Raw genomic sequence first — 51,168 nt, 5'->3', positions numbered from 1 at the left:
CGCGGTTCAAATAGCCCGCTATTCTCACCTTAAAAAGAAAACAAACAGCCTAAAAACAGCACTAAATAAAAGAACGAGCAAAATTTAAACAGGCTCTTAGCAATGAAACAATTTAGACTTTTTAAAGGGTCAATCTGAAAAGTTGCTAATTATTGTATCGTTACTATGTGGTTGGGATGCCCTAGGCATCCCAGTGGTTTGCCTAGGGCATTTCACTGGGATGGCACCGACCTTTTTTAGGACTAAAACAAAGAGATTATTTAAGTATTCAGCCTAGTTTTCTACTTGACCTCTTTTTGTTGGGTTTTGAATTAATTCGTACTAACCGCAGGCTCAGCCGGAACGGCTGTTAATCTTGGTAGCCCGTTGCTTTAGCATCGGGTTGATCAATTCGCCACCACGAAGTGCGTGCCGAAGGTACGCAGTCTTGAAAGAGTCATCACATCCCAATATCGCGTACCTTCGGCACGCATGTATAGGAGTTGGTTATTAAACCCGATGCTAAAGCAACGGGCTACCAAGATTAACAGCCGTTCGGGCTGAACCATGCGGTATAGCTTACCCATCTCTATTTCTTCATTTCCAATCCGTTATATACTAACCCTTCAGCAAAGACTATAGCAATTTAACAATTCAACCTGATTTTCGGATTGATCCTTTTTAAAGCCCCAAAATATCAAATTAATTCAAACTTGCAAACTAAAACATCAAATTGATCTATCTTTAGTCCTTTCACTTTCTTTTTAACAATCTATTTGTGTAGATTTTCATCCATTCAAAATACACTATATGCCTCAGAAGCCTTATAAGGCCCATTCGCACGTCACTAAAAAGAAGAATCTTAGCGAAAAAAGAGAAGATAGAGTGCATTTTCCACCCAAATAGGCAGATTTTCTGATAGAAAATCAAAATATTCCAATGGTTCTTTCGTCTTTTCTTGTTTAATAGGACAACCCCCTTGCTTAACAAGTCAACTCCGGGGATTAAGAAATACCGCAGCCCGTATTAAGCGTGACTGCTCACCGCGTTACTGTAGAAAGTTGACGTGTTAACGTAGCAAGTCTGTGTGTTTAACAAGAAAGCTTAAGAGGTTCTGATTTCGCTTTTTGAGCATGAAAAAATGAAAGATTCGGTAAGAAGAGTAAATTTAAAAGGTTATATTTTCTATTTCAGTCGTTTTTCCGACAAAACAAAAACAAACATACCGACAGCAAACACATGTTTTTCACAACACAAAACATATTAATTAAGAAATAAACTTTCAATTACACAGGAAATAGACACATATCCTACCATCTTGCATTTCCCAAATAGAAAATACTGAATATTTTTCAGCTACGAACATAGGTAGACGCTTTCAAGCGATTTAGAGGAGAACTGACAAAATGTAATTACCGCTCCCCGCATGGCATATACGGAATCCGGAACCAGAACGTAGAGCCCTTTCCCAGTTCCGACTTCACTCCTATTTCACCACCCAGCTGCTCAATTATTACCTGACAGATGGAAAGTCCCAGCCCTGTGCCCTGAACAAAATAATCGAGTTTCACGAAACGTTCGAAAATAGCCGATTGTTTTTCCGGTGATATCCCTGTACCTGTATCCGTCACGAAGAAACGCAGGAAACCTTCTTTTTCTTCATCCAGTTGATAACCGAAATGAATACTTCCCTTTTGGGTAAACTTTATAGCATTACCTATCAGGTTGGTCAACACCTGAGCCAGTCGGTTGCTCTCGGAATGGATGCAGCAGCCTTCAATTCCTTTAATAAAGGCCAGTTTCACATCGGGATTTTCCAGTTTGAAACGCATGGTACTTTCTTCGGCATACATCAGGTCGTTCAGGTCGAAATCCGAGTAAACAAAATCCAGCGTACCGGCCTCTATCTTAGAAAGGTCGAGTATATCATTTACCAGTTGGAGAAGCAGGTCATTGTTTTTCTCAATAATGGCCACGTATTCCCGTTTTTCCTGAGGGTCTTCTGTATTCTCCAGTATGCCCGAGAAACCTACAATGGCATTCAGCGGGGTACGTATCTCGTGGCTCATATTGGCAAGGAAGGCAGACTTCAATCGGTTGGAGTCTTCGGCTTTTTCCTTTGCGATTCTCAGTTCACGGTCGTATGCGTCGCGCTCATCCATATGAGTGTTTATCTGGTTCAACATTTTTATAATTGAGTTTTCCAGTACGGCGATCTCATCATTTTCGTTCGAACGATTGGCATGGATATAACGATCATAATCCACCTTATAATTTCCTTTAATAATTTCATTGGCTACACCTGTTATGCCTTTGATGGTTTTAATGGATTTATATATGGATAAATAAACACATATGGTCAATACAACACATACCACGCCACCAATCAGAAGGATCATCATGCTGATTTCGCGAGCGTTTTTGTAGAGTGGTTTCACCGGCATATCGACCACCATATAAATAGGATGGGTAGAGCGTTCGTGATTGACCGGGCGGATATAGATGAAAGATTGGCCCTCGAACAGGAACGACTTGTCTTCCACCGAAAACGGCATGCCTTCTACAAGCGCCCGGCGCATAGCGCCTTCGTATTTAAACTTGATTGCATCAAACAAGGACTTACCGATGACCTCTTCGCGGTATGAATACAGAATTTCTCCCAACTGATCGACAAGGAGAATTCCCTGTTTATCGTCTATCTGAAGATCATCCAGGAAGCTATAATAGTTTTTGTAGAAGGCATCCATTCCGATTATTCCTATCGTCTTATCACCATCTTTAAGAGGATAACTGATGGTCGACGTATATTTCACTCCTTTCTCTCCGTAATCATAGACTTCGAGATTATCAAGATAGAACTCGCCGGTTTGCATGGGCACATTATACCAAGGCGCTTTGTCCTTATCGCCCAGTTCCTCATAACCAGCTTCATCAAAAAATTCCTCTATTTCCCCATTCTCTTCAATAATCATGTCCAGCATAAACCAGTCTTCTGATATAATGCCTTTATCGAAGGCAATATATACATCAAAAATGTTAGGTTGGGTTTTGAGGAAGAGGGTCAGGATTTCTTTGGCCTTTTCGCGATAATCCGGAGATTTCCGGTCTAATTGCTTGATTTGCTCTCCCGCCAGCATCAATGCCGAAGAGTTGTCGAGGAAGGTAGAGCGTACTGTTTCTGAAATCTGGTTAGAATAAAATAGGGATTCATCTTCTGCTATCTGTTTTGCGTTTTTATAGAGTAGGTTGGAGGTAAACCACAATAAAAACGCCATAACAATAACAAAAGGTACGAGGCATGAAAGAAGAATTCTCGAAAATAATGTATTTGGCCTCAATTTAATCGTTGTTCGCATCTGCATTGCATAGTGAAGTCATCGCCGCAAATGTACACGAAATATTCTGATTTACAAGACTTTCTTTAGAAATATAAGACTTATAAAACGATATTTTACAATGAGCCATGCAGTCTCCTTTCGGGCCATATTGCGATGAAGGGGAATGCTACCGGCATTTGTCGCAAATGGTACCGGCATCCGAGTTGAATGCCAGTAGCATTTGGAGCAAATGCCGGTAGCTGTTTTTGGTTTTTATGCTGTAATCTAAAGAATGATCAATTACCGCCTTCGCCACCGCCGCCGCCTTCACCGCCGCCGCCCTTCTGGTCGTCGTTCTGGATGGTACGGGCTGCTTTTTTCACGCTGGCTTTCAGTTCGCCGATGCGGTAGCTGATGCTCACACCGAAGCGTTGGCGGGAGTATGAATAGCTAGAGTTCATCGTAAAGTTTTCGCCCACGGTTTCGTTTTTATGCTTTTGGTATTTCTTCAGGAAGTTTCCAGCGAAAGCACTGATTGTTAGGCGTTTGTTGATAAACGAGCGGTTCAATCCCAGGTTGTAGCCATAGAAACCGCTCCGCTGTCCTTGCAGACTTGGCGAGGGGGTTCCACCCATCACGTTAACGCTCAAACGGAGTTCCCAGGGTAGTGTATGTTGGAAACCTCCATACGCAAAACCTTCCCATCCGGTGTTATGCAAATTACGGCTGGGGCTTCGCATATCGCTGTAACGTCCATCCATATTCACATAGATACGTGTTTTAGGAGAGGCGTTCCAGTTGATATAGCCACTTAGCGAGGTAGAGCGACTCTTGCCGATATTCTCGTATGTGGAGTAAAGTACATTCTCGCCCAGTGATGTAGTGACTTCTTCTATCGAGTTGTTATTGAATGAATGCGACAGCGATAGGTTTACATTGAACTTCGATGTAAAGCTGCTATAGCTCAGGTTGAAGGAGTGACTCTTTTCTGTTTCCAGGTCAGGATTCCCCTGGCGGATATGCATCGGGTTACTATCATCTCTATATGGATTCAGGTACCAGATTCCCGGACGCCAGATACGCATCTGATAGCCGGTACGGATGTTCTGCGTATCGGTAATCTTATAGCCTATGCTTGCCGATGGCACGAAATCGTTATAGTTAACTTTAAAGTTCTGGTCGGGTATATTCTTGAACCTCACATCCTGCATGGTACGTTCAAAGCGCAGACCGGCTTTACCCGAGAACTTTTTATACCGGAGGGAGTAAGAGGCATAACCGGAAAGGATATCGTTCAGATGTTTATAGTGGCTGCTACGGTCGTTGTCTATGATATAATCGCCGCCGGCAGTGTGTTGGTTATACCGGTCATTATCGCTGATATTATTACGGATAATGTATTTCACCCCACCTTCTACGGTGTGGTACTTGCCTATCGGCGTGGTGTAATCGGCCTGAAAGGTATGCTCTGTGGTATTCTGCTCGCCATCGGAACGGTTATTCCGCAGATAGTCCAGACCTACCGTATCTTTATAGTTGATATAAGAATCGGAATTCTGAGGGCGGGTATTGATATTGTAAGAGAAGGTCAGCAGACGGCCTTTCTTAGCGAACGAACGCTGATAGTCAATGTTACCGCGAACAGAGTACCATGAGCTTTCGCTGTTGCTTAGTGTTCTATAAGAGTATATCGGATCGGTTGAAGAACTTGCAGAGTTCTCAAACCAGGTGAGCGAACTGCCATCACTATCATTACCACCTCCGTACATACCGAAAGACATGGTGATCAGGCGAAGTGTATCAAGTTCATAACTGGCTTCCAACGAGCCGTGTTGAAATGAACCTTTATTCTTTGACTCCCCGTTGGAAAGCTGGCGGGTTCCATCGTTATTCTCGCGTCTTGATTCGGAATAATTCCGCGGATTGTCATTGTAGTTGTAGTTGTACCTTCCTGTTAGCGTGAATTTATCTTTCTTTATGGTAGCAAATACACCACCGCCGGCTCCGCGATTGCTGGCATTGCCAGTGAAGGTTGCAGTATATCCATCCAATCCGCCGCCAACGGTTATGATATTCAGAATACCCCCTACCCCTTCGGCATCATATTTAGCGCCGGGATTGGTGATCACTTCAATATTCTTAATGCTATTGGCCGGCATACTTTTGAGCACTTCCGTGGGATTGTCGCTCATCATATTATTGGGCTTGCCGTTGACGTGGACTTTAAAGCTACTGCTGCCGTTTACCTGTATATTGTCCTCGCCATCTACCGTAACCAACGGAACCTTGCGAAGCATCTCAAGTACGGAGTTTGTTTTAGAATCCGGGTCGTCTTCTACGTTATATTCTATCTTATCAATGTCTACCTTTACCAGGGGTTTCTGGGCAACAATCTCAACACCTTCAAGTTCATTAGCCGAGTCGGAAGTGTATAATGTTCCCAAATCTTTGGTTCTTTCGGAAGATGAGAGATTAAATTCTTTTACTACAGCAGACTTCCCTATGGAGGTAATAGTGATAACGTAATCACCGCCACCGGTGATCTTCTCTTCAAATTTACCTTTGTTGTCGGTTACGGCCATTTTCACAGCTTGCGCAGGCGCATCTTTACGAACGATTTTAATGGTTGCGTAAGGCTCGGCCTCGAGGGTTAACGAATCCAGCAAAACACCTTTCACCGTATACGTTACAGCCGGAGTTGTTTGTGCGTTGATTGCATAAGACGCAACAAGCGCCATAAGCAGCATGATTAGTTTTTTCATTACTTGATTTGTGGTCTATTATTAAAATATACTGTATTAGAGACGATTTAGTTAAATCAGTTACATGAAGGGACAAAAGTATACTCTTTCGTTGCAATTACGAAACTCTCGGAGTTAAGAATAAATAAAATCAAAGCGCAAGGCGTTAAAGGTAGTAAAGTTGACAGAACGATGCACCCAAACACGATCGGTACTCAGCTATATAGCAGAGCGATGCTGAGGTACTTTCTCAAGGCAAATGAGAAACTTTCTCAGAGTCATTGAGGTACTTTCTCAGAATCAATGCGAAATAACCGGAAACCCGTTTAAATAAAATAGAAGATCAGCAGCAGTATAAAGTTGACCCCAATCACCAGTCCGAAACCACCCAACAGCCAGGGACGCAACTCTTTACGACGACCGGAGAAGAAAAGGGCATAGCACATGTTTACCGTTATACTACTGATGATGGCCTGCATGCTACTAGCGGCTATAACCTGGGTAGAAACCTTCGACGTATCTTGTATCAGGTTCAGGATGAAAGGAGTAATATCGCTCAATCCGGCAATAAACGACAGCACGGTCAGACCGCTCGTTCCCGCATAGATCAGCGTGTAGTGTGTCAGAAGAGTAAAAACTACAAATAGCCCGGCAAAGATGAGGGCCACTTTGAACTCAAGCGGGTTGCTATTGTCTTCTTCTTCAGGAACATCGCTCGTTTTATCCTTCTTCTTCTTTTTGCGGAAGTGGATAAATGTTCCTACCGATGCAGAAACCAGCGACATAATAAGCAGGTAGGGTAAAACCGTCTGGAAAACGGCTCCACTAAAGATAAAGATCAGGATAAGAAAGCGAAGGAACATCATGCTTACCGCAAACAGCATGGCAGCGGCATACTCGGGCACATCTTCCGGCAACGCCTTTTTACACTTCCGGGCAAGAACGGAGATGGTGGCCGTGCTACTGTACATTCCCCCTACGATGCCCGAAACCAGCACGCCCGATTCATGGAACACATAACGTTTCAACAAGTAAGAAAGGTAGGATATACCCGAAACGACAACCGTGGCCAGCCAAACGGAGTAAGGCGTGAGGTCGATGCCCGGAATAAAAGGTTCCTTCGGCAGCATGGGAAGAATAATTCCACTGATGGCAAGGAACTTCGCCAACGTGACCATTTCATCGTTCTTCATGCGCTGGGCCAATTCGGTAAACGTATGCTTCAACTCGGTCAGGAGCAATACGGTAACAACGACCATAAGGTAGAACCAGGAGGGTTGCGTTGCAACAATGGGTGCGATACAGTAAGTAATCAGTGCAATAACAATGGTGGTTACCCCGAAAACATGGAACTGCGATTGTTTTACGTAATAGTTAATGCCGAGCAGGATACCGAGAATCAGTCCCCCACCCATAAACAGTTTCATTCCCTCAGGGTCGAGGATATAGAGCAGATAACCTAATATTCCGATGAAAGTAAAGGTGCGGTCTGTACCAAAGAGCGTAGTTTCTCCTTCCCGTTTCAGACTGATTCGCCGTTGAGACAGGCCTATAAGCAACGAAAAGAGTGTCACCAGTATAAAAGTGACTAACTCTTCCGGCAGAAACTCATATAGATTCTCCATAGGTTTTCTTTTTACCAGGTGGAATACGGGCGTCTCATTAACTGCGAATTATAGTATCGCACATCACCCGTCACCTCTTCTCCAATAAATTCAGGCTTTACGAACTCCTCATTCTCATCAAGAAGTTCTACCTCAGCCATGATTAAGCCCTGATTCGCATCATAGAACTCATCTACTTCAAAGACATGGCTGCCACTACGTACATAAAATCTTGTTTTGCTTATAACTCCCCCCTCGCACAGTTTTATCAACTCGCGGGCGTCGGACACGGGAATCTCTTTTTCCCATTCAAAGCGGGTAGTACCCGACTCGTTCGTTGGTCCCTTAATGGTAAGAAACCCCTGATCGTCTGCAATACGCACTCTAACCGTCCGACCGTTAGCACTACAGATATAGCCCTGAATCATCCGGCTTTGTTTGAAAGCCTGAGATTTAAACTCTCCGCGAACCAGGAACTTCCGTTCTATCTCTTGTGCCATATAAAAAAAACTCAAGCGCCTCTATTCATCAACTAAAGAAAGAGAAGCCGATAATCATAGCCAGTCCCAGAATGATAAGTGAAACAAAGATGATCTTCACTACTTTCTGAGCCTGCTGCTCCTCTTTTTTACTATGCTTTACTTTCTTATTCTTGCTCATATCTATGTTTTTTATATCGATCTTTCCAAATTTACGAATAAAAAGAAAAGATACAAGCATTCGGGCAGAAAAATTAGTGAAACAACTATTCTTCGCCTGCGAATTCCATCAAATAGGCTTTAACAAAGCCATCCAGCTTACCGTCCATCACTCCGTTCACATCCGAAGTCTGGAAGTTCGTGCGGTGGTCTTTTACCCTGCGGTCATCGAATACGTAGCTTCGTATTTGCGATCCCCATTCGATTTTCTTCTTTCCGGCTTCAATCTTGCGTTGCTCGGCCAGGCGTTTTTGCAGTTCAATGTCATATAGTTGTGACCGCAACAAACGCATGGCATTCTCGCGGTTATCCAACTGCGAACGTGTCTCGGTGTTCTCGATCAGGATTTCCCGTTCCTCGCCCGTGTCGGGGTCTTTGTATTTATAACGCAAACGGACGCCGGTTTCCACCTTATTCACGTTCTGTCCACCGGCACCACCCGACCGGAACAAGTCCCAGGTAATAGCAGCCGGATTGATCTGCACTTCAATCGTATCGTCAACCAACGGTGAAACGAATACCGAAGCAAAAGAAGTCATTCGCTTGCCTTGTGCATTGTAAGGCGAAACGCGCACCAAACGGTGCACACCATTCTCCCCTTTCAGGTAACCATAGGCGTAGTCGCCCTCCACCTGAATGGTACAGGCCTTAATTCCGGCCTCATCACCTTCCTGTAAGTTAGATATGGTTGCTTTATATCCGTGATCCTCGATCCAGCGCAGGTACATACGCATCAGCATAGAAGCCCAGTCCTGGCTTTCGGTACCTCCGGCACCGGAGTTGATCTTCAGCACGCAACCCAACTGATCGGCTTCTTCGCGAAGCATATTCTTCAGTTCCAGGTTTTCGACTGCTTCTATGGCGTTTTTATAGGCTTCGTCCACCTCCTGCTCGGTAACGAGTTCGTCTTTGTAGAAATCAAACGACAGTTCCAGCTCACCGGTCAATGTTTCGACTTCACCGTATCCGTCGATCCATTTCTGTAGGCCTTTAACCAGTCGCATCTGTGCTTCGGCCTTCTTCTGGTCATCCCAAAACCCGGGAGCCTGTGTTCTTAATTGCTCTTCTTCGACTTGAATTTTCTTCCCGTCGACGTCAAAGATACCTCCTCAGCGCATCTGTGCGCTCTTTCACGTCTTTTAGTTGTTCAATAGTAATCATATTATTTAAATTAAAGAGGGCGAAATTACAAAAAAAAGAGGGCACTCTCAACTATTTTCCTACCTTTGTTCTAATCTATAACCCTAAATACGTTTCTGAGTATGATGAAATCGTTCGTAAAATTAGGAACATTATTCCTAGCCCTTATTGCCATCACAGCCTGCACAGGCCAAGGCAAGTACGCTTATGAAACCGTCGCCAACGATCCACTGAAAGCCCGCATCTACACACTAGACAACGGCCTGAAGGTTTACATGACTGTAAACAAAGAAACACCACGCATCCAAACCTACATTGCCGTGCGGGTGGGCGGAAAGAACGACCCGGCAGAGAACACCGGACTGGCACACTACTTCGAACACCTCATGTTTAAAGGTACAGAACAATTCGGCACACAAAACTACGAAGCAGAAAAACTCCTCTTAGGACAAATCGAAGAGCAGTTTGAAGTATATCGCAATACCACAGACGAGGCCCAGAGAAAAGCAATCTACCAAACCATAGACAGCCTTTCTTACGAAGCTTCCAAGCTGGCCATCCCCAACGAATACGATAAATTGATGGCTGCCATCGGTGCCAACGGAACAAATGCGTATACGGCATTCGATATGACGGTATATACCGAAGACATTCCATCCAACGAGATAGACAACTGGGCTAAGATCCAGGCCGACCGCTTTAAGAACAACGTTATCCGTGGCTTCCATACCGAGCTGGAAACAGTATACGAAGAGAAGAACATGTCGCTCACGCGTGATCCGCGGAAAGTATACGAATCTATACTGGCTGCACTCTTCCCACACCATCCATACGGAAACCAAACCGTACTGGGTACACAAGAACACCTAAAGAACCCATCCATCACTCGCATTAAAGAGTATTACAAAACATGGTATGTGCCCAACAATATGGCCATCTGTTTATCCGGCGACTTCAACCCGGACCAGATGATTGCAACCATCGACCAATATTTCGGCGATATGCAGCCTAATCCGAATCTGCCTAAACTACCAACTACTACAGAAACACCTATCACTGCACCCATCGTGCGCGAGGTCCTCGGTCCGGATGCAGAAAGCGTAGCCATCGGTTGGAGATTCCCCGGAATAGCCACCCACGACTACGAGATGCTGACCATCCTGTCGCGCATCCTTTATAATGGAAAAGCCGGTCTTATCGACCTCGACCTGAACCAGCAACAAAAGGTTATCGGTGCATCGGTATACGCCAGCGGAATGACAGATTACTCCTTCCTGATGGCTCAGGCACGCCCTAAAGCAAACCAAACACTTGAAGAGGTAAAAGACCTCATCCTGGGCGAAGTTGAGAAACTAAAAGCCGGCGACTTTGACGAGAAGATGCTCCAGGCTACGATCAACAACTTCAAGCTTATGCAAATGTACCAGCTGGAACACAACTGGGTACGGGCAGATATGTTTGTTAACGCTTTCATTCATGGCGTAGATTGGAAAGACGAGGTTGTATCACTAGACCGTATGTCGAAGATCACCAAAGACGAGGTCGTTGCCTTTGCCAACAACTTCCTGAAGGATAACTATGCAGTGATCTATAAGAAACAAGGTAAAGACCCGAACGAAAAGAAAATAGATAAACCATCTATCACTCCTATCGTAATGAACCGCGATACAGCAAGTGTATTCCTGAAAGAGATACAGAACACCGATGTTAAACCCATCGAACCGGTATTCGTTGATTTCAGTAAAGACCTTGCACAACTAAAAACCGGCAGTGGTATTCCTGTATTCTACAAAAAGAACGACCTGAATGATGTGTTCCAACTCATTTACTTGTTCGATATGGGAAACAACAACGACAAAGCCCTGGGTACCGCTTTCCAATATATGAAATACCTGGGAACCTCTACAATGCCCCTTGAGCAACTCAACAGCGAGTTCTATAACCTGGCATGTTCATTCAATGTTTCACCGGGAAGCGAGCGCACGTATGTAACGCTAAGCGGACTAAGCGAAAATATGCCTAAGGCATTGGAACTGTTCGAAACGCGACTATCAGATGCACAGGTAAATAAAGAGACATATACCAATCTGGCTGCCGACATTATCAAGTCGCGTAATGATGCCAAGCTTAACCAAATGCAGAACTTTGGCCGTTTGGTTAACTATGCAACATGGGGTCCGAAGTCTCCCACAACAAATATTCTTTCCGCCGATCAATTGAAGAATATGGACCCACAGGAGTTAGTAGATCGCATCCACCAGCAGAATAGCTACAAGCACCGCATATTATATTACGGACCGAAGAGCGAAAAGGAACTGCTAACCTTACTGGACGAACAGCACAAGACCCCTAAAGACCTGAAAGATATCCCCGTGGGAGAAGACTTCACCAAACAGCAAACTACGGCTACCAAGATATTCATTGCACCTTACGATGCAAAACAAATCTATATGGCCCAGATATCTAACCGAGGTGAGACATTCGACCCCACTATTGAGCCTACACGCGAATTATATAATGAGTATTTCGGTGGTGGCATGAACTCAATCGTATTCCAGGAAATGCGTGAGAGCCGCGGCCTCGCATACTCGGCATGGGCAGGAATTGTAGTTCCTTCATATTTAAAGTATCCATATGAGGTGCGCACCCAGATTGCAACCCAGAACGATAAGATGATGGATGCAATCACTACATTCAACGATATTATCAATAATATGCCTGAGTCGGAAGCGGCGTTTAAGCTAGCGAAAGAAGGCATGATCACCAGACTGCGTACAGATCGTATTGTGAAGAGCAGTGTAATCTGGGCATACATCAATGCACAGGATCTTGGCCAATCGGTTGATAGTCGCATCAAACTGTATAACGATGTTCAGAACATGACGCTACAGAATGTAGTTGACTTCCAACAGAAATGGATCAAAGACCGGATATATACGTATTGTATATTAGGCGATGAAAAGGAACTGGATATCAAGAGTCTTGAAAAGATCGGGCCTATCCGGAAACTAACACAAGAAGAAATCTTTGGCTACTAGTCCCGAAGCGGGGCGGCGGCGAGGCCAGGTTTCCATGCGGATGGTGCGCCGCCAGGTTTAACGTATACTGTAGGGGCGGTTCGCGAACCGCCCGAAAATGGACACCTGTGTATTGGGCGGTTCACGAACCGCCCCTACAGTAAATCATTTACTTTCTCTAAATTAAAAACAATGAATTTACTACTAAACATCCTTTGGCTATTACTTGGAGGCATATTCACCTTCCTGGAATACGTAGTAGCCAGCCTATTGATGATGGTCACCATTATCGGTATTCCTTTTGGTATCCAAACATTTAAAATGGCTTTTCTGGCCTTAATGCCTTTTGGCAAGGAGGTACAGACTACTCCACAATCGGGTGGTTGCCTCAATATCCTTATGAATGTATTATGGATTTTCCTTGGTGGGTTTGCCATCTGTGTATCGCACCTGGTATTCGGATTGATACTCTGCATCACTATTATAGGGATTCCATTTGGAAGACAGCATTTTAAACTGGCAGGACTGGCACTGACTCCGTTTGGAAAGACGATTGTAGATAAGGGGTGAAGTCAAATCAGATTCCTCACTATCCACCAGACAATGAACAATACAAAATAAGTATATGCCGCCCATTTGCTATTGCAGAATGCTTTCAGGCGTATAAGTTTTCCACGCGGATCGAACCACTTTGTTATCACCAATGCTGTCAGGTAAGGAATTGATATGAACAGGAAAGGATTGTACCTGATTCCCTCGGCAATATTAAGGTGAAGAAACTGGTGTACAGCCCGCTGAGATCCACAAGCCGGGCATTCTAAGCCAGTAAGTGTATAAAACATGCATTTAGGCACAAAAACGGATTGTTCCGGGTTTACCAGATAGAGTAAACCCAGAACAATAATAACTATAGCAATGATTATAGTTTTCTTATACAACTTATAATGCTGAGCCTACACCTGCAACAACTACAATAATAATATATGCGAGTCCGAAGAAGAGGCCACAGCCGGCACTTATCCAACTGAATGTAGCTGCTTTTCTGGCTGCATCCAGTGCCTCGTCATAATTACCCGAATTCCATGCGCTGTCTACCTTAGTCGAGTAGACGATGGCAGCAACACCAAAGGGTAGACAGCATAATACTGTCGTAAGAATTGCCCATACCAGATTATTATCGGGCTTTTTGAAAGGCGGTTGTGGTTTAGCCGGTTTCTGTGCTGGAGGAGGCGTAGGTGCTACCGGTGGTATCGTTTGATCGGAGAATAGAAAAGCCAGCTCGGGTACCATTCCCGCAGCTTGCCAGTTTACCATTCCGTTTTTCCATACCAGCGTTTCCTTGGTTACTCCGTAAAAGAGCAGTTTGTCGACTGCAACAGGTCCTTTACGCTCGTTGCTCTGATCAAGATAATAATATTCTTCCATATCACTCGTTTTGTATCTTTGAGATTTCTGCAAACTTACATAAAAAGAATGATTTTATAAGCGAGTCCAATAAAAAATAATTAATGAACACAGAGTCACAGAGACACGGAGTTCTTATTCTTTCTCTGTGTCTCTGTGGTTTTGTGTTCATTCTACTTATAGAGGATGCATCGTTTTGACACATCCTCTTTTATTCTTAAGGCAGTTTTGTTTCATCCCATTCTGTGGTAAACACATCTATGGCAAGTACATCGGGTAAATAAAGCGAGCGCCATTTTAGTACTCCTTGTGGTTTATATCCGGGCAAGGTGGTAGTTGCATCTGTTTTTCCTACAGTCAGACTAGCCTTCGTACCATCTATTTTATCATACTCTATTTCGCATCCGTTAAACTGTTCATGGTTTATAGGCAGCCAGTCGATCCGCGCATCATCATCGTTATCACTGTCGGACTCAATCTTTAGTATCTGCCTGTTGCCCAGTGTACTCTGATAGATTTCCCCATACGAGTATCCACCTACCTGAACTACAATAGACGAGTTGCCTTTGGCATCGAGGGTTACAACCTTGAAGTCGTGTTGTCCTTCCTCCAATGGAGCGATGACAAACTGAAATTTATCTTCCTGCGTATTTCTGACGATATCAAACTCCTCCACTTCGGCTAAGCCCGAAGGGGTAGTCCATGTGAACACACATTTGGTTTGGGTAATTCCGTAAGGCATAAGCCCTTCTATCATGACTCTGTTCTTTCCGGGATGAACCACGATAGAGTCTAATTTTCCTACGTAGATGGTTTCCCCTTCATCAAGATATTGCTTAAAGTCATCTTGTATGCCGCTACATCCTACCAATGTAGAGACAAATATGCTTAATATTAATAAGTATTTCATAGCTTATGTGTTTTTAGTTTTCGGGAGCACCCCAGAACCATAATTGTTGAAGGTGAATGAACCTCTCTTTAGAGAAGGTCATGGTTACTTTCAACCTGATGTATCTTACGGCAGGAGCATCTAATGGGAATTCGAAGTCTTCGCCTTTCTTAGCGTATTCAATATCTTCCTGAGAGATAGAGCCTACCGGCAAACCGGATGGTTTTATACTTTCACTTTCGTGCAGCAATACCCAGCCGTCCCAGCTTCCGTCAGATGGAGGCGTACCGGGGTGTCCCCAGATTTCCCATGTTCTCATGTTTCCATGTTTGTAAAGCAACTCTTCATTCAAACGCTGCCAGTATCTGTAACGGCTTAGTTTGGCTTTTACACCCATATCGAAGGTAAACCATTGAGGGAAATCGTCGAAGTTGTTACTATGACACATGTTGTACGAATCCCAGCTAACGTTGCCGCTCCATAGCTGTTCCATGCTCAATCCCCATTCGTCTACACTTAAGTCGCCAGGCAGGGCATACTTCTTGAAACCGGTGAGTGGAATCTGAATCTCGAAAAGCGGAGTAATGATGTTACTCAGTGTGTCGGATACATTGTCCCAGCTATCTCTTACTACAAATTTAAATTCTCTGGGATCGGTATCGAAACCTCTGACTGCAAACTCTATGTCTTTCTTTGATGTAACCGTATATTCGGTATGAACTAACTCCCATGCTCCTTCATAGTCCTGCGTCATAATGTCTACGATGAGTGGTTTCAGGTCGGGGTTCTCGAAGAATACGGATACACCTCCGAAGGCATCGGCTGTTGTTAATGACTCATACGCTTTCAGGTACGAAGGCTTACCAGGGTTAAACTTCACCGTGGTAGGCTCTCCTTCGTTTTCGTGTCTGTCTATGGCCGATATGATAAGTGTTTTTTCCTCTTCATTACCAAAACCTTCCACAACAAACTTATCCGAGTAGGCAGATGCCCTGATTTCTCTTTCTATTCCCGTATCGAGGGTATATCGTACTTTAATATACATGAGATCTTCATCTGCGGGGGGAATATACTTGATTTCCGCTCCCCCGGGTATCTGGGTGTATGAGTCCATCCGGACTTCGCCTGGTACTTTGCCGTCGTTTGGGCCATAAGGCTTCAACAGGTTTTCCTCGCTACAACTAATGAAGAATAAAGTTGTGCAAAGTAGGCTGAATAATATATATATCTTCTTCATAATTCATCTATTTCTAAATTAGTTACCATCCATACGTCTGGATCAGGTTAGAGTTTTTGATGATACTCTCTTCCTTCAAAGGCCATAAGTACTGTTTGTTGGTGAAAACGGGAGGAATATAGATCGTTCTAATCTGATAATATGTAGCTTCATCCTCACCTTCGATATTCCAACCCAATACAGGTTGACTTAATTCTTTAGATGCGGTTTTCCATCTTCTGACATCAAAGTAGTGATGGCCTTCTATTGCCAGTTCGATGAGGCGTTCGCGGCGGATGATCTCTCTCATACCCTCTGCCGTTGAAGGCTTGGACGGATGAATAGAGTGATCCTTCCATGCTTCTTTTACCCCAGGGATGCCGGAACGGTTTCTCACCAGGTTGATGTACTTATATACATCTTCATTCACTACATCTTCTGCTTCATTCAATGCTTCGGCATACATCAGATAAAGGTCGGCCAAACGCAGAATAGGAAATGGATATTCCTCCAGATGCGTTCTGTCGCGCGATACTACGTTTTCAAGATGGTTGATTTTCTTGGCATAGTATCCTGTAATAGAGCGTACTCCGGTTTTTCTGATTCCGCCCAGTTCTCCGCTTCTTCCTTTAATATAGTGAGGGTCGTTTTCGGGCAATACCCATCCTGAGCCAAACCATGTTCCGCGGTCGAAACCGATAGATCCGTAGAATCGCGGTTCACGATTGAAATTCAATATCGCCGTACGTTCTCCTTCTTTCATATTATAACGGTCGGCGCTGGTTATGCTTTGTGTATTATAACGGTTGTTATACCAGCCATTATCAATCCATTCCTTATCTTCTTCGATAGGCACTCCGTTCTTCGAGTAGAAACGTTCTACGGTGGTTAGCGTAGGAGCATATACACTCCCGGCTGCTCCGTAAAGCATATTTTCAGGTACATTATCCATCGTTGGGCTAAGACGTGCCATAGACCATCTTTGCAAATCGTATGTATTTTGCTTTCCAACACTCCATACCAGTTCGGAATTGAAACGTTCTGTTACCGCTCCTCTGACGTGAAGGCCATACAACAGTTCGTCCGGTAGCTCGGTAGCTATATCGGTTTTGATATTGTATAGTTTTACTCCATTCGTTTCGGCATTATCAATGGCTGCTTTGGCGGCATCGGCGGCTAGTTTCCATTTATTCCTGTCGTAGGTTTGATTGATAAATGGTTCTTTATCCTGATTCACAAAGTTGGCATAGTCGGCATTTCCATTGAACAACGGACTGGCTGCCAATAGCAATGTTTCGGCTTTAATACCTAGTGCAGCTGCCTGGGTTAACCGTCCATCCTCTACAATGTTGAGCGTAATACGCGGCGGAAGGTCGTTCACTGCCTCGTCCAACAGGTCGACAATGTATTTCACTACGTCGTCTACCTTCTCTCTTTTTACTTTTACCTCTTCCGGCGTTGCGGTTACAGGCAGGTTCTCGTCAATGATAGGAATAGGTCCGTATAGTCTGAGCAAGTAATAATGATAGAATGCTTTCAGGGTTTTGACCTCTGCCAACCACCGGAGTCGTTCGCGTTCGGAAAGTCCCGATACCCTGGACCGGTCTTCTACATATTCAAGAAAGATATTACAATCTCTGAGTGCCTTGAAAAGTCCTTTTCCACCGTTGTCTCCATCCCAGTAGTTGGCCAATGGTGATTGGGTATTCTGAAATCCGCGGGCAATGTAGTGTGTCCATCTGTTAGACCATCCGCCTGTTGGATCGTGAGCCGAGTAATACCACGTTTCAGTACCCGCAGCCAGTCCGGGATTCTCGTATTGTCCGCCATAAGTAGGGACGTAAGAGTAGCAAGTCGCCAGGTATTTCTCGGCGCTCGCCTTGTTGTTGAAAGCAATATCTAATGTTGCCAGATTATCAGGCACTACGTCCAGAAAATCGCAAGCTGTTTGCACGCATGCCAGCAAGAGGACGGCTAATATTTTATAAATCTTCATGTCTTGTACGTATTAGAAGTTAAGACTCACACCTGCATTGTAAACCCGTTGCAGTGGATAGTTTAATCCGTTAGATCCCTGTTCCGGGTCCCAAAGTTTAAATTTGCTCATCGTCAGCAAATTGTTACCATTCACATAGATGCGGCACGATTCGACGCGGAGTTTCTTTAACCATTTAGAGGGTATGGTATAGCCAATTTCCAATGTTTTCAGTCGGATAAATGAACCATCGCGCATCCACCAGTTGCTGGTCTGATTATTATTGTTTACTAAACCTGTTGAAAGTCTTGGCCAGAATGCATAGGAATCTCTATTAGACTCGGACCAGTGATTGTTTGCTATTTCGTTTATAAGACCGGTTACAATGGTTTTATCTTTAGGAAGACCTGCCCAGTCTTTCTCCTGATCGGTTAATCCGTCTACAAAAGGAGCAATTTTTCTGGGTTCGAGGAATAAGGATACCCTTGCATTTCCCTGGAAGAAAGTATTGAGGTCCCAACCTTTATACCCCAAAGAGAATCCGAATCCGAATGTGATCTCGGGTGAAGTTGGCCAGCCCATGTATACTCTATCCTTCTCGGTGATTTTTCCGTCTTTATCTATGTCCTTATACTTTATATCTCCCGGACGGTATTCACCGAAACCGCTCTGATCGGGAGAGTTGGCGATATCATTCTCGTCGATAAACAAACGCTCGGCTATATATCCGTAATTCTGGTTCAGGTTTTTACCGATGCGGCTGTTCCAGGGTGTTCCTTGTGCGGCATAGTCGGGTTCTTCGAATACGTCATATTTGCTGGTTGCGTAGGTGAAGTTTGCTCTTCCCACAGCCCAGAATGTATTCGGCCCCATATAATTGGCATCAATAGAGAAGTCGACTCCTTGTGATGTGGCTTCTCCGAGGTTGGCTTTTACACCGGCGGACAGTCCCATGGTAGAAGAGATGTGTGTTCTATCCAGTAGGATACGATCTCTTTTCTCCCTGAAATAGTCGGCTTGTATATCGATTGTTCCGTTGAAAAGGCCAACTTCAATACCGGCATTCAGTTTCTTGGATCTTTCCCAGGTGATCAGGGAGTTGGCATACCGGGTCACGGTAATACCGTCTATTCCGTTCGTGAAGTCTGTTCCGAAGTACTGCCTTTTACCATCATCGTCCATCTTCAGGTTGGGAAGGTAGAAGAAGCGGTCGTCATCGCTACCAATGGCATCGTTACCCACAAGCCCGTAAGTGAGCTTTAGTTTTAGCTTGTTTATCTTTTCCTCCAAAGGTTCCCAGAAGGCTTCATTAGATATCATGTATCCTAAACCAATGGAAGGGAAGAACCCGAAACGCTCGTTCTTTGCAAATCGCTCCGAACCGTTATACCCGAAGTTAAACTCGGCAAAGTAGCGGGAATCGTAAGCATAAGTGAATCGTCCCGACAATCCGAGGTTTCGGTATGCCAGAGATTTCTGTAATTCATCGGCATTGGATATCTTTCTATCCGATAGTTGGAAAACCAGCAATCCGCTCAGGCTATGGTCGCCTATGGCTTTCGCATAGTCCAGCGCACCTTCCATATAGTTGGTGGTTGATATGTCTTTGCCTCCCGGATTGTATCCCAGATATTCTTTACCACCATTCGGATTGATAGGCAGCAGGACATAGTCGTTTTGTGATGGCAGATAAAGCCCTACGGTATAATAGAACGGATCGTAAGCTCTGTTCAAATCGGTATATGAATACCTCGATGTGCTCACCATAACGCGGGCGTTCAATCCTTCGAGCAACATCTTCAGGTTTTGTTTCATTTCCAACTGTGCCGAGATCACCGTTCTGTTGTATTCCTTATACCCTCTTACCATGTCGGCATAGGGGTTTATATAATTTCCAACACCTTCGTTACCAAACAGGATGTGGGTATTTGACTGCCCTTCCTGATGCGGGAAGCTTTTGGGGAATAAAACAGGACTGGTTCGCATGGCTTTATTGAATAGTCCGTCGCCGCTATCAATAGGTCCGGTATAGTCGTCGAACGTTCCGTTGATGCGGAGTATCAACTCGGTTGTTTTGGTTACGTCAATGTTGATGTTAGACCGCACGCCGTATTTCTTCAGGTTGATATTGGAGTTGAAGTTGTTCAGTTTATCGTTCTTTAGTATACCGTCGTCTTTATTGAAGTTGGCAGCGATATAGTAGCGGGCCATTGTACCCCCACCGCTGATGCTTAAGTTGTAGCGTTGGTTGAAGGTATTGTCTTTGAACAACTCATCGTGCCATTTCACTGCCGGATAAGCGTAAGGATTGACCCCCGAAGCTGTCCGTTCAATCTTCTCGCGCGAGAAGACGTTGTACATTCCTCTATGGAAGTCGTTGTAGTTGGCTTCGTTGTACATTTCCATATACTTGATGGGGTCGGCCACGTCGACCATTTTGTTAGGCTCGGAGAATGATCCTTCGGCCCGCAAAGAGACTTTGGCTTTTCCTTCGCGTCCTTGTTTGGTGGTTACGAAGATCACACCATTCGCACCACGGGCGCCATATAGTGCGGTTGAGGTAGCGTCTTTCATGATCGAGAACTGTTCGATATCGTCTACGTTCAACCGGGCAAGGTCGTCGGATGACAGCTCGACGTTATCAATCAATATCAACGGGTCTTGTTTATAACCGAATGTGGTAACGCCGCGGACGAAGAACTTTGCGTTGTCTTTTCCCGGTTCACCACTCTGTTGGTAAGAGATGATCCCCGACATTCTACCGCCCAACGCATTCGTAAGGTTACTTACGGGAGTTTTAAGCTCGGCCGGTTTAATGGTCGAGATGGACCCGATGACGCTTTCTTTCTTTTGCTTGGCAAAAGCCACTACGGTTACTTCGTCGAAAGCGTTGACTTTCTCGCCCATAGTCACGTTGAGTACTGTTTTCCCGTTCACGGGTACTTCCAGTGTTTCCATACCTATAAACGAAAACACCAGTATGTCGTTAGGAAGCACAGACATGGTGTAATTTCCGTCGAGGTCGGTAATTACGCCTTTTGTAGAGTTCTTAACAACGATGGTGACTCCTGCTATAGGCCCATTTAGCTCGTCGACGACGACTCCTTTCACCGTTTGCGTTTGCTGTGCATACAGCGAGGTACAAAACAGTAGGATCATCAAAATCAGAAATGATCGGATGGTTTGTAGATTAATTGTATTCTTCATATTTATAAATAGAAAAAAGTGATAAATAAAACGCGTGCAAATGTCTATCAGATTCGTTTGAAAGACCGTAGGTTTTACCTTACGTAGGAGGTGGGGTCATGTTTTTCATTGTACATTTAGTTAAGATACAAATTAGAATTAAGGTGTATTTCTTCTTTGCGGAAGAAGACAGCCGTCTCCTTTCCAGCAAGTCAAAAGTATGGATTTGACTCGTTGAAACGATGGATGAAATGGGCAAAAAATGCTACGTTTCTGGCAAAATAGCCTTTTAAGGGCTATTAGGACGGATTTATCGTAATTTACGGCTTATTCATTTAGCCTTTGGACTCTTATCTTTTCGTTGGGTGTTGTTTTAATACAGAGTATGTCTCCTTGTAGTGTTTCTTTTTTCTCTTGATCTCTTATCAAAGATACGGTTCCGCCTTTCCACGGATTCTTCACTTTGCACTCGCCGCCCTTCTCGCTGAGTATGTCGACGTACGTTATTTCTCCCGCCGACATTTCACTACTTATCAGGAAAGCGCCCATTGCCCGGAGGGTGGAAAAAGCCGCATCGTTCTTTCTATCCCAGTTCGGGAATAAATGAATGACGCCCGTATAGCTTTGCATCAGGCACTCGTTGATAACGGCAGGCAGGGCAAAGTTTTCGAACCAGATGCCCATAGGAGCCATATATGCAAAGTCCGTCTGATCGTCATACCGCCCACCGGTTTGCAGAACCATATCTGTTACGGTGTGGTTGGGCAGAGTGGCGTAGTTTACGTAACGCTTAAATCTCTCCAGATCGAGTATGCCTAACCGGGCGGCTTGCAGATGCCTGAACACAATGTCGTTCCCACCTTCGTTTTGATGCGCTCTGTATGTATTGACCAGTTTATGGTAAATCTCTTCCGGAGCATCTATCCCGAATTCTTCGCCCGGGAAAACGTGGGTGAGGTTGGCGGGAACGTTATAGACTATTTTATCGTGCTCGCCGGGAACGGAGGTGTAGATTTCGCCGTATTGTTCGGACTTGGCGGTAGAGTATTCGGGCAGGTTGGGAAGTATCTGCCGGACGGCTTTCGTCAGTTCGGCCTCGGCTTTCTTGTATCCAAGTACATCAACGGCTTCGAGGTATGCCTTAAAGATAAACTTAGTGAGTGCAATATCTATTTGGGTGTCGTAGTTGTACTTGAATCCGGGTTGCAGACCATATAATTCGGGTGGTACGGAAGGGAATATGTGGTATTTATTGTCTTTCCATTGCGGGCCGTGTGCATCGAGACGTTTCATATAGTCAACCAGAAAGAGTACGGCATCCTTTATCGGGATGAAAGCGCGATCGGCAAGAAACGCTTTATCCATCGAGTATTTATAGTGCCACCATAAGCCTTGAACTACCCAAGGTGTTTCGAAAACCTCCCAACCCCAGTCGGGAACGGGATAGGGATGTAGCGACATGTCGACCGGATAAGCCGAGTGTGGGAAGAAGGCACCGCGCATGTTGTAGTATTCCTTTGCCCACTTGCGGCTTACGGGCAACATGTGTTCTACCAAATCAACGTAGGGCAGGTTCTTGTCGAGATGGTTGCTGGCGAATGTAACCCAGAAGGGTTGCTGGGTGTTGTAATTGAGGTGATAGTCGCCATGCCATGCGGTTCCGATATTGCCCAACGACCAGTTAGCAAATATGCCGGGACAGGTTATGCCTTCTTTTACTGATGCGTTGAAGAAGTAAAGGTTGTGATACCAGATTTCTTCGAGGTAATGGTCGGCTAAATCCACCGCCGAGCGGTCCCAGTAGTTCTTCCAGGCTTTGTCGGTAACTGCTTTTGCGGCGTTATAGGTTTGTGGTGTTAGGGTTTCGGGGAATCTTGTTTTTTCCTCTCTGACGCTTTCCGCCAGACCTTCGAACAAGGATACAGTTCCCAGGAACGGGGTTTGATCTTGCCGGATGTGCCTTTCCAGCGTGCGCAAAGGGTATTGGGCGCCATGATTGGAGTGTCTTACTCCATCCGTCAACGGGGCGTTGAGTTTAACTTCGAGGCGGAACATTTTGTCTTTCGGGTGCCCTTTGTCCATGTCGTATTGATCGGGTTCGAGGTAGGGAAGCGTTTGCGAGAATCCCATAACTCCGTCGGCAAAACGATTGATAGTGGTATACGGGGGGATATCCGCGGGTGTATGGCTGTCGGGCATAATACGCAGACGGTTGAAGCAGGATGGTTGTAGCTGCTGGTTTTCGTCAACGAGTCGGAACCAGAGGTCGTTTGTATGGCTGCTGACAAAGATTTGGAGCATGTGTTTTTGTCCGTTGTTGAGGAGGTAAACCTCACACAGCGCGTTGTCGATGAAGATTTTATGTCCCAGCACTTCGACTTGCCTGGGGTCAATTCCCAATACCACCGTTCCGCAGGGAAAAGGCCGGGGGTAGGGTTTCCGGTAATTGCTACCTGTCAGGTTAAGGTATTGATTAAAGAAAGGGTCTTCGTAAATTGAGCCTAGTGTATTGGGCATGGCTTTCGCTTTGGCAAAGATCTCATCGAAGGTTCCTATTTCTTCTTTATGATTTTCGGCCACCCGGATATCCCACACATTATTATGCCCGAAGTGAAAGCAAATGGCATCGGGACGGGTGGTAACCACTACTCCCAGGGCGCCATTGCCTAAAACTGCTCCTTCGAAGAAGTCGATAGCGGGTTTTTCATATACAATCGGGTGACGGGAGGCGTTGTTAACCGGGGTCATACCCAAAACCGAACTGGCAAATATCAGTAATGCAAACTGAATGGAGAGGATTCTTTTCATGATAATAGATTAATTTTTCTGAGCAAAGTTTCTGCAAATGTACAGGGGTAGGGATATTATATAAATGGATTATATAGATAATATGATGGATTATTCTATCTTTATCGGCGAAACGTTTATAGTTACTTCCACACCCATTCATAATTCCTCTTATAGCAGTGCACAATGAAAAAACCGAGTAAAAGAAGAACCGGATTCCAGGGCGAAAAACGCATCAGCCTACCGGCTAAAGTATTAAAGAATCTGACAGAAGAGAATATATACATCAATCATATAGGGTATTATCCTAAAGCTTATAACCATTACCGGAGAAGAAAATACGGTTGCGAAGATAACATTCTGATTTATTGCGTACAAGGAAAAGGTTACTATATGTATGACGGAGTGAAGTATCAGGTAAATACGAATCAGTTCATTATCATTCCGTTCACTACCAAAGCGTTGTCGTACTGGGCCGACCAGGATGATCCGTGGACGATATACTGGTTGCACTTCACCGGCAAGGGACTTCCGGCGTTTAATGATAAGTACCGGATTGGGGTGGACAAACGTCCGGTATATATTCCGTATAACGCAGAGGGCATCTTTGTCTGGAATAAAATGTTCGATAGTTTAAGCCGCGGACCCGGTTTGCCCAACATACGCAATGCCAGCCTTTGTTTGTACTACTTTATGGCTACGTTTATTTATCCCGAGCACTACAACCAGGCGGATGATGCGGGCGATGAGGAAAACACAATTAATCAAACCATTGACTATATGAGGCAAAACCTCAAGAAAAAGGTTACCGTGCGCGAAATGGCGGCTCTGCACAACCTATCGGAATCTTATTTCTCGAAACTCTTCCGGACGGCTACGGGGATGCCGCCTATAGATTACTTTATTTATATCAGAATGCAGGAGGCTTGCCGGCTGTTGTGTTCTACGAACTACAGTATTAAGCAAATTGCTTACCTGATGGGGTACGATGATCCGTATTACTTTTCCAGAATCTTCAAGAAACTAATGAACCTCTCGCCCGAAAATTACCGCCGGTCTATACTGAATACCATGGCGCAGGATATGGAAGAGGCACAGAAATAGAATAGAAGTGGCACAGGGAAAGTAAGAAAACACTATTCCGTTCAATTGCAAGTAGCATGAGTTTGAAAACACCCGGGTCTTTCCAGTTAAAACACCCGGGTGTTTTAGGTTGGAACACCCGGGTGTTTTGACCCGAAAGACCCGGGTGTTTTCAGTATTGAGAAAGTAGAATAATAACTCGGACAAACAAGCTATAAGATTATATGGTTGTTGCCCGGCGTTACAATGCTATTACTTCACAACAGCCAAAAGCCTGTGCGTCTGACCCGGTTCCATATTCAACATAAGCGTATAATACCCGTTTCCATCGGGTTGAGAAGTGGTATCCCTACCCGATACTTTCACCGGATTGCTTGTCCGTATGGTGCACACCCCTGCCCGGCTGGCTTTGATATCGGCTGTAAGCAGCGCATGGTCTTTCCATTGCATACTCACTTCGTAACCGCCTCTTGCTTTGAATCCTCTGGCTTGCCCCTGCTCCCATACATCGGGAATGGCGGGCAACAGGTGCAACTCTCCCAGATGACTTTGCAGCAACATCTCCGAGATGCATGCTGTGGCACCGAGGTTTCCATCTATCTGAAACGGCGGATGCGCATCGAACAGGTTTTCGTACACCCCACCCTTTTCGGCATAATCCATTCCCGTGTCATCCGTCAGGTTCAAGGCATGTTTAAGCAGTTTGTGCGCGCGATTTCCATCGAGCAACCGTGCCCAGAAAGCAATCTTCCACACCCGGCTCCATCCTGTGCCGCTATCACCGCGGGCATCGAGACTCTTCCGTGCCGCATCGGCATGGGCAGCGTTGAGGAATGGAGAAATAGCCTTGCCCGGGTAGAGGGCCATAAGGTGCGATACATGCCGGTGATTACTGTTGGGATCGTCGTTCGTGTATTTCCACTCGCGGAGTTGCCCCCAGTCTCCTACCCTCAGCCCCTTGTCCAGGCGATGGTACTTTTGCTCAAGCAGGTTTACGAATGCCGTGTCGGTTCCCAGGATCTTGCCGGCCTGGATGGTATTAACGAACAAGTCGGCTATGATTTGTTGCGCATAAGCAATGCCCGTCTCACTCGGCCCGTGCTCGGGCGACCATTCGTTAGGCGCCACCAGCATGCCGTCATCATCTACAATCAACCGGTCTACCCAGAACTCGCAGGCGGCCTTCATGACCGGATAGGCCACTTGTTGCAGATACACCGGATCGGGATTGAACAGATACTTATCCCAGATGTGCATGCAGTACCACCCATTGGCCGGACGGTTCCACATGAAGTCCGAATAGCCAAAGATGTTGTTCTGTGTTTTCATTACCCAACCGCGGCAATCGAGCTGCGCGGCCATATCGGTCCAGGACTTGTGCACCAACGCCTCATTATATATATAGTTGATGAACGGCATGTGGCACTCTGCCAGATTGGTAACTTCGGTTGGCCAATAGTTCATTTGAATGTTGATATTGGAGTGGATGTCCGACTCCCAGGGCGGATTGTTGCTGTTGTTCCATACCCCTTGCAGATTGGAAGGCAAGTCCAGTCCGCTGCGCGAAGAAGAAATCGTAAGGTAGCGGCCGTACTGGAAGAACAGTACATCCAGATACGAATGGTACTCCCCTTCGGCGTAACGTTTCAACAGTTCATTCGTTGGCATGGCGGGTTTCGCATTGCCGACAGTCAACGCCACGCGACCGAACAGCGAACGATAGTCACTGGTGTGCGCCTCTTTTAATTGTTTATACGATTTCGATGTAGCCTTTTGCTTCGCGGTTTGGAGGTTTTGTTTCCAGTCTTTCGAAGTCAGGTAGGTGGGAGTCCGAGGGTCGTAATCCGTACCGGCGGTGAGTATAATGGTAGCCGAATTGGCGTTGTCGACCCGTATTTCCGATCCGTTGTTTGACACCTGCCCGCCATCGTTGCAAACGGTAATATCAGCCGCGTAGGATAACAGGCTCAACTTGCCGGACGCAGAGATGGTTTGACCGCTCACCATTACCTTTCCACCGTTGGCATCGTCTAACTTCATATTGAAGCTGAGCTTTCCTTTTTTATTGGCGGTGAAATGCATAACAATAGCATCGTCGGGGAAGCTGGCAAAGTATTCGCGGGTATAGGTAACCCCTGCCGAGCGGTATCTGACGGAGGCCAGGGCATCGTTAATGTTAAGGTCGCGCACGTAGTCGGTGGCCTCATCCTGATTATCGAAATTGATGTAGATGTCGCCGAAGTTGCGGTACGAACCTCTCTGCGAGGTGCTTCCCTCCCATAAGGTTTTATCATTGAACTGTATATGTTCCTGTTCTACGCCTCCGAATATCATGGCGCCCAAGCGGCCGTTGCCCACCGGCAAAGCCGATGTCATCCATCCTTTGGCGGGTTCATTGTACCACAGGCGTAAACTCTCCTGCGGGTTTGAGGTTGATTTGCTCTGCATTGCCAGCGACGAAAAGAGGCAAAATAAGAGTAAGAGAATGTTTTTCTTCATGGGTATATTATTTATTTCTGTTTCCTTCAATACACTGATTAATGCAGTTTTCTAACCGGATAAAACTGTCGTCCGGAATAGTGCGGGTGGTTTCGAAATAATTATCTGTAATTGAAATACCATCCGTCCAGCGTGCCTCAACTGCCGGGGCGCTGTTTAGCGTAAAGCGATTGGATTCGATGCGTATTCCCCGGTGCACATATCCGTCGGGCCGGTGGTTCTCGGGCGCAATGCTGATCACCGGACTTCCGCACTCTATAAAGTTATTGTGCCGAATAAGGACATCATGTACGGGTCCCGACTCATACCAGCCCCTTGCATCGTTGCATATAGCAATGGCGCTCATCGGAGTGCGGTAGAAAACATTATCCTCAATGCATACCTTCTGCCGGGTGGTAACAAGAATGCCACGTGTAGGCATGCGCGAGAAGTAGTTGTTGCGGATTTCTACCTCCGGTGTCCAGGTGATATTCTCTACAGCCGCTTCCTTCTCCTGTACCGCCCCGGGCACGGGATGGCTCAGTGTCAGTTTAATTTCGTAATCATTCAGGCGTTCCACCTTCTTCACCGTAGCGGCAAACAGGCACTTCAGAGCATGCACATCGGTAATCTCAATCTTATCTCCGGGAAAAAAGGCATCGAATCCGTAAGACTGATCGTGCATAAAGCGAACGCGCACCACATTGTCGGCCTCATAAGCCATGACTTTCAGGTGTGTGCCATGAATATTGATCGGGTCGTCGTGCGCACCTTCGAAGCGGGAATTCATAATGCTAATCTTTCCTTTACATCCCGACATCTGAACGAAATCGGCAAATCCAGCACAGGTACGGCCGCTACCATATTCGGGTTCACAGTTCAGGCGGTCGTAGGTCAGGTTCTCGGAGTATTGCCCCACGATACCAAAGTTGCCCAGGAAGTGAAGGTTGAGGTTTTGAAGCGTGACGTTTTTACTCCGGTGGATAAAGCCACAGACTTCATCGCGAATCGCATCGCGTATTTGCAGTATCTCACCGGGATACACATTCGGACGATCAGCGTATTCAATGCGAATCAAGTGCTTCCCCACTTCTTCTACACATACCTTTCCATCGGTAGGCAACGACCGGCGGTGGGTAATGTTAGTTTGCGGATTGAACGTTTGCGGCGCTACGCCTCCTGTGAAGCTCCACCCCTCGCCCTTCCACAGGATATCGTTATCTTTTATTTCATAGTTATTGTCCGGATGCACGCGGAAGGTTGCCGTGCGGGCGGCAACATCCACAACAGTCATCTCCGCCATAGAAGGATCGGCGGCTTTAAGGCTGAAATTGCATAGCATAATGTTTTCGCACTGGTCTACGACAAAGGTTGTCATTTCTCCGTGCGTAATAAATCGCGCTCCCCCACCGTTGATGGTTACGTTCTTCAAGTCTCTCAGCCAAAGGCCGATATGCTTGGTCGGGTCCGGATTCTCACGCTCGGAAGCAGTATTCGATATATAATATATATGTGTAGAAGCACTGGTGCGATGGATATGATAATCTCCTTGCTCCAACCTGATTTCTACCTTTTTACCGTTGTGCTGGCGCGCTTGTTCTATGGCCGACTGGAGCCGCGGAGTGGCGTCTCCTTCACCCGACTTTACGAGAATAACTTCCTGCGCCGGCATGTTAAATGCCAGGCACAGGAAAGTAATGATTAAGAGTGTTTTTTTATGCATATTATCTAATAAGGTATAAATATACTAATTACAGAATCAAGGTTAATTTATTTCTACCAAATCATTTGCTTTAAGTGATAAGGTGATAATTGTACTGGCAGAAGAAGTTGTAGTTGCCTTCTCGCCATTGGTCAGGATATTATATTTCTTTCCCTCGGGCATTCTTATCGAAAACTCACCATCGACAAGAACCTTAAGGGAAGCCTTGGTAAGGACACTGTTTTTCCAGTTGGCAGACACCTCACCTCCTCCTCTGACGCTTAATCCGCTATAGCTTCCGTCTTTCCATTGTTCGGGCAAACAAGGCAGGAAATCAATAACACCATCGTGGCTTTGCAGCAACATTTCGGCAATACCTGCCGCACCTGCTGCATTTCCGTCGAATATAAAAATATCATAAGGAGCTCCGGCAATACCGGCAGGCGATATCGAAAGCAGGTTCTCGCGTGTTAATGTAGCCAATAGCTGTTGCACGCTGGCATAGGCATCGGCCTTATCGCGAAGGCGGGCATAGAAGCAAACCATATTGGCGCGACTCCATTCGGTATCTTCCCAGTCGGGAGTAGCCAAACGGTTCTCGATAGCTTTTCTGGAAGCCGCCGCCAGCTCGGGCGTTTTATCAATAGTAATCTGCGAGTACGGATAAAGCGCCAATAAATGGCTGGTATGCCGGTGATTAGGGTGTGCTTCTTCGTAATCCTCAAACCATTCTTGTACCCCTCCGTATCTGTTCGATATAAAGAAAGGAGGCAGTAGGTCGATCGCAGCTTGCAGACTATCGGCAAAACTGTGGTCGATATCCAGTATCTTAGAAGCGGCTACACAGGATGAGAAGATTTCGTGCGCCAATACCCTGTCGCAGGTAGGCATCATGGAAGCCGCATGTTCACCGCCCTCATAACGGAAACTGTTCTCGGGCGAGATGCTGGGACCGGTCATCAGATATCCATTTCCGGGGTGGACAACCATATAATCCAGTAAGAACTCTGCATTTCCTTTTAATAAGGGGTAAGCCACCTCGGCCAGATATTGTTTATCCTGGGTATATTCGTACTGTGTCCATAAATGGGATGCCATCCAGGAAGAGGCAGTAGGAAACAATCCCCACAAGATGCTGCCTGATACGGCTGTATATCCCCAAGGGTTGGTCGTAGTGTGGGTGGTCCATCCTTTGCATCCGTAGAGGTCTTTTGCCGTTTTAGCTCCGTGGTGCGAGAGGTCTTTGATAAAGTCGAAGAGTGGAGTGTGGCAATCGGCCAGGTTTCCGACATTGGCAATCCAGTAGTTCTGCTCGGTGTTGATATCCAAGTGATAATCATTTGTCCATCCCATGTGGCAAGCCAGGTTATCATTAAAGAACCCTTGCAACGCTACGGGCAATGGTGAGTTCGGACGCGAAGAAGCAATCAGCAGATAGCGTGCATACTGGAAGAAAAGGGCATCCAGTCCGGGATCTGTGGTTCCTTCCTTTACCTGCGCCCAACGTTTGTTGGTAGGCATGTCGTTGTAGCTTCCGTCTCCCAAGGTCATGTCCACCCGTGCAAACAGGGGAGCATAATCCTCAACGTGGCGTTTGCGAAGGTCGGCATAATCGGCGGCCATTGCAGCCTCTACCGTTTCGCGGCAAACCTTTTCATAATCGTATCCGGCAAAAGTCGTGTTCTTGAAACTGGTGCGTATATCTGCTATAAGGGTTACTTCGTTAGCCTCTTTAATCTCAAGTGTTCCTTCTTTCGTTTCCAACGTACCTCCCTGGAACTTTATGGCTATGCGACCGTCGAAAAGCACACCGCCTTTTCCTTGTTTCGGAAAGTCGGCATTCCCGGTGTAAACCAGTTGATTGCCTTCGGCGCGCACTTCTGCATTACGTAGTAAATCGAGGCTGATCTCCATTTGAATAGCGCCCGGTTTATCGGCCTTCATGTTCCAAACGATCACATCGTCGGGGTTTGTGGCGATACACTCGCGGGTATAATTCACATCCCCTACCCGGTAAGTCACCTTGCTGACGGCTGTCTTCAAATCCAGTTCGCGTTGGTATTTCGTAATCTCTCCTTCCGGATAGGTGAATCCTATTTTCAGATCGCCCATAGGTAAGTGGGTACCGAAAGAGCTCGACGTTCCGTGCATGGCTCCACCTGCAATATGATTGCCTTCGGGCAGTTTACCGTCGAAAAAGAGTTGCCTTAACTCATCCAGCTTCTGACGGCCGAAAGGGCGTTGCTGTCCCTCGTCATATTCGCCCGACCACAATGTACTTTCGTTCAAAGCCAGTGTCTCTTCTTCAATTCCTCCATATACCATAACTCCCAGGCGACCATTGCCAACCGGAAGAGACGCCATCCATTCGGTGGCAGGCTCATTATACCAAAGCTTCATTGTATTCTCACTGGAACCGGATGACTGGCAACCGACTAGCAATAGCAGAGTTGAGCTACAGATTAACTTGGCTACACTTCTTATTTTTTTCATAAATCCATAATAAATAATTCAACATGCTACAAAGATATTGGGCGAGTTTCGACGAAAACAGTACGAATTCGTCTATTACTGGTACAAATACTTCATCTTGAACCAACCTATTGTTTTTTACTTATATTTGCATCAAACGTAACCTTTCGGACCATGAAACGATTAGCACAAATTCTACTTATTGGCGTTTTATTTTGTCTTATTGCGCATCCACTCTTCGGGCAAGATAACTCAAACTACTATTTTAATCATATAGATGGAGAAAATGGTTTGTCGGCCAGCAATGTAAAAGCTGTCTTGCAGGACAGTTACGGTTTTATGTGGTTCGGCACAAAAAACGGTTTGAACCGGTATGATGGCACATCTATTCTGCAACTGAACTGTAAAGACCTGAAAACCGGCACCGGAAATAATAACATCGCTGCTTTGTTTGAAGATAAAGAGCACAAACTATGGGTAGGAACTGATCGCGGAATATACATTTATGATCCGGAAGAGGATACGTTTACATTAAAGAAACCAACCTCTCCGGATGGGGTCAGTCCCGATAACTGGGTGGCAGAGATATTGTCCGACACCCTGGGAAACATATGGTCGCTTATTCCCGACCAGGGGATATTCTGCTTCCGGAAGGATAAGATGGATTATTATCCCATCACCGACAAAGTGAACTTTAAGAATGAAAGTCCGAACTGTATTTGCACCAACGAAAAAGGAGAAATCTGGGTAGGCACATCTTATTTAGGGTTATTCAAATACAATGTAGAGAAAAACCTCTTTGAACAGCATGCCGGTGGCGCTGAAAGAACACTGATCGGAAAACGAATAGAAAGCATCTGCTTTCAGGGTGATGACCTGATTCTGGCTATCCACGATGGGGAGTTGCTTAAATACACCCCCGCTACGTGTAAAGTGTCGCCCATTCCTTTATTCAGCAAACAAAAAACCTTCCTGCGTGATGTACTTTGTGTGGACGATGAAATATGGGTGGGATCTCATCACGGTTTATACGTGGTGAATGAAAAGAGACAAAGCATTGTTCACCTCAAACAAGACCTGATGCGCCCTTTCAGTCTTTCCGATAATTTCATATATAATATTTATCAGGACCACAACGGAGGAGTTTGGGTAAGCACCATGTTTGGTGGAGTTAATTACCTGCCAAAGTATCCTTTCTTTTTCGATAAGTATGTACCGGGCAGCGATGGGAACTCATTGAACACCAAACGAATCCGCGGACTGGCCGAAGATAATAAAGGAAACATCTGGATCGGAACAGAAGACGGAGGAATTAATGTATTGAATCCACTCAACAGTTATGTCTTTCAGGTGCATAACCAGAAATCAGACTATCCGATATCATTGTGCGTAGAACACTACGACGATAAAATGTACTGCGGCTTATTTAAACAGGGAATGGATATCTTTAATCTGTCGCGTAAAAACATCTTTGGGGTTAATGAAAAACCATTGGGTATAGAAGAAGGAAGTGTGTACTCTTTCCTGATAGATAGCAAAGAACGTAAGTGGATCGGTGCAGGATGGGGATTATACAGAGCAGAAGCCAATAAAAATGAGTACATAAAACTAGATACCGTAGGCTATAACTGGATATTTGATCTGTTCGAAGCAAGTAACGGCATGATCTGGATTGCAACCATGGGAAATGGACTCTGGAAATACAACCCAGAGACAGAAATCTTCCATTGGTATGAAGCAGGAAGAGAAAACCTGAGCTCCAACTCGGTCAGCTCCATCATGGAAGACCGGAAAGGGAACATCTGGCTTTCCACCGACCGCGGAGGTATTTGCCGTTATGATGAAAGCACAGACGACTTTACCACCTTCACGATTAAAGACGGCCTGCCGGACGACGTAGCCTATGATATTCTGGAAGATGATAACGACAATTTATGGTTCGGTACAAACAAGGGATTGGTTAAATTCAATCCCGAAACAAAAGACATCCGCGTATTTACCACCAAAGATGGTCTGCTGGGCAATCAATTCAGTTATAAATCGGCATTGAAAGCCAAAGATAACCGCTTCTATTTCGGAGGAATAAACGGATTGATTGCTTTTGATCCCCATACAGCCGAAAGAGATCAGCCTATTGCCCCGGTATACATATCTAAACTAAGCATTTTTAATAAGGAAGTAACGGTGCATACGCCAGGAACTCCACTAAAGAAATCCATTATCCATACGGACAAGATTACTCTTCCTTATAATCAATCCAGTCTTAGCTTTGACGTTGCCTTGCTGAGTTATTCAACCAATCAGGTGAACCAGTATTATTATCGTATGGACCCATTGGATAAAGAATGGATTCCTGCCGTTAGCAACCAAAATATATCGTATGCCCAACTGGCTCCCGGGAAGTACACTTTCAGAGTACGGGCAACGGCAAGTGGGAAAAGCACTAATATGTCAAGCTGTTCATTGGCTATCGTCATTCTCCCTCCCTGGTGGCAGTCGATCTGGGCTTATTTATCATACATTACGGCCGGTATGGTATTGCTGTATGCCTGTCTTTTCTGGTATAATCGTCGTAGGAAACGGCAGATGGAAGCACGTCAAAAGGTATTCGAGATGGAGAAAGAAAAAGAACTGTATGAGTCAAAAGTTAAGTTCTTTACGGAAATAGCGCATGAAATCCGCACTCCCCTTTCTTTAATTAATGGCCCGTTGGAAGCTATACAGGAAATGGATGTCCAAGAGTCCGGATTAAAGAAATACATTCGTGTAATGACGCAAAACACCAAGCGCCTACTCGAACTGACCGGACAACTACTTGACTTCCAGAAGATCAGTGCAAACAAATTAACGATGAAGTTCGAAAGCGTAGACATAACCCACCTGCTCAAAGAAACCATTGCCCGTTTCGAGGTAACCATTGCGTTAAACAAAAAGGAACTGATTCAGAATCTGGAGGAAGAACATGTATGGGCCGCCGTTGATAAAGAAGCTATTACCAAAATAGTGAGCAATCTGTTGAACAATGCACTGAAGTATACCCGCAAAACAATAGTCGTTGAACTTAAAAAGAGTGCAGACACCTTTACGATCCGCATCATTAGCGATGGAAATAAGATCCCCAAAGAGGTCAGCCAACAAATCTTTGAACCTTTTTATCAAACCGATAAGGATGCAGAAGTAAGAAACGGCGTAGGCATCGGGCTTTCTCTAGCTCGTTCATTGGCTCTGTTGCATAAGGGTTCTCTCTTTCTGGATACCAAACAGGAAGATAATGTGTTTGTACTCACCGTTCCACTCAACAAAGAAGGTATCATTTTAGAGAACGATAAGGTGATCCAGAAAGACATCGTTGTGTTGGACGAAGAAACATCTGTCACTACATACATGAACACGTATACCTTATTGTTGGTAGAAGACAATGAAGATATGCTTCAGTTTATGCAGAGCAGACTCGACGAGTTCTTTACAACAGAGATAGCCCGCAATGGGAAAGAAGCGCTTGAGGTACTCCGTAGCGCGAATATCGACCTGATCATCTGCGATATTATGATGCCCGTTATGAATGGATATCAATTATGCAGAGAGGTAAAGTGCGATATCAACCTATCTCATATACCCATCATTTTCCTTACTGCAAAGAATGACCTGGAAAGCAAGATCAATGGGTTGAAGTATGGGGCAGAAGCCTATATTGAAAAACCCTTCGCGTTTAATTACCTGAAAGAACAAATCCTCTCCTTGCTCGATAACCGGCGCAGGGAAAGGGAAGCGTTTTCCAAACGACCCTTTTTCTCTGTAAATAACATGCAAATGAATAAAGCAGACGAGGCGTTCATGAATAAAGTAATTCAGATTATTGAAGATAATATTACCAACGACAACTTTAGTGTTGAACGTATGGCCGAAATCCTCCACATGAGCCATTCCAGTTTGTTGCGTAAGATAAAGACCCTGTTCAACCTGTCGCCACTCGATTTTATCCGGCTGATCAAATTAAAGAAAGCAGCCGAATATATTCAGGATGGTAAGTACCGGATTGGTGATATTTGTTATATGATAGGAATTAATTCGCCTTCTTATTTTAGTAAATTGTTCCTGAAACAATTTGGTATGACTCCCAAAGATTTTGAAAAGCAATACCAAAACGGGAATCAGTTTGTTATTGTGCAGGAGATTAAAAAAACCGGAGACGGATAAAGCAATAAATGGTATTTTCTACGCATAACGCTTCTTTGTATGCAGCTTTGCCGTAATCGTACCATTTTTTGCCTTTTTTGTAATTTCCCGATCTATTGTTTATCTCTACTTTTGAGGTGCAATAGATTAATCAAACCATGAAAAACAAAAATCAACCTTTAAAGATCATTCTTAGAGTATGTCTTATCTCTTTTTTCCTTCTTTCTTTCGGGTGTAAGAGTCAGGACAAAGAACTGATAACAGGGAAATGGAGTATTCGTTTCGATACGGAAAAGAAAGTTGTAAGCGTTCAGCAACACGCGAAACTTATCATAGACAATCTGTACGCATCCTATATATGGGATGGAAAAACAATTACCACCTGTGATTATCCGGATTATAAGATTCAAACGAATAAGATAAACGACTCCTTTGGGCAAGGATATGCGTATGTAATAACGTACACTGGTAATACATTACCCAAACTCACCCAGTATTTTTATCTCTATCCGGATAAGGACTTTCTGCTGACAGACTTTACATTGGAAGGCAAAGAGGAAATCGCTTCCAACCGCATGGCTCCTATTCATATGGATCAGGTGCCACAGATACTTACTCCGGGTGAAAACAACCGGGCATTATTCATTCCTTTTGATAATGATAAATGGGTTCGCTATCAATCCCATCCGCTGGTCTTCGACAGCTTAACAAGCTATGAGGTCACTGCCATTTTTAATAATGACGACCGGCAAGGAATCGTTATCGGTTCTGTGGAACACGATAACTGGAAAACCGCAGTACGATTAGGTAAAGGTAATAAAGACAATATAGGTTCATTGGTTTGTTATGGAGGCGTAGCCGATGAGCTGACACGAGATGTAAAATCACACGGTATAGTAAAAGGTAAAAAGATTAAATCGCCCAAAGTATTATACGGGCTTTTCGGTAACTGGTGTGATGGGCTGGAAGCATATGCTAAAGCCAATGCTGTAATTGCCCCTCCCAAGTCTTGGAAAAAGGCTGTTCCGGTTGGCTGGAACAGTTGGGGGGCTTTACAGTTCAATCTGACGTACGAAAAAGCATTGGAGGTTTCCGACTTCTTCAAAGAGAACCTCCAGAACCATCATTTCGTTAATGCAGATAACACAGTTTATATCGGACTGGACTCCGGTTGGAATAGTTTCAGCGAGGAACAACTGAAATCATTTATTGCCAGATGCAAAGCCAACGGGCAGATTGGGGGTATATACTGGACACCTTTCACCGATTGGGGTCGCAACCCGGAACGCACCATCGATGCAGCGCCTACCTATAAATACAAGGATATTTACCTGTATGCCAACGGAAAACCACAAGAATTGGATGGTGCTTACGCTATCGACCCTACACACCCGGCAGTGGAGGCCATGATGAAAGAAACAGCCGGACTATTTCACCGGACAGGTTTTGAATATGTAAAGATGGACTTTATGACGCATGGAGCCATGGAAGCCGATCAATGGTACAATCCGGCAATAACCACAGGTATACAAGGATATAACTACGGCATGCAGTTGCTGGACAAGTATTTTGGCGATATGTATATCAACCTTTCCATTTCGCCTGTTTTCCCAGCTCATTATGCACAATCCAGAAGAATAGCCTGTGATGCCTGGAATAAAATTAAGGATACGGAATATACATTAAACGCACTCTCATACGGCTGGTGGCAACAATACATCTATTCGTATAACGATGCCGATCATATCGTACTACGAGATGCTACCGAAGGAGAAAACCGGGCACGTATCACTTCGGGCATCATCGCCGGAATTTATATCGTAGGCGATGATTTCAGTAAAGACGGCCCGGAAGAGGCTAAAGAACGGGCAAAGAAGTTCTTAACCAACGCGGCGGTCAATGCTGTTGCCACAGGCGAAGCATTCCGTCCTGTAGAAGGAAACGGTGAACGGTCTGAGCATATCTTTGTCCGGAAAGAAAAGGATGGAACATTGCACTGTGCCGTATTTAACTATTCGGAGAACGAATTGCAAATGAATCTATCAATGGATAGACTTGGGCTGGATTCTGCCCGGTCCTATCAGGCAACCGAAATATGGAGCGGACAACAATCAACAGCCAATGGCCAAATACAGGTTTCCATACCTCCAAAAGACGCAAAGTTGATCGCATTTAAATAAACAAAAATATGAACAGATTCAAACTACTTCTCTTTTCTTTGTGTTTCGCTATTGTTGCCCAGGCAAAAGTAGTGTTGCCTTCCTTCTTTACAGATCATATGATCGTACAGCAAAATTCCGTATTAACTATTCCCGGAAAAACCAAAGCTGGAAAAAAGGTAACCGTGAAAGCCAGTTGGGATACCCAGAGCTATGTGGTTAAAGCTGACGTAAACGGTGATTTCCGGGTAGAGATTCCTACTCCTGCTGCTGGAGGTCCTTACAATATAACCATTTCGGATGGAACAACCCTTACGCTGAACAATATTCTCTCGGGCGAAGTATGGTTTTGTTCCGGACAGTCGAATATGGAAATGCCGGTAGCCGGATGGGGAAAGGTATTAAACTATGAAAAAGAAATAGCCGAGGCTAATTATCCCTCCATACGTTTATTGCAGGTTAAGAAAACGGTTGCTTTTACTCCACAGGAGAATGTGGAAATGAATATGGGAGGTTGGCAGGAATGCAGTCCGGCTACCGTACCGGAGTTTTCTTCTGTAGCTTATTTCTATGCACGCAAATTATGGCAAGAGTTGAATGTTCCTATCGGCGTCATTGATTGTACCTGGGGAGGAACACCTGCCGAGGCGTGGACAAGTTACCAAACGTTGAAGCAAGTGATGGGATTCGAGGACAAAATGGCCCGGATGAACAGCGTAGGGTTCAACCAAGAGAAACTTATTGAACTATACTATCAGGAAATGGACGAATGGCTCCAACAGTTTAACCTTCAGGATGCAGGAATCAAAGACGGAGTTCCACAATGGATTTCGGCACGGCAAACAGGAAAAGAGTGGAAGCCTATGCAGCTACCGGCTTACTGGGAAACCAAAGGGCTAAACTTTGACGGTATTGTCTGGTTCCAGAAAGAAGTGGAGATACCTGTTGAATGGGATGGAAAAGAAGTCTCTCTCAGCCTGGCTATGATTGACGACGACGATGTTACTTACTTTAATGGCAAAGAGATTGGTAAAACTTCGGGTTGCAACACCATGCGTAACTATAAGATTCCGGCAGATCTGGTGAAAGCCGGAAAGGGCATTATCACCATACGGGCTATAGATTATGGTGGCGAAGGTGGTATACACGGAGAGCCGCAAAACCTGTTTATTGAAGGTAACGGAAAGAAGATTTCACTGGCCGGCGACTGGAGCTACCATTTGGGAGCATCTATGGCAAATGCACCTTCCCGGCCTCTTTCTCCTGAAGGTACAGGATGGCCCACTTCCTGCTATCCTACTGCGTTATACAATGCTATGGTTCATCCTTTCACCGTTTTTCCCATCAAAGGAGTTATTTGGTATCAGGGAGAACATAATGTAGGGTATGATGAGCAATACAAACGCTTATTCCCGGCCATGATTGCCGATTGGAGAAAGGCATGGAAACAAGATTTTCCTTTCTATTTCGTTCAGTTGGCCAACTATCTGGACCGGGCAGAAGTACAGCCGGATTCTAAATGGGCAGCTCTCCGCCAAGCACAGGCCGAGGCGCTCCACTTGAAGAATACAGGCATGGCCGTAACCATCGACATTGGCGAAGCGCATGACATCCACCCAAAGAATAAACAAGAGGTGGCAAGGCGGCTGGCCGTAAATGCGCTGGCCAAAACGTATCATAAGAACGTCTCTTCCGACGGCCCGGTGTTCCAAAGCTTTGAGGTTGCCGGAAACACATTGACTGTACGCTTCGATGAGGAGATATTGTTGAAAGGAAGTACCCCGAAAGGCTTTATCGTAGCAGGCCCGGACGGAATATTCCACCCGGCAACTGCCACAATCCAGGGAAAGACGGTCTTGCTGCAATCTTCGCACGTAGAGATTCCATTAGCGGCACGATATGGCTGGGCCGACAATCCGGAGTGTAATTTATATGGCACGAATGATCTCCCTGTTGTTCCTTTCCGGACAGATAAATAACTATTAACCTATTAAAAACGAATATTGTGAAACTAAGATTAACCCTTTTATTTTGTTTGCTGGTTTGCTTACCAGGTATACTTATCGCTGCCGATACCCCTACTATTAAAATCGAAACCGAAAACATCAGTCTGATTTATCGGGTGGGAGATAACGGACGCCTGTACCAACATTATTTGGGCCGGAAACTTACCTATGAATCCGATCTCAACCACCTTCCGCAAGGAACAGAAGCCTACCTGACGCACGGTATGGAGGACTATTTTGAGCCTGCCATTCAAATACTGCATAACGATGGAAATCCGTCTTTGTTATTGAAATACGTAACCCATTCCAGCAGTTCTTTAGAAGGTGGAGTGAACGAAACAATCATTACCCTACAGGACGACAAATATCCGGTGACCATTAAGTTGCACTACATCAGTTACGACAAAGAAGATATAATCAAAACATTCACCGAGATCAGTCACCGCGAAAAGAAGCCGGTTATATTAAGCCGGTATGCCTCCTCGATGCTCCATCTTAACCGCGCAAAATACTTCCTTACGGAATTCGCAGGCGACTGGGCTCATGAAGCAAACATAACCGAGCAGGAACTGGACTTTGGTAAAAAGGTAGTCGACACCAAACTCGGCGCCCGCGCCAATATGTTCGTATCGCCTTTCTTCCAACTGGCCGTCGACCGTAAAGCAGAAGAAAACAGCGGCGAGGTGTTGGTCGGCAATATCGGGTGGACAGGAAACTTCCAGTTTACCTTCGAGGTTGATAACAAGAACGAACTGCGCATCATTTCCGGAATCAACCCCTACGCATCCGAATACCAATTACCTGCCAATGAAACGTTCCGTACGCCGGACTTCTATTTCACGTATAGCTTTGAGGGCAGAGGGCAAGCCAGCCGCAACTTCCACGATTGGGCACGCAGGTATCAATTAAAAGATGGTGATAAAACTCGCATGACGTTGCTCAACAACTGGGAAGCTACTTATTTCGACTTCAACGAAGATAAGCTGATCGGCCTAATGGACGAAGCGGTGAAGCTCGGTGTAGATATGTTCTTATTGGACGACGGATGGTTTGCCAACAAATATCCCCGTAGCGGCGACCATCAGGGATTGGGCGACTGGGACGAGACGAAAGATAAACTCCCCAATGGTGTAGGTCGTTTGGTAGAAGAAGCAAAGAAGAAAGGCATCAAGTTTGGTATCTGGATTGAACCCGAAATGGTAAATCCCAAAAGCGAATTGTACGAGAAGCATAAGGACTGGGTCATTCATCTGCCTAACCGGGATGAATATTATTTCCGCAATCAGATGGTGCTTGATCTGAGTAACCCGGCCGTACAAGACCACGTGTTTGGAGTTGTCGATAAATTAATGACCAACTATCCCGACATTGCTTTCTTTAAATGGGATTGCAACAGCCCCATTACCAACATCTATTCTCCTTATCTCAAAAACAAACAATCGCATTTATACATCAAGCACGTACGCGGACTTTACAACGTGTTGGAGCGTGTAAAAGCCAAATACCCCAACCTGCCGATGATGCTTTGCGCCGGTGGTGGCGGTCGTTCCGACTATGAGGCCCTGAAGTATTTCACCGAGTTCTGGCCAAGCGACAATACCGACCCGATCGAACGTTTGTTTATCCAGTGGGGATTCTCGCAGATATTCCCCAGCAAAACGCTTTGCGCACATGTCACTACGTGGAACCGCAGTGCCAGTATCAAGTTCCGCACAGATGTAGCCATGATGGGTAAGTTGGGTTTCGACATCAAACTGGAAGACATGAACGGCGATGAGCAGCAATTCTGCCGTCAGGCTGTGGGGCATTATAATCAATTAAAGCCGGCCATTCTGGAAGGCGATCTCTACCGGTTGGTTTCGCCTTACGGAAGCAACCATACTTCTTCGATGTTTGTGGATAAGGATAAGAAGAGCGCCGTGGTATTTGCTTTCGATATTTATCCTCGTTATGGTGAGAAACTGCTTCCTGTGCGTTTGCAAGGACTGGATAGGTATAAGAAATACCGGGTGAAAGAAATAAATATGATGCCCGGCTCGGGTTCTTCGCTACAGGGCAACGACCAATTATTCTCCGGCGAGTATCTTATGACCGTAGGATTGAATATGTTTACCACCCAGCGACTGCATAGCCGTGTGATTGAGATAGTAGCTCAATAAATTCAGAAACTTTCTCAGCCAAGTTGAGGTACTTTCTCAGTCAGGTTGAGAAAGTATCTCAGCTTAGTTCAGGTACTTTCCTGGCATCACTGAGAAAGTACCTCATTTCTTAAGAGGAAATACGAGATTATTCCTCGTACATTTTATCAATCAGATCCTTGTAATTCTCTGCGATAACCGAACGTTTCAGTTTCAGGGTGTTTGTCATTTCACCACGTTCCATGCTGAACGGTTCGGGCAATAATGTGAAAGATTTAATCTGTTCATAATGTACAAACTGCTGCTGCAAAGTTCCGATACGTGCCGTGAACAGGTTGATAATATCCGGATGCTGCAAAAGGTCTTTCATGTCTGTATACTTGATTCCCTTTTTGTCTGCATACTCCTTTACCAACGCGTAAGCCGGAACGATAAGGGCGGAAACGAATTTACGTTGATCGGCAATAATGGCAATCTGGTCGATGTAACGATCAATAACCAATTTGGTTTCCAACGCCTGCGGAGCGATGTATTTCCCGTTCGATGTTTTGAAGAGGTCTTTTATGCGCTCTGTCAGATACAACTCGCCATCTTTCAGGTAGCCGGCATCGCCGGTACGGAACCATCCATCTTCGGTGAAAGCCTCTGCCGTAGCCTCGCTCTTGCGGTAATATCCCTTGGTGATGGTTTTTCCTTTCAACTGGATTTCGTTATTCTCGCCAATCCTCACGCCCAGGTCAGGCATAGGAACACCTACGGAGCCGATGGTATAGCCCGAATCTCCATACGTACAGGAAACGGTAGCCGTAGATTCTGTCAGCCCGTAACCCACAATCATAGGAATGCCTACAGAACGCACGAACGACCACACCTCATCGGGAACAGCCGCACCGGCCGTAGGGAAGAAGTGCCCGTTCTCAATACCCACCGTTTTCTTCAAAAGCTGGTAGATGGTTTTCTCGTAGAATTTATACTTAAGTTGCAACAACAACGGTGGTGTTTTCCCTACGCGCAGGTAATCCAGATTATGAATCCGTCCCACACGTATGGCATCCTGCATCAATGTTTTCTTAATGCCGGTGGCCTGGTTAATAACCTCCTGTACCCCCGAGTAGACTTTTTCCCAGAACCGGGGAACACTACACATCAGCGTCGGGCGAATCTCTTTAATCGTGGTCTGGATATCGACCGGACGGAGGTTAACGCAAATCAACACGCCTTTATGTACACAAAGGTTGCACCACGCTTTTTCGAACACATGGGTCATCGGCAGGAAGTTCATGGAAACATCCTGATCCGACATTGTCGTCAGGCGGATATCGTGAATCCGGAACACTTCCAGATAGCAACTGTGATGCAGCATCACTCCCTTCGGCTCTCCGGTTGTGCCCGATGTATAGAGGATATTGGCCAGATCATCTTCCGTTGCACGCAACGTCCGCTCCTCTACTATATCATTGTGAGGAAGCCCTTCGCCCAGTTCAAGGAACTCATCAAAATAAATAGAAGTCGTATCACGAGGGTCTTTCTGGACGGAACGATCGAAAATGATCAGCTTCTCCAACGTAGGGCAATAGCTGATGATGCTAAAAGCCGCATCGTACTGAAACTGCTCGCCAACAAACATAAAACGGACTCCCGCATCATTCACAATATACTGCGCCTGAATCGGAGAACTGGTTGCATACAAAGGAACAGACACTGCACGATTCCCAAACGCACCATACTCCACATACAAGCACTCGGGCTTATTCTGCGAATAGATCGCTATATTTTCCTCTTCCTTTATGCCAAGCTGAACCAGCGCATTGGCCGACTGCCTTACCAATTGCGAGAACTGATTCCAGGAAACAGAATGCCACACCTCTTTCTCGTAATCCCGATACTTAAGGGCAACCCTGTCTCCATACTTTTCTGCCTGGCGATGCACCAGCACAGATAAATGATAATACGCCATACTATATATAAGTTTATAAGGCCGAAACCTGATACAAAGATATAGTTTTATCTGGAAGCGGCAAGGTGCCACCGCCAGGTTTTCGATGCCACGTAGTAAGAATAATTCCTCAAAAACACTAAAATACGGAGTTTTGATCTTTTTGTTTCCTTTTTTGAAACGATATTTGCATTTTATAATTCCCAATTCCTAATTATTTTCTGTAAGTTTGCAAACAGCAATATTTACGTATCATAATGGCAAACTATGAATCTCTATCAGTCGAAGCCGTTGGCCTATTGAAGTCGCTCATCGGCATTCCATCCCTAAGCCGCGAGGAGACTGCTGCTGCTGATTTCCTGCAACAATATATTGAAACACACGGTATGGCAACGGGACGGAAAGGGAACAACGTCTGGTCCTTCAGTCCCATGTTCAATACCCAAAAGCCAACCATCCTGCTCAATTCGCATATCGATACAGTTAAACCGGTTAGCGGTTGGCAGAAAGACCCGTTCACCCCCACCGAAATCAACGGCAAACTATATGGTCTGGGCAGCAACGACGCCGGAGCAAGCGTTGTTTCCTTGCTGCATGTATTCATCGAACTCTGTCGCACCGAACAATCCTACAACCTGATCTTCCTGGCCTCCTGCGAAGAAGAAGTATCCGGAAAAGACGGCATAGAAAGCGTAATACCCGAACTCCCTCCTATCGCCTTCGCCATCGTAGGCGAACCAACCGAGATGCAACCCGCCATTGCCGAGAAAGGACTGATGGTTCTCGACGTAACCGCCCTAGGCAAAGCAGGCCATGCCGCCCGCGATGAAGGCGAAAATGCCATATACAAATCCCTGCAAGACATCGGGTGGTTCCGCGACTATCGTTTTGAAAAGGAATCCCCGTTGCTGGGCGCGGTAAAGATGAGCGTAACCCAAATCAACGCAGGCACCCAACACAACGTCGTTCCCGACCGCTGCACCTTTGTTGTCGACATTCGCAGCAATGAACTATACAGCAACGAGGAGTTATTCGGAATCATCACCCAACACATCTCCGGCGAAGCCAAAGCCCGTTCTTTCAGGTTGAACTCTTCACGTATATCCCAAGAACACCCATTTGTACAAAAAGCGATAACATTGGGGCGCGAACCGTTTGGCTCGCCCACCCTGTCGGATCAGGCATTAATGCCGTTTCCATCGGTCAAAATGGGTCCGGGACGCTCATCACGGTCGCATACCGCCGATGAGTATATCATGATTAAGGAGATAGAAGAAGCAATAGAATTATATATCCAAATGCTGGACAGGCTAGAGCTTTCCGGGATTTAACGGGATGATTATAAGAAGAATGTTACACATCCCCCCCCAAATTAATCGGAAATTAATTGAGCAGGTAATAACCTAAACTTACATTTGCTAAAAACATTAAATAATTAATACCTCGCTGCGGCACGTTGCCGCATAAACACTATGGTTACAAGAAGAGACTTTCTGAAGAACATAGGGATGGCAGGAGCTGGAGCACTCCTGGCCTCTACCCCTTGGCTATCAGCATTTGCCGAAAGAAACAACACAGTAGGAGAAAGAGCACGGATCGGTATCATCGGCCCGGGTTCCAGAGGAAGGCACTTGATGGACTTCCTTTCCAAGAACAAAAAGGCCGAGATCGTTGCCATCTGCGACATCTACCAACCCTCCATTGACGAAGCCCTGAAGCTCGCGCCCAAAGCCAGAGTCTACTCCGACTACCGCAAAATGCTGGAAGATAAAGAAGTAGACGCCATACTCATAGCCACACCCCTCAACCTGCACTGCCAGATGACACTCGACGCTTACGATGCCGGCAAGCACGTATACTGCGAGAAATCTACAGGCTATACAGTCGAAGAATGCCTCCGGATGTACGATAAGCACATCGAAACCGGATTGATCTTCTTCGGCGGACAGCAACGCCTGTTCGACCCCCGCTACATCAAAGCCATGGAAATGATCCACTCCGGCATGTTCGGCGATATCGAAGCCATCCGCACCTATTGGTTCAGAAACGGAGACTGGCGGCGCGAAGTTCCATCGCCCGAGCTGGAACGCCTCATCAACTGGCGGTTATACCGCGAAACCTCCAAAGGACTTATGACAGAACTGGCATGCCACCAGTTGCAAATCGGTAGCTGGGCACTGCGTACCCTGCCCGAAAAGGTAATGGGTCACGGGGCAATCACCTGCTGGAAAGACGGACGCGAGGTATACGATAACATTAACTGCATTTACGTGTTCGAGAACGGAGTCAAAATGACGTTCGAATCCGTCATCTCCAACAAGATGAACGGGTTGGAAGAACAGATACTCGGACACCTGGGCACCATTACCCCCGAAAAGGGAACGTTCTATTGGGAGAGCGTCGCTCCCTCTCCGGCTTTCGTCCAGATGATTAATGAAATCGAGAGCAACATCTTCGATTCACTACCGATGGCAGGCACAAGCTGGGCACCGGAAACCGCAAAAGAACAAAAAGGAGAATTCATTCTCGGCAAGCAACCCAGCGGAGACGGCACCGACCTGATCCTAAACGCTTTCGTTGAAGCCGTAATCACGAAGCAGCAACCCGAGAACATTGCCGAAGAGTGTTATTACGCCAGCGCTCTGGCCTTGTGGGGTGACGAAGCCCTGCAAAGGAATGAAATCCTCACCTTCCCCGACGAATACAAGATTGATTATTTGAACCATAAAAGAATAGTAAAGGAGGCATAACATGAAAGATACAGTAATCACCGCAAAAAGAAAAAAGACCGAATTCATCGCCTTTATTGTCTGTTTCATCCTTGCCAATCTACTAAACATATACGCCATCATACGCTACAACACCACCGCCTGGGAGGTACTGACTTCCCTGGGATTTGTGTTGATCGCCTCTTTCGTTTTATATGGCCTCTGGGTTCTTGCCCGGCTGGTGTTCTTTGGGATAAGAAAAGCATTCTCTAAATGAAAGAGGTAGGGTTCTTCTATAAGAATAAGATGTTATATGCCTGGTTCTTTTCCATGCATACACGGGCTGATATACTCTTATGTGGTGAGGACGAACCGAGACTGAAACAAACTGTAAACCAGATCTACACAGAACTCAACCGGTTAGAGAAGATAGCCAGCTATTTTGATCCTTCCAGCGAGTTGAGCCGCGTTAACCAGAGTGCCGACGTAGCCCCGATTCCGGTTGGCGAGGACCTGCACCGAATGATTACGCTCTGCGAAGCGTTCTATCAAAAGACAGATGGCTATTTCGATATCACCATAAAGTCGGATAACTATAACAGGCAAACATTCCCGCAGTTGGAAGTCAGCGATCATAGCATTTTCTTCCGGCAGAAAGGGATAAGACTAGATTTATCGGGGTTTCTTAAAGGATACGCATTGGAGCAGATACGGAAGATATTAACCTCAGAATCTGTTACAGACTCTTTAATCAACCTGGGCAATAGTTCAATCCTTGCCACAGGCAATCATCCGAATGGCAAGGCATGGAGAATCAATCTCGGGAAAGAGGGGCTTACCACCAAAGATTGCTCCCTGAACAACCAATGCTTAACCACCTCGGGGAATGAAAACAATAAGCCCAAACATATTATATGCCCGGATACGGGGCAATATATCGAAAGTTTAGACACACTGTCCGTCATTACGGATAGCGGCACGGAAGGAGAAGTCTTGTCCACCGCCCTGTTTGCCGCCCCAGCCTCTAAACGTCCTGAACTTGTACAACGATTTAATGCACAATATATTCATTAACCTAATTTTATAATAACACCATGATCACAAGAAGAAAATTCTTAAAAGCCGGAGGGCTGGCCAGCGCCGGACTACTTCTGGATGGTTTGAATCCGCTTTCTTCGATGACTGCGGCTAGTCAGGCCAGAGTTAAAGGAGCCAACAGAAAAGTAAACCTGGCATGTGTCGGCATCGGAAACCGTGGAGCCGAGATTATCAAAGACTTTAATAAAACGGGGCTTGCCAATATCGTTGCACTTTGCGACGTAGATATGGGTGCGCCACAGACTCAGGAAATTATGGCGATGTTCCCCAACGCCAAAAGATTCAAAGACTTCCGCGAGATGTTCGATAAAATGGGGAATGAAATAGAAGCCGTATGCGCCGGAATCCCCGACTTTGCACACTTCCCTGTATGTATGATGTCTATGGCACTAGGCAAACACATCTATGTGGAGAAACCCATGGCCCGCACATTCTACGAAGCCGAACTGATGATACAGGCAGCCAAGAAGTATCACAATGTAGTGACCCAAGTAGGAAACCAGGGACACTCCGAGGCTAATTATTTCCAGTTCAAAGCATGGAAAGATGCAGGCATCATCAAAGACGTTACAGCAGTAACAGCCCATATGAACGGCGAAAGAAGATGGCATAAGTTCGATCCGAATATCTACAAATATCCCGAAGCCCAGCCTATACCAGGAACGCTCGATTGGAACACCTGGTTGTGCGCAGCACAATACCACGAATACAACAAGGACTACCACAACGGTCAATGGCGCTGCTGGTACGACTTTGGCATGGGAGCATTGGGCGATTGGGGCGCGCATATCCTGGATACCATTCACGAGTTCCTTGAGCTTGGATTACCCTATGAGGTTACCGCCTTGAAAGTAGATGGCCACAATGACTATTTCTTCCCGATGGCTTCGACCATTCTCTTCCGATTCCCGCAAAGGGGCAACATGCCTCCGGTAGATATTACGTGGTATGACGGTGTAAACAATGTGCCCGAAGTTCCTGCCGGTTACGGAACATCGGATATTGATCCTAATATTCCAACCGTGGCAGGAGGAAAGCTTCAGCCTACTAAGTTGAATCCGGGAAAGATCATTTATAGCAAAGACCTGATCTTTAAAGGTGGATCGCACGGAAGTACCCTTTCCATCATTCCGGAAGAGAAAGCTAAAGCGATGGAATCGTCACTTCCGGAAGTTCCGAAGAGTCCGTCCAATCACTTTGCCAACTTCTTACTGGCTTGTATGGGCGAGGAAAAGACCCGCTCTCCTTTCGAAATTCATGGACCATTGAGTCAGGTATTCTCGTTGGGTGTAATGGCTCAGCGGTTCAATACCAAACTGGAATTTAACAGAGATAGTAAGCGAATTACCAATAATCCATTTGCTGATGCATTCCTGACGCAGATGCCACCACGCAAAGGTTGGGAGGAGTTTTATAAACTATAATGTTATAACTGTAGGGGCGGTTCGAGAACCGCCCAATGCACAGAATACACAGTAAACCATTTACGGGCGGTTCTCGAACCGCCCCTACAGTGAATCATTTACATCAAAACCATTAAATAATGAAAAAAATACTATTACTTACTGCACTATTTATCACTGCAAACATATTCGCCCAGGACAACACCTTGTCCCAAAACGAAATAGCAGACGGATGGAAACTGCTATGGGATGGAAAAACAACCGAAGGTTGGCGGGGAGCAAAGCTCGACCAATTCCCTACTAACGGATGGTCCATCAAAGACGGCCTATTGAAAGTACATGCCAACGACGGTAAAGAATCCACTAACGGCGGAGACATCGTAACCACAAAGAAATACAAGAACTTCATCCTGAAGGTAGATTTCAAGATCACCAAAGGAGCAAACAGCGGTATCAAATACTTTGTCGACCCTGACATGAATAAAGGCGAAGGCTCTGCCATCGGTTGCGAGTTCCAAATCCTGGACGACGACCACCATCCCGATGCTAAACTCGGAGTAAAGGGCAACCGCACACTGGGTTCTCTATATGACCTGATTCCATCGGATAAAACCGTAAAAGGATATAATTTCGACAAGAACGGCTTCAATACAGCGATGGTTATCGTGAATGGTGATAAGGTTCAACATTACCTGAATGGAGTCAGAATCCTCGAATACATCCGGAACACACAAGAGTTCAACGCTTTGGTGGCGTACAGCAAATATGCCAACTGGCCTAACTTTGGCAATCATATCCAAGGGCATATCCTCCTGCAAGACCACGGCGATGAAGTGTCCTTCAAGAACGTTAAAATCAAAGAACTATCCAGCGAGCAGCTTGCTCCCGAATTTGTCGACAAATTCAAGGTGGGTATGGCAGGTTACACCTTCGTTAAATTCAACCTGGACCAGACATTGGAAGTAATGAAGAAAACCGACGTTCATTACCTGTGTATAAAAGACTTCCATCTGCCTTTCAACAGCACAGACGAGCAGATTGCCGAGTTCCACAAGAAACTGGCCGACAATGGTGTTACCGGTTATGCCGTTGGCCCCATCTACATGAAATCCAAGGAAGAAGTAGACAGAGGCTTTGAGTACGCCAAAAGAGTGGGTGTAAAACTCATCGTGGGAGTGCCCAACGTAGAACTTCTGCCTTATGTAGACCAGAAGGTGAAGGAGTACGATTTCAAGTATGCTATCCACCTTCATGGACCTGACATCGCCTTGTATCCTGATGCCGACGATGCATGGAACCACACCAAAGACCTTGACCCTCGTATTGGCATGTGTCTGGACATTGGTCACGACACCCGGAACGGCAAGGACCCGGTAGCTGATTTACTGAAGTACCACACCCGCGTGTTCGATATTCACATCAAAGACGTAACCGGAAATACCAAAGCCGGCTACTCCGTTGAAATAGGAAGAGGTATCATTGACTTCCCGGCTTTCATCAAAGCACTGAGAGAGGTGGGTTATGATGGCGTTTGCAGTCTTGAACATGAAAAGAATATGCAGGACCCTTTCATCGGAATAGGCGAATCCATCGGATATTTCAGAGGAATCGCGGCAAGGTGCCGCTGCCAAGGTTACCAATGACAATGTCCACCCCCTGCCCCCGCCAGCGGGGGATACCTGCGGCATCGTATCCCCCGCTGGCGGGGGCAGGGGGTGGATATTGTCATTACAAATAGTTCTATATTTTAATATAGTGGCGACTCGCAATGACGAATGGGAGTTTTTACACAGCCTCCCAGATGGCATGGTAAAACTCCAGAAATTGCCCTTGACTCTCATCAGACAAGACGCCGG

30 protein-coding genes and 2 pseudogenes are annotated in these 51,168 nt (G+C 45.7%); 14 read left to right on the top strand and 18 right to left on the bottom strand.

Translation table 11 applies throughout. From position 1 onward, the window contains the following. Window positions 1-386: 386 nt before the first annotated feature. From D0T87_RS03275 to prfB, 7 genes and pseudogenes are all read right to left on the bottom strand, one after another. Window positions 387-566, bottom strand: coding sequence for a hypothetical protein (locus D0T87_RS03275; protein WP_163172774.1), 180 nt, complete (start codon window positions 564-566; stop codon window positions 387-389). 846 nt (window positions 567-1,412) lie between these two features. Further along, a pseudogene (locus tag D0T87_RS24485) lies at window positions 1,413-2,132 on the bottom strand (sensor histidine kinase); the annotation flags it as partial. Between the two features lie 1,460 nt (window positions 2,133-3,592). Then, on the bottom strand, window positions 3,593-6,058 hold the full coding sequence (locus D0T87_RS03265; protein ID WP_163172772.1) for an outer membrane beta-barrel family protein: 2,466 nt from the start codon (window positions 6,056-6,058) through the stop codon (window positions 3,593-3,595). Between the two features lie 305 nt (window positions 6,059-6,363). Beyond that, complete coding sequence (locus D0T87_RS03260) at window positions 6,364-7,662, bottom strand: DUF4010 domain-containing protein (RefSeq protein ID WP_163172770.1); 1,299 nt, start codon at window positions 7,660-7,662, stop codon at window positions 6,364-6,366. Window positions 7,663-7,673: 11 nt separating this feature from the next. Continuing rightward, window positions 7,674-8,141, bottom strand: a complete 468-nt coding sequence (locus tag D0T87_RS03255; RefSeq protein WP_163172768.1) for a CYTH domain-containing protein — start codon at window positions 8,139-8,141, stop codon at window positions 7,674-7,676. Between the two features lie 28 nt (window positions 8,142-8,169). Next, window positions 8,170-8,301 carry a hypothetical protein gene (locus tag D0T87_RS24855; RefSeq protein WP_255495842.1) on the bottom strand — a complete coding sequence of 44 codons (132 nt, stop codon included), beginning with the start codon at window positions 8,299-8,301 and terminating at the stop codon, window positions 8,170-8,172. A gap of 85 nt (window positions 8,302-8,386) precedes the next feature. Continuing rightward, window positions 8,387-9,500, bottom strand: a protein-coding gene (gene prfB / locus D0T87_RS03250) for a peptide chain release factor 2 (RefSeq protein WP_163172766.1) whose coding sequence is annotated in 2 segments (ribosomal slippage) — window positions 8,387-9,436 and window positions 9,438-9,500 — 1,113 coding nt in all. Because the reading frame shifts where the segments join, the coding sequence is not laid out codon by codon here. Window positions 9,501-9,604: 104 nt separating this feature from the next. Between prfB and D0T87_RS03245 the strand changes: the two genes are divergently transcribed. After that, on the top strand, window positions 9,605-12,517 hold the full coding sequence (locus D0T87_RS03245) for a pitrilysin family protein (protein ID WP_163172872.1): 2,913 nt from the start codon (window positions 9,605-9,607) through the stop codon (window positions 12,515-12,517). A 171-nt stretch (window positions 12,518-12,688) separates the two neighbouring features. Further along, a complete protein-coding gene (locus D0T87_RS03240; RefSeq protein ID WP_163172764.1) occupies window positions 12,689-13,066 on the top strand; it encodes a YccF domain-containing protein in 378 nt (125 codons plus the stop codon). A 2-nt stretch (window positions 13,067-13,068) separates the two neighbouring features. Here D0T87_RS03240 and D0T87_RS03235 read toward each other — a convergent pair whose 3' ends face one another. From D0T87_RS03235 to D0T87_RS24480, 7 genes are all read right to left on the bottom strand, one after another. Further along, window positions 13,069-13,338, bottom strand: coding sequence for a DUF2752 domain-containing protein (locus D0T87_RS03235; protein ID WP_163172762.1), 270 nt, complete (start codon window positions 13,336-13,338; stop codon window positions 13,069-13,071). A 97-nt stretch (window positions 13,339-13,435) separates the two neighbouring features. Continuing rightward, window positions 13,436-13,921: a CD225/dispanin family protein gene (locus D0T87_RS03230; protein WP_163172760.1), complete on the bottom strand. Its 486-nt coding sequence runs from the start codon at window positions 13,919-13,921 to the stop codon at window positions 13,436-13,438. A gap of 196 nt (window positions 13,922-14,117) precedes the next feature. Then, window positions 14,118-14,810: a DUF4998 domain-containing protein gene (locus D0T87_RS03225; protein WP_163172758.1), complete on the bottom strand. Its 693-nt coding sequence runs from the start codon at window positions 14,808-14,810 to the stop codon at window positions 14,118-14,120. Between the two features lie 13 nt (window positions 14,811-14,823). Then, the gene (locus tag D0T87_RS03220; protein WP_163172756.1) at window positions 14,824-16,026 is read right to left on the bottom strand and encodes a DUF5000 domain-containing lipoprotein; all 1,203 of its coding nucleotides are present in this window, start codon (window positions 16,024-16,026) and stop codon (window positions 14,824-14,826) included. Between the two features lie 22 nt (window positions 16,027-16,048). Further along, the gene (locus D0T87_RS03215; protein ID WP_163172754.1) at window positions 16,049-18,001 is read right to left on the bottom strand and encodes a RagB/SusD family nutrient uptake outer membrane protein; all 1,953 of its coding nucleotides are present in this window, start codon (window positions 17,999-18,001) and stop codon (window positions 16,049-16,051) included. 12 nt (window positions 18,002-18,013) lie between these two features. Beyond that, window positions 18,014-21,187, bottom strand: a complete 3,174-nt coding sequence (locus D0T87_RS03210) for a TonB-dependent receptor (protein WP_163172752.1) — start codon at window positions 21,185-21,187, stop codon at window positions 18,014-18,016. A 306-nt stretch (window positions 21,188-21,493) separates the two neighbouring features. Continuing rightward, window positions 21,494-23,974, bottom strand: coding sequence for a hypothetical protein (locus D0T87_RS24480; protein WP_239063443.1), 2,481 nt, complete (start codon window positions 23,972-23,974; stop codon window positions 21,494-21,496). Between the two features lie 165 nt (window positions 23,975-24,139). Between D0T87_RS24480 and D0T87_RS03200 the strand changes: the two genes are divergently transcribed. Further along, window positions 24,140-25,057 carry an AraC family transcriptional regulator gene (locus D0T87_RS03200; RefSeq protein ID WP_163172750.1) on the top strand — a complete coding sequence of 306 codons (918 nt, stop codon included), beginning with the start codon at window positions 24,140-24,142 and terminating at the stop codon, window positions 25,055-25,057. A 231-nt stretch (window positions 25,058-25,288) separates the two neighbouring features. On the opposite strand, the gene D0T87_RS03195 is transcribed toward D0T87_RS03200, so the two are convergent. From D0T87_RS03195 to D0T87_RS03185, 3 genes are read right to left on the bottom strand one after another with little or no spacing between them, the layout of a single operon-like run. Continuing rightward, window positions 25,289-27,535 carry a glycoside hydrolase N-terminal domain-containing protein gene (locus D0T87_RS03195; protein ID WP_163172748.1) on the bottom strand — a complete coding sequence of 749 codons (2,247 nt, stop codon included), beginning with the start codon at window positions 27,533-27,535 and terminating at the stop codon, window positions 25,289-25,291. Between the two features lie 7 nt (window positions 27,536-27,542). After that, window positions 27,543-29,237, bottom strand: coding sequence for a right-handed parallel beta-helix repeat-containing protein (locus D0T87_RS03190; protein ID WP_163172746.1), 1,695 nt, complete (start codon window positions 29,235-29,237; stop codon window positions 27,543-27,545). Window positions 29,238-29,279: 42 nt separating this feature from the next. Further along, a complete protein-coding gene (locus D0T87_RS03185) occupies window positions 29,280-31,709 on the bottom strand; it encodes a glycoside hydrolase N-terminal domain-containing protein (RefSeq protein ID WP_203558595.1) in 2,430 nt (809 codons plus the stop codon). Window positions 31,710-31,862: 153 nt separating this feature from the next. Between D0T87_RS03185 and D0T87_RS03180 the strand changes: the two genes are divergently transcribed. The 4 genes from D0T87_RS03180 (at window position 31,863) to D0T87_RS03165 (ending at window position 42,188) form a co-directional block, all read left to right on the top strand. Continuing rightward, complete coding sequence (locus tag D0T87_RS03180) at window positions 31,863-35,885, top strand: hybrid sensor histidine kinase/response regulator transcription factor (RefSeq protein ID WP_163172744.1); 4,023 nt, start codon at window positions 31,863-31,865, stop codon at window positions 35,883-35,885. A 137-nt stretch (window positions 35,886-36,022) separates the two neighbouring features. Continuing rightward, complete coding sequence (locus D0T87_RS03175) at window positions 36,023-38,044, top strand: alpha-galactosidase (RefSeq protein WP_163172742.1); 2,022 nt, start codon at window positions 36,023-36,025, stop codon at window positions 38,042-38,044. 8 nt (window positions 38,045-38,052) lie between these two features. After that, window positions 38,053-40,002, top strand: a complete 1,950-nt coding sequence (locus D0T87_RS03170) for a sialate O-acetylesterase (protein ID WP_163172740.1) — start codon at window positions 38,053-38,055, stop codon at window positions 40,000-40,002. Window positions 40,003-40,028: 26 nt separating this feature from the next. After that, window positions 40,029-42,188: an alpha-galactosidase gene (locus D0T87_RS03165; RefSeq protein ID WP_163172738.1), complete on the top strand. Its 2,160-nt coding sequence runs from the start codon at window positions 40,029-40,031 to the stop codon at window positions 42,186-42,188. A gap of 127 nt (window positions 42,189-42,315) precedes the next feature. Here D0T87_RS03165 and D0T87_RS03160 read toward each other — a convergent pair whose 3' ends face one another. Further along, window positions 42,316-44,124: a long-chain fatty acid--CoA ligase gene (locus D0T87_RS03160; protein WP_163172736.1), complete on the bottom strand. Its 1,809-nt coding sequence runs from the start codon at window positions 44,122-44,124 to the stop codon at window positions 42,316-42,318. 236 nt (window positions 44,125-44,360) lie between these two features. Between D0T87_RS03160 and D0T87_RS03155 the strand changes: the two genes are divergently transcribed. The 7 genes and pseudogenes from D0T87_RS03155 (at window position 44,361) to D0T87_RS24470 (ending at window position 50,955) form a co-directional block, all read left to right on the top strand. After that, window positions 44,361-45,434 carry a M20 family metallo-hydrolase gene (locus tag D0T87_RS03155; protein ID WP_163172734.1) on the top strand — a complete coding sequence of 358 codons (1,074 nt, stop codon included), beginning with the start codon at window positions 44,361-44,363 and terminating at the stop codon, window positions 45,432-45,434. 141 nt (window positions 45,435-45,575) lie between these two features. Beyond that, window positions 45,576-46,853: a Gfo/Idh/MocA family oxidoreductase gene (locus D0T87_RS03150; RefSeq protein WP_163172732.1), complete on the top strand. Its 1,278-nt coding sequence runs from the start codon at window positions 45,576-45,578 to the stop codon at window positions 46,851-46,853. Window position 46,854: 1 nt separating this feature from the next. Next, window positions 46,855-47,088, top strand: coding sequence for a hypothetical protein (locus D0T87_RS03145; RefSeq protein WP_163172730.1), 234 nt, complete (start codon window positions 46,855-46,857; stop codon window positions 47,086-47,088). Further along, window positions 47,085-47,885 carry an FAD:protein FMN transferase gene (locus D0T87_RS03140; protein ID WP_239063441.1) on the top strand — a complete coding sequence of 267 codons (801 nt, stop codon included), beginning with the start codon at window positions 47,085-47,087 and terminating at the stop codon, window positions 47,883-47,885. Before D0T87_RS03145 ends, D0T87_RS03140 begins: the two co-directional genes overlap by 4 nt. 20 nt (window positions 47,886-47,905) lie before the next feature. Then, window positions 47,906-49,333 (top strand): Gfo/Idh/MocA family oxidoreductase, encoded by a 1,428-nt coding sequence (locus tag D0T87_RS03135; RefSeq protein ID WP_163172729.1) that lies wholly within the window; start codon window positions 47,906-47,908, stop codon window positions 49,331-49,333. A 179-nt stretch (window positions 49,334-49,512) separates the two neighbouring features. Continuing rightward, window positions 49,513-50,178, top strand: a pseudogene (locus tag D0T87_RS24475) (DUF1080 domain-containing protein); the annotation flags it as partial. Further along, on the top strand, window positions 50,167-50,955 hold the full coding sequence (locus D0T87_RS24470; protein ID WP_370526815.1) for a sugar phosphate isomerase/epimerase family protein: 789 nt from the start codon (window positions 50,167-50,169) through the stop codon (window positions 50,953-50,955). The pseudogene D0T87_RS24475 and the gene D0T87_RS24470, both read left to right, overlap by 12 nt. The last annotated feature ends 213 nt before the right edge of the window (window positions 50,956-51,168 follow it).

This window comes from Bacteroides sp. 51 (assembly GCF_010500965.1).
Lineage (GTDB): Bacteria > Bacteroidota > Bacteroidia > Bacteroidales > Bacteroidaceae > Bacteroides.
The sequence above is the reverse complement of the archived record's forward strand: the minus strand, read 5'-3'. Positions and strand labels throughout refer to the sequence as shown.

Excerpts from the sequence above, each read along its gene's own strand:
- D0T87_RS03275 (WP_163172774.1), bottom strand. The coding sequence starts at position 566 with ATGGGTAAGCTATACCGCATGGTTCAGCCCGAACGGCTGTTAATCTTG.
- D0T87_RS03265 (WP_163172772.1), bottom strand. The coding sequence starts at position 6,058 with ATGAAAAAACTAATCATGCTGCTTATGGCGCTTGTTGCGTCTTATGCA.
- D0T87_RS03260 (WP_163172770.1), bottom strand. The coding sequence starts at position 7,662 with ATGGAGAATCTATATGAGTTTCTGCCGGAAGAGTTAGTCACTTTTATA.
- D0T87_RS03255 (WP_163172768.1), bottom strand. The coding sequence starts at position 8,141 with ATGGCACAAGAGATAGAACGGAAGTTCCTGGTTCGCGGAGAGTTTAAA.
- D0T87_RS24855 (WP_255495842.1), bottom strand. The coding sequence starts at position 8,301 with ATGAGCAAGAATAAGAAAGTAAAGCATAGTAAAAAAGAGGAGCAGCAG.
- D0T87_RS03245 (WP_163172872.1), top strand. The coding sequence starts at position 9,605 with ATGAAATCGTTCGTAAAATTAGGAACATTATTCCTAGCCCTTATTGCC.
- D0T87_RS03240 (WP_163172764.1), top strand. The coding sequence starts at position 12,689 with ATGAATTTACTACTAAACATCCTTTGGCTATTACTTGGAGGCATATTC.
- D0T87_RS03235 (WP_163172762.1), bottom strand. The coding sequence starts at position 13,338 with ATGTTTTATACACTTACTGGCTTAGAATGCCCGGCTTGTGGATCTCAG.
- D0T87_RS03230 (WP_163172760.1), bottom strand. The coding sequence starts at position 13,921 with ATGGAAGAATATTATTATCTTGATCAGAGCAACGAGCGTAAAGGACCT.
- D0T87_RS03225 (WP_163172758.1), bottom strand. The coding sequence starts at position 14,810 with ATGAAATACTTATTAATATTAAGCATATTTGTCTCTACATTGGTAGGA.
- D0T87_RS03220 (WP_163172756.1), bottom strand. The coding sequence starts at position 16,026 with ATGAAGAAGATATATATATTATTCAGCCTACTTTGCACAACTTTATTC.
- D0T87_RS03215 (WP_163172754.1), bottom strand. The coding sequence starts at position 18,001 with ATGAAGATTTATAAAATATTAGCCGTCCTCTTGCTGGCATGCGTGCAA.
- D0T87_RS03210 (WP_163172752.1), bottom strand. The coding sequence starts at position 21,187 with ATGAAGAATACAATTAATCTACAAACCATCCGATCATTTCTGATTTTG.
- D0T87_RS24480 (WP_239063443.1), bottom strand. The coding sequence starts at position 23,974 with ATGAAAAGAATCCTCTCCATTCAGTTTGCATTACTGATATTTGCCAGT.
- D0T87_RS03200 (WP_163172750.1), top strand. The coding sequence starts at position 24,140 with ATGAAAAAACCGAGTAAAAGAAGAACCGGATTCCAGGGCGAAAAACGC.
- D0T87_RS03195 (WP_163172748.1), bottom strand. The coding sequence starts at position 27,535 with ATGAAGAAAAACATTCTCTTACTCTTATTTTGCCTCTTTTCGTCGCTG.
- D0T87_RS03190 (WP_163172746.1), bottom strand. The coding sequence starts at position 29,237 with ATGCATAAAAAAACACTCTTAATCATTACTTTCCTGTGCCTGGCATTT.
- D0T87_RS03185 (WP_203558595.1), bottom strand. The coding sequence starts at position 31,709 with ATGAAAAAAATAAGAAGTGTAGCCAAGTTAATCTGTAGCTCAACTCTG.
- D0T87_RS03180 (WP_163172744.1), top strand. The coding sequence starts at position 31,863 with ATGAAACGATTAGCACAAATTCTACTTATTGGCGTTTTATTTTGTCTT.
- D0T87_RS03175 (WP_163172742.1), top strand. The coding sequence starts at position 36,023 with ATGAAAAACAAAAATCAACCTTTAAAGATCATTCTTAGAGTATGTCTT.
- D0T87_RS03170 (WP_163172740.1), top strand. The coding sequence starts at position 38,053 with ATGAACAGATTCAAACTACTTCTCTTTTCTTTGTGTTTCGCTATTGTT.
- D0T87_RS03160 (WP_163172736.1), bottom strand. The coding sequence starts at position 44,124 with ATGGCGTATTATCATTTATCTGTGCTGGTGCATCGCCAGGCAGAAAAG.
- D0T87_RS03155 (WP_163172734.1), top strand. The coding sequence starts at position 44,361 with ATGGCAAACTATGAATCTCTATCAGTCGAAGCCGTTGGCCTATTGAAG.
- D0T87_RS03150 (WP_163172732.1), top strand. The coding sequence starts at position 45,576 with ATGGTTACAAGAAGAGACTTTCTGAAGAACATAGGGATGGCAGGAGCT.
- D0T87_RS03145 (WP_163172730.1), top strand. The coding sequence starts at position 46,855 with ATGAAAGATACAGTAATCACCGCAAAAAGAAAAAAGACCGAATTCATC.
- D0T87_RS03140 (WP_239063441.1), top strand. The coding sequence starts at position 47,085 with ATGAAAGAGGTAGGGTTCTTCTATAAGAATAAGATGTTATATGCCTGG.
- D0T87_RS03135 (WP_163172729.1), top strand. The coding sequence starts at position 47,906 with ATGATCACAAGAAGAAAATTCTTAAAAGCCGGAGGGCTGGCCAGCGCC.